Genomic DNA, 56610 nt, shown 5'->3' with positions numbered 1-56610 from the left:
TGCCGAACAAGATCGACCCGTTCCCAAAACTATCGGCGGCGGTGAAGCTGCCGCCGCGCAAGACCGTGAGCGAGGACGGCATTGCCGGCGATGCCGCCCCACGGCGTCGTTCGCGCGAAGGCCACGCCGCCCGGGGCCGCCGGGGGTAGCATCCCGCTGCTAAAAGCTGCACTCACCCTCATTCTCATTTGCATGCATATGTTTCCGGATCAGCCCAAACAGAAACAAGGCGCTGTTTTCGCGAAATCCACCCGATACACACGCGGCGCATTTAACCGGCATCGAACGGCAGGCAGGAAATAACTTTCAGCCGCCGCAGCACTCCAAGGGAGATGAAGATGTCGATGTTCGAAAGCCTCGGCCGCTTTGGTACGGCCATCAAGCATGCGCACAACAGGAACAGATCGGTCCGGGCCATGAACAGCCTGCCGCCCGAAATTCAGAAGGATATCGGCTGGCCCGTGTCGCCGCGCAACGACCCGCAGGTCACCTTCTCGGCCCTGCTTTTGGGTTCGGCGCGCTGATGACCTTCGCCGACAAATGCAAGCTGCTGGCCAAGCGCCGGAACCGTCATCCGGCTCCGGCAGCAAGCGACCGTCGGCTGCGCGCCGTGCTGCTGCCCAGGCGCTGAGCGATGCTGCGCTGGCCTTGATTGCCAGCCAGATCACAGGGCCGTGTTGAGACCGCGCAAATCTTGACATTCTGGGCGAAGGCACGATCTTCGATTGCGAGGGGTTCTCTTAGTCGGCTCAGCCGAAGTCCGTGTGTCCGCATGCCCAGTATCAAAAGCCACGTCGTTTCCTTCGTGCTCAGGTATAGCCGCAAGAAAGCCTTTTCCAGCCCGGAAAACCTGCAGCGCTGGATCGCCTACGCCCGCAAGACGGAGAACCATCAGCCGCCCGCATCGCTGCATCAGCGTTTCGAGATCGCGACGCGCAGCGTGGACGGCTTTCCCGTGTACGAGATCGCGCCGAAGACCGGCGAGCGAAAGCGGATCCTCTACCTGCATGGCGGCGCCTATGTCTTTCAAATCACGTCTTATCACTGGGGACTGATCGCCGATATGGCCGACCGGCTGGGCTTCGGCATCACCGTGCCGATCTACCCCATTGCTCCCGAACACGATTTCCACGCCATGTTCGGCATGGTCGGCGAGGTCTACCGTCAGATGCTCGACGAAACGGAAGCGCAGGACATCGTCTTCATTGGCGATTCCGCCGGCGGCAACATGGCCGTGGTGCTGACCATGATGGCCGCGGAAGCCGACCTGCCATTGCCGTCGCGCCATGTGCTGATTTCGCCCGGGCTCGATCTGTCGCTCGCCAACCCCGAAGTGTTCGAGGCGGAACGCTACGATCCGTGGCTGGGAATTCCTGGCGGGCTGGAGGCAGTCCGGCTCTACAGTGCCGGCATAGATCCCAGCGACTGGCGCATCAGTCCGCTTTACGGTGACCTCTCGGTGTTGCCGAAAACGCTGCTTTTGACCGGTTCGCGCGACATGCTGACCCCCGACAATCTGATCTTCGCGCAAAAGGCCCGTGCCGCCGGTGTCGCGATAGAGGTTGTGCACGAGCAAGGCATGTTCCATGCCTGGCCGCTGATCGACATGCCAGAAGCGCGGCGCGCGCGGGACAGCATCGTGACGTTTTTAGCCAGCGACACCGAAAGCTATCATGCCAAGGCCGGCGAATTGGCACTGCAAAGGACAGGTCGTGAAGTCCCCACTCACAACCTGTCTACGCCGTCGACGTCCTGAATCAAAACTTTCCGGTTTCTTTGAACACTTCGAAGGTCGCGCGGATGTGATCGGCAACGGCTTTCACTGGCGCGCTGGCGTCCGGCGCCACGACCATGGCCAGATTGTAGGTGCCGATATCGGGCATGCCGTCCTTCGGGCAAAGCTCGACCATGTCGCTGCCGAGGAACGATTTCGGCAGCGGCGCCACCGCGAGGTCGGACATGATTGCGGCGCGCTGGCCGGCGGTGTGCGCACTCATATAGGCGACGCGGTAGTTGCGGCCCTCACGCCCAAGCGCTTCGAGCGCCCCGGCCCGCCAGGCGCAGCCCTCTTCCCACAATGACACCGGCAGCGGTTCGCGCAGATGCGCGCAGCCGCCCTTGGCGCCGGCCCAGACGATCGGTTCGGTGAGCAGCACTTCGGCGCCGAGCGCGCTGGTCTTGTATGAATTGGTGAGAAGCGTGATGTCGAGCGCCCGGTCGTCCATGCGCCGACGCAGATTGACGCTCTGGTCGATGGTCACGTCGACGGCGATCGAAGGATGCGACTGTGCAAAACGCTTCAGCACGTGCGGCAGCACGCGCTCGCCATAGTCGTCGGGCGAGCCGAGCCGCACCACCCCGACAATGTCGGGGATGATGAACTTCGACACCACCTCGCGGTTGATCGACAACAGCCGGCGGGCGTAGCCGAGCAGCATCTCGCCATCCGTGGTCAGCGTCACCGAGCGCGCGTCGCGCGCAAACACCGAGCGGCCGAGAATGTCCTCCAGCTTCTTGATCTGCATGGAGACGGCCGACGGCGTGCGGAAGACGGCACTGGCAGCGGTGGTGAAACTGCCGGTCTCGGCGATCGCCACGAAGGTGCGCAAGACGTCGAGATCGAGCAGCGGCAACGGATGATTGAGTGGGGCGTTCATCGGGATCGACCTTCAATTTTTCTGATGCAAACTATCATTCCATTTCGTTTGATTGAACATCACTTTGGGAGGATAGTCAACTCCATCGAAGGCAGACGGCGATTACACTGATCTGCAATCGACACGAAATGAAGCTGAAACAAAACGGATGTAGCGCTTGTCCGCCAGCACCGGCACCCGGCCCAACCCTAAAGGAGAATTAAAATGTCCATCCTGTCATCCATCGGCCGCATCGCGACCGAATTCAGCGCGGCCCGCGCCCGCTACCAGACCGAACGCGCCATCCGCTCTCTGCCGATCGAACTGCAGAAGGATATCGGCTGGCCTGAAGCCGCCGACACCAAGACCGGCACTCGCCACGGCGTTGGATCCTGGGCTGGCGGAGCAAAATAGATCGTGTGTATCAAAAGCTGAAGGCCTGCCGCACAGACCATGTCCGGCAGGCCTTTTATTTGTTGATCAAATGTTCTTTTAGAGCCATGTCGCCGTTGCATGACGCATATGAATACGCCGCATAGCAGCGGGATTCCTGCCTAACCCGTTGTACATATTCACAAATCTTGGGCAGACTGCCCAAACTTATCGCATGCCATGTCGCTTTTCATGTCAAGTGCTTCGCTTTTGTGATTTAGTTTCCCTTCACGTAAGCCTATATCAGCGCCAGCCAACGAGCTGCCCCACTCCATCACGCGAAGGCGACCCGTCTGAGCAACCGAATGGAGATGATGATGAAGCTTTTTGCCCGCCTTTTTGCTCGCCGTGAAATGAGCCTGACGACCGCGCTCGAGCGCCAGCGCCTTGCCAACACCATGCCGGGCCAGACCGGCGCCGTGGCCGCCGCACGCCTCGGCTTCGTCGCCTGATCTGCCAAGCTCGCAAGCGGCGCTCGCTGCTGCTGCTTCGAAGTTGATCACAGCGCCGCTTCGGTTTGCCGAGGCGGCGTGCTTGGTCATGCCCCGACCACATGCGGCAAATGCTTAATCCGGCAGCATGTCGGGTCCGTCATCGCATAGCGATTGCCCATTTGCGACCCATGTCGCAAATAAAATCTTTCCGTTGCCGCCTAGCCGATTGACAGGAAAAGTTTTTCCTGATGTCGCTATGCTGATCGCGACATCCTGTTCGCGCCATTGCAGCGTGAGGGTTACCCTGTGAACGTCGTAAATCATCCGATCAGGCGATCGTTTGTATTCTTCCTGGTCCCCGATTTCACCATGATCGCCTTTGCAACGGCGCTCGATCCGTTGCGCTCGGCCAACCGGATGCTCGGCTACGAAGCCTACCGCTGGCGGCTCGCCAGCATCGACGGCAAGCCGGTGCGCGCCTCGAACGGCGTCGAATGCGCCGTCGACACCTCGCTGGAGGACGAACGCAAGAAGATGTCCGGCTCCGAACGGCCGAACATGGCGGTCGTTTGCAGCGGCATCAATGTCGAGCGCTACCAGAACAAATCGGCCTTCGCCTGGCTGCGCGAGGAATACAATCGCGGCGTCGCCATCGGCGGCCTGTGCACTGGCGCTCATATACTGGCCGCCGCGGGCCTGTTGTCCAACAAGCGCTGCGCCATTCATTGGGAGAACCTGCCGGGCTTTTCCGAAGCGTTCCCGAAGTCCAATGTCTTTGCCGACCTGTTCGAGATCGACCAGAACATCTACACCTGCGCCGGCGGCACCGCGGCGCTCGATATGATGCTGAAGCTGATCGGCGACGATTTCGACGACAATCTCGTTAACCGGGTCTGCGAGCAGGTCTTGACTGACCGCGTGCGCAGCCCGACCGATCGCCAGCGCCTGCCGCTGCGCGCACGCCTTGGCGTGCAGAACTCCAAGGTGCTGACCATCATCGAATTGATGGAAGCAAACCTGTCCGAGCCGCTGTCGTTGATCGAGATCGCCGACCATGTCGACCTGTCACGCCGGCAGATCGAGCGCCTGTTCCGCACCGAGATGGGACGATCCCCTGCCCGCTACTATCTGGAGATCCGCCTCGACCGGGCTCGGCACTTGCTGATCCAATCATCGCTGCCGGTGGTCGAAGTGGCGGTCGCTTGCGGCTTCGTCTCCGCCTCGCATTTCTCCAAATGCTACCGCGAGCTCTATGCGCGCTCGCCGCAGCAGGAGCGCGTCGATCGCAAGCAGTTGCTGGCCGCGTAGACAAGGCAAGGCAATATTTTCACGCGTACCTCTGGCGGATGGCGATTGAAGTCTAGCGGGTGTCGAACATCCAGCTTCGGTCGCGCCACATTTTCTCGCCGACCAGGCAGTCGGTGGCCGGCTTGCCCTGCGCCAGCACCACCGGCGGATGCGCCGCTTCTTCCGCCGCCCATTGCGGTGAGGCAGGCCCGGCAAGCTCAAGCACCAGCTTGCGGCGGATCGCTTCGGGAAACTGCGTCCACTCGTTGACCGGGATCATGAACGCGCCGGGCCCGCCGATGACGCAGTCTGTGTAATAGCGGTCGAGATAGTTGACGTCGTAGACGCTGGTGAAGCCGCCCCGGGTCATCAGCGGCAGGCCGTTGATGGTAATGCCTTGCCTGACCAGTTCGTCACGGATGATGTCGACGGGGGCACCTTGATTGTTGGGGCCATCGCCTGAAATGTCGATGACGCGCTTGACGCCCTGAAAGCCGCTCTCGGCGAAGAGATCGCTGCTGAATTGCAAGGCACCGGAAATCGAGGTGCGCCGCGCGCTGTTGGGCGCATGGGCGGAGAGTTGCTCGACGACCCGCTCGGCGTCGGCACGATTGGCGATCACCGTCCACGGCACGATGATGTGCTGCCAGGTCGTGCCGGCCCATTCGACATAGGTGACGGCAATCTTGCCGTAGGCGCCGTCGGCGATGGCCTGCAGTACCGTGTCATGCGTCAGTGCCGCGACATAGCCGCGACGCTGGATTTCGAGTTCGGCCGGCGACATCGACAGCGAAACGTCGACCGCCAGCACCAGTTCGACGTCAACGGGATCGGCAGCGCGGGATTCCGGCGCCTGGACGAACGTCAGCGCCAGCGCGGCGGCGCCTGAGAGGAGATGTCCTGCGCGAGGAAAAGCAGACATGCCGCAAGGTAAGCGAAAATCGTCGCGCCACAAAGCGAAAAGCCTAGCCCCGGGCTAATGCATGTCGTCCAAAAGCATGCCCTCGGGCTTGAACCAAGGATGCGCAGCGGGTTTGGGCAACGACTTGCATAAAAACGAGAACTTAAGGCGCGGCGCATGGCCCCACAAAACGTGACGCGCTTTAAGTCCTTGCATTCACATTTTTGCGAGTCCGCCCCTCACCTCTTTTGTGGGAGGCTCAGCTGCGTGGCTTGAGGTTGTCCGGGTCGTAGAGCGGCCTGTAGCCGACGGCGGCCACTTCGACCGGGTATGTCTCGCCGAAATATTCGACATCCAGCTTGCGGCCCTCCTGGCAATACGTCCACGGCAGATAGGCGAACGCAATGTTCTTGCCGATGGTCGGGCCGTAGGCGACCGAGGTCGTGAACGATCGGCGACCGAGTTCATCGACCAGCGTTTCACCCGTTTGCGGGTCCATCACCGGCAGCGTGCCGACGGGATAACGGGCAACGCCGTTGGAATCGACATTATCCGTCATGACAAGTGTGCAGAGCATGGCCGGCTGATGCACGCGGGCGCGATAGTCCAGATGCTTTGCCTTGCCACTGAAATCGGCCTCCTTGACCTTTGGGCGGGCAAGATCGGCCTCCAGCAGATTGTACTCGGTCAAAAGATCCGCATTCTGCAGGCGCAGGCTCTTCTCCATGCGGCGGCTGTTGGCATAGGTCTCGACGCCAAAAGCCATCACGCCGGTCGAACGCAAAGCATCCCATACGGCCAGGCCGTCTTCGTATCGCATGTGCAGTTCCCAGCCCTGCTCGCCGACATAGGAGATCCGGAAAGCGGTCACGTCCTTGCCGGCGATCCTGACAGGCTTGATCGCCGCAAAGGGGAAATTCTCCGGCGTCAGGCCGTCCGGGTCTTCCACGACCTTGCTCAATGTTGCCCGGGCGTTCGGACCCCAGATACCGACGGTCACGTATTTTTCGGTCACGTCGGTGATGGCGACATCGAATCCTTTGTCTTCTGCCGTCCGCCGCATGTAGTGGAAATCGCGCGGACCGGCATCTGCGCCGTCGATGACACGGCAGCGGTCGGCCATGCGGATGACGGTCAGGTCGGCGCGCACCATGCCCTCATCGTCGAGGAAATGGGTGTAGATGCCTTTGCCGATATTGCCGTCGCCGCCGATCCTGGCCGCGCACAGCCACTCCATCAGCGCGACATGATCAGGGCCTTCGACGTCGTACATTGCGAAATGCGACAGGTTGACGATGCCGCAATCCTCGCTCATGGCGAGATGCTCGGCATTGGAGACGCGCCAGAAATGGCGGTTGTCCCACTCGTTTTCGCGCACCGGCACGCGGTTGCCATATTTCTCGAGCAGGTGCTCGTTGGCGGCATAGCCATGGGCGCGTTCCCAGCCGCCGAGTTCCATGAAATAGCCGCCGAGTTCCTTCTCGCGCTCCCAGAAGGGCGAGCGGCGCACGTCGCGAGCCTTGGAGAAGGGCTCGCGCGGATGGACGGCCGGATTGTAGACCTTCATCGCCGTTTCGGTGCAGCGGTCCCAGATGAACTGCTCTTGCGTCTGGTGCGGATAGAAGCGCGAATAGTCGATGGCGTGGTGGTCGATCGACGTCCGGCCGTCCGTCATCCAGTCGGCGATGAGCTTGCCCATGCCGGGGCCGTCCTTGACCCAGATCGCGACGGCATACCAAAGGCCCCGCACCTTCTGGCTCTCGCCCATGGAGGGGCCGCCGTCTGCCGTCACCTGCAGAAGCCCGTTGAAGGAATGGCTCTCATTGTAGCCCAGTTCGCCCAGGATCGGCGTCAGTTCCATGGCGCGCTCGAGCGGCGCCAGGATCTGTTCCATGTCGAGGTCGCGCTGCGAGGGCGATAGACGGGCCTGGTCCTTCTCCAGAAGGTCGCGCGGATGGCAAAGGCGCGGATTGGTCTCTTCGTAATAGCCCCACTCGATCTGCCCGCCTTCGGCGGTCTTGGGATCGCCGGTGTCGCGCATGTAAGCCGAGTTGCCCTGGTCGCGCAGCAGCGGCCAGCCGATCTCCTTGCCGGTGCCGGCGAACTCGGTATAGGGCCCGAAGAAGGTGAGCGGATGGTCGATCGGCATGACCGGCAGGTCCTCACCCACCATTTCCGCGATCAGCCTGCCCCAGATACCGGCGCAAACGATCACGTAGTCGGCTTCGATGGTGCCGCGATCGGTCACCACGCCCTTGATGCGACCGTTCTCCACGACGAGCGACCTGGCCGGCGTGCTGGCGAAGGATTTGAGTTTTCCGGAGGCTTCCGCCTGGTCGACCAGCTTGCCGGCGACCGTTTGCGAGCGCGGGATGACAAGACCGGCATCGGGATCCCACAGGCCGCCCTGCACCATCTCTTCTTCGATCAGCGGGAATTTCTGCTTGATCTCGGCCGGCTCGATCAGGCGGGCACGCGTGCCGAAAGCCTTTGCCGAGGCGATCTTGCGCTTGATCTCCGCCATGCGGGCGTCATCGCCGACCCGGGCAACCTCAAGGCCGCCGATGCGGGCGTAATGACCCATCTTTTCGTAAACATCGATGGAATAGAGCGTCGTCCAGCAGGACAGGAAATCATGGCTGGTGGTGTAGCAGAAGTCGGAAGCATGCGCTGTCGAGCCGATATCGGTCGGGATCCCCGACTTGTCGATGCCGACGATGTCGTCCCATCCGCGCTCGATCAGGTGATGGGCGACCGACGCGCCGACGATACCGCCCAGCCCGACGATGACGACCTTCGCCTTTTCCGGAAATCCTGCCATTGCCCGCGACTCCAAAGTGGTAAAGCGGGCACCGGCGCCCGTTGATCGGCGCACAATATGCAGGCGCCAGCCGCCGTGCTACCGCCTGTTTGCGACACGCTGCAGATGCGACGCGACCCGAAAGATCAGCTGCTTTCGGGCCCGGGGCTACCCCTCAGGCGAAGGCCCAGATGTCCTCGGCCTGGAAGCCGACCTGGTAGCCGGCGGTCTTCAACTTGACCACGACCTGGCCGAACTCGGCCGCCGGCAACGCACCAACCTCGACCTTGATCATGCCGGGACGGTAGCGCTCGAGGTCGAGCTGCTCGAAGACGATCCAGTCGGCGCCTTCGCAATCGACAAGGAAGGCGTCGATATGGGTGATGCCGTTGCGGTCGAGCAGCGTCTGCAATGTCTCCGACGGCACTTCGATATCCCTGAGGTGCGGCGCGAATTTATTGAAGTTGGCATCGGCCTGGCCCCAGGCATTCTTGCCCGACATCAGATTGGTGTCGGTCACCGACGAGCAGCCGATGAACTCGATCGGCAGCGTGCCAGCCTCGAGTGCGGCGGCATCGAAGGTGTGGACCGTGATCGTTCCCTTGCTCTTCGTCACCGCGACCGGCTCGGTGATGAAGCGGCCCGTATCGGTATAGTTGGCGCGCAACCGCTTCTGGTTGTGCGGGATCGGCTCGACCAGTATGGCGCGAGCGTGCGGGATGCGGTGCAGCCACGGCGTCACATCGTCGAACAACACGCCATCGCAGGCGCCGACATTGACCATCTGGAACCGCCTTTTTGCCCCACTGAGGCGCGCCTTCAGCGCGGCCTTCGCCAGGAACTTCGTACCGCGCATCGACGGCCCGCGATCGAGGATGCCAGCGGGGGGAGGCCGAGCGACAGCGCGATGCGCGCCAGGCTGGAAACGGAACTCATGACTTGTCTCCAGGAATGACGTGCAATGGCGCGGCGCCGCGCCCTTTGGTGCTCGCTGATGCCCACAACGCCATGAATGGCCCGGCGAGCAGCAGGAATGGCGGGATCAGATTGGGAAAATAGATGCGGGTGTCGTGGATCGGGAAGACCGTGAATTTGGCCAATACGCCGAGCACCAATGCCGCAAACAGAATGCCGGCGCGGCGGTCGAGCTTGAAGCCGGCACGGCTTGAGGCATACCACCCCGCCAGCGCCATCACCGAGACGCCGACCCAGTTGTTCAGGCTGACGGCACGGATCAGGGAGGCGGCAAAAGCCCGGAGGTAGGCGACAGCCGAGAACGGCGGATCGAAGCCGGCCATATTGTAGTGCTGCTCGATCGAGGAGAACCACAGATGCGGCCACCAGCCGGGATGCTGCGCCCAGTGCGAGATGGCGAAATAGGCGACGAGCGAGGCGGCAAAGCCGGCCAGCGCGCCCCACGCCTTCTGCCGGAAGACCAACAGCAGCACGGCAAAAATAGCAAGGAAAACAATATTGTCGGGCCGAGCCATGAAAGCGAGGAAGAGCAGGATCGCGGTGGCCACTTCACGACCGCGCCTATAGGCAAAGAGCCCGCCGAGGAACAGCGCTGAGCACAGCAGGTCAGGCGTCAACGCCCGCGCCGCGTCGCCGAAATCGGCCATCATCAGCACCGCGCCGAGAACCGGCGCCAGCGCCAGCGCGCCCTCTGAGCGCAGCCAGAGCAGCGCGATCGCGCCGAACAGCAGCACCGAGAACACCTGCAGCAGCCGCATTGCCGCGACCGGCGACATCGCCGAGCTCATCGTCGACAGGATCTCGGCGTAAAGGAACTTGATCCGGTACATGCCGAGCAGCGAATGGAAATCGGCGGCATTCCCGGCCATATGACTGCGGAAGCCGCCGCCATCATCGGTCAGCGCCTTGTAGTCGCTCGCCGACAGGCCGTCCCTGACCGTGCCATAGGCATAATCGTGCAGCGCCTGCACATCGCGATAGGTGCCCTCCTCGGCGATCGCAAGGTAGGGCAGCATGTCCCAATTGGCGTCAGGCATGAACCATGCCGTCGCCGCGGTCAGCAGGATGTAGAGCGCGAAGGCAGCCGCCCCGATCGGTGCGGCAAGACGCGCATAGGTGCCCTCGCCCCATGCCAGACTGGCCTTGGTCAGCCGGTCGAGCAGGTTTGTCGGAGCCGGAGACTTGCTCAGCATGGTCTCGCTCGGCGCACCTGGCTAACGAACCTGGCTTTTGACGAAATCCTTCACGATCGACACGATGCCGCGCGACAACAGGCTGTCGAGCGCCTCGACGAAGCGGTCGACATGTTCGCGCTGGCAGATCAGCGGCGGTTCGAGACGGATGACGTTGCGGTTGTATTCGGTGAAGGCGACGAGCACGTCGTAGTCACCCAGCAGCAAAGCACCAACAAAACCGGACAAGGATCCCTTCAGCTTGTCGTCAAGCACGCTGACCACAGGCCGCAGCACCATCGGCAAGGTCTGCGAAAAGTCGTGGAATTCCAGCCCGACCATAAGGCCTTTGCCGCGGACCTCCTTGATGATCTTCGGGTATTTTTCCCGCAACGTCTGCAGGCGTTGCAGCAGATAGTCGCCGGTGACCGCGGCGTTGTCGATCAGCCCCTCGTCGTAAAGCACGTTGAGCGCCTCGATCGAGGTGACGCAGGCCTCGCCCATGCCGCCGAAGGTGGCCATGGCGTGGATCATCGCAGTCTTCGGCGTGCCGTAGGCCTTCAAATAGACCTCGCGCCTGGCGATCATCGCGCCGACCGCCGCCTTGCCGCCACCGAGCGACTTTGCCAGCGCCGTGACGTCCGGAACGACGCCGTAGTGCTCGAAGGCATAGAAGCGGCCGGAGCGGCCATAGCCGCACTGCACCTCGTCGGCGACCCACAGAACACCGTATTGGTCGCATAGCGCACGCAGCTTCTGCCAGTATTCGGCAGGCGCCTGGATGATGCCGCCGCCGCCCTGGATGGTTTCGAGCACGATGACGCCGACCTCGGGATCGGAGCGGAACGTGCGCTCGACCGCTTCGACGTCGCCGAACGGAATGCGCATGACATTGTCGGCCATCTTGAAGTCGGCGCGATAGAGCGAGCCGTCGGTGATCGCCAGCACGCCCTTGGTCTTGCCGTGGAAGGAATTCTCGGCATAGACGATTTTCGGCCGCTTCGGGCCGGCGGCGCGCTCGGCGAGCTTCACCGCCGCCTCCATGGCTTCGGAGCCGGAAGAGCCCAGAAACACCATGTCGAGGTCGCCGGGCGAGCATTTGGCGAGATTGTGCGCCAGCGCCGCAGCATATTGCGACATGAAGGCGATGGCGATCTCCTGCCGCTTCTCCTCCTGGAACTTTTTGCGCGCCTCGAGAAGGCGCGGATGATTGTGGCCGAAGGCCAGCGAGCCGAAGCCGCCAAAGAAATCGAGGATCTTGCGGCCGTTCTGATCGATGTAGAACATGCCTTCGGCGCGCTCGATCTTGATCTTGTGGAAGCCGAGCAGTTTCATGAAATGCAGCTGGCCGGGGTTGAGATGCGCCTTGAACAGGTCGGTCATGCGCGCGACGTCCATCGCCTTGGCCTGCTCGACGCTGATCAGATCGGGCTTGGCGGTGGTGGCGGGCGAAAGCGCCGGCGCGCTGACCGTGGCGCGCGCAGTCGTGTGGTCTGGCTTGGTCATCACGGTCATCTCAAGAGTCTCCTGCTGGCCCTTCACTCGGCGGGCACATGTTTGGCGGCGACGGCATGGCCGTCTTTCTTGGCGCGATATTCGCTGTAGGCGGCGATCAGCATGTCCTCGTCGCGATATTGCGGCACCCAGCCGAGCTGGCGTTCGGCCTTGGACACGTCGAGCACGCAGTCCTCATCGGCGATCAGATACTGCTCCGGATCCATGATCGGCATGTTCAAGAGGTCGAGCAGGTCGAGCGTTCGCTTGACTGCCCAGCCCGGGGTCGGGATCAGGATCGATTTCGAGCCGGCATGCCTGATCAGGTCGCCGAGCAATTTCCGGACCGGCGGCGGGTTGAGCGAGCCGAGATTATAAGCCTCATCAGGCACGCCGGCCTTCCACGCAGCGCGCGCCGCCTCGGCGCAGTCGAACACCGAGATGAACTGATACGGGTTCTTGCCCGAGCCGATCGTCGGCACCGGAAGGTTCCAGTCGATCAGCTTGAACAGCTTTTCGAGGATGCCAAGGCGGCCGGGACCGATGATCAGGCGCGGCCGAAACAGCGAGATCGACATGCCGCGCTTGCGCCATTCGACGGCCAGTTCCTCGGTCTTCTGCTTCGACCAGCCATATTCGCCGAGCGGCGCGACCGGGTGCTCCTCGGTCATCGGCTGCGTGACCGTGTGGCCGTAGATCATGTCGGTCGTGTAATGGACGAGCTTGGGCGCGCCGGCTCTGTCCATCGCCTGCATGATGTGCTCGGTGCCGTGGAAATTCACCGGGAAGAAGAATTCGTGGCGCCTGGCGCGCACCTGGATCGGCGACAGCATTTTCGCCGACAGATTATAGACCATGTCGTCGGCCTTCAGCCCGACCGAATCGACCGAGGCCGGATCGGTGACGTCGCACCTGACATATCGGGCGGAGCGGTAATGCGGCAGGTCGCTTTTAGCGATATCGGCGACGACCACCTCCTCGCCGTCGGCCAGAAGTTTTGGGGCAAGGTGGCGGCCGACGAAACCGTCGCCGCCGAAGATCACATGTCTCATCGAACGATCCCACTGTGAATCTTGTCGGACGAAAGGGAGGCGGTTTCCTCGTCATGCCCGCGACCACCCAAATCCCGGCCACTTTGGGCGATCAGCACCGTGCCGACGCAGATGAAAGCGATGCCGGCGATACGCCAGCCATTGAGGTCTTCGCGGAAAATGAAATAGGCGAAGATCGCAACGGCGACATAGGCGAGACTGAGGAACGGATAGGCGAAGCTGAGCTCTACTTTGGACAGCACATAGAGGTGCGACGCCATCGAGATGACGAAGGTGCACAGGCCGAGGAAAATCCATGGGCTGAAGACGATCTGCAACAGCTTCAGCAACGGATTGGCGCCTTCGAAGGAAATCGAACCGAGTGACATCATGCCCTGCTTCAGCATGAGTTGCGCGGCGGCATTGGTCATGACCGTGAACAGAATGAAGACGATGTATTTCATGTTTTTTCCATCAACCCTCCCCCGTCCTATTGAAAACCTCCAAATATTTCGTGAAGCACAAAAAGTCTTGAGGAAAGCTTGAGTTATCGACGCATTAACCACGACCTATTCGAATGTTATCTATTCCGCGGCTTCGGCGGTTCCGTGTCGCGCCTCGAGCTTTTTCGCCGTTCGCGCCCAGAAACTCGACATGAAGGCGGGATCGCGGATCGCTTCGAGGCGTTGCCATTCCGGAAAGGAGGCTGCGAAAACGTCGTCGCCCATGCGGGCGTCCTTGTAGGGATTGATCGCGCCACCGGCCTCGACTGTGATTTGGTCGAGTTCCTTCAGCAGCGCCAGCGTCGCCCGGCCACGGTTGGGGAAATCCAGCGTCAGCGTGAAACCCGGCCGCGGGAACGACAGCAGTGCCGGCGAGCGGACCCCGCCGAAGCGCTTCAGGACTGTGAGGAACGAGCCCTGCCTGGCCCGTTTTGCCGCCGCAAGCAACGTCGGCACCACTCGGCGCGCGACGTCTTGCGGCATCACGCTCTGGTGCTGGAAAAGCCCGTTCGGCCCATAGAGCCGGTTCCAGTTGCCGACGCCGTCGAGCGGAAAGAAGAAACCCTGGTACCCGACCTGGCGCGGCGCCGTCGACCGGCCTTTCTTCCACCGGTAGGCGGCATTGAACGCAGTCAGGAACGGCCGGTTGAGCACGTTGAACGGCGGCTGGAACGGCACCGAAAGATTTTCACCGGCCCGCAAGGCCACATGGGAGCCATGCTCGGCGTGATTGCCGGTGAACAGCAGCCCGCGCCCGCAACTTTGGCCGCCGGCAAGCTGGTCGATCCAGGCGACGACGTATTCGTTGGCCTGATCGGCCGCTTCTGCAAGCTCGAAGAACTCGCCGAGATCACGGAACGGCGTCACCTTCTCGATGATGTCGAGCGATGGCACCCTCATCAGCCGGATCGATGCGGACAGTATCAGGCCAGTCAGCCCCATGCCGCCGATCGTCGCCGCGAACTGGCGTTTATTCTCGGTGGCCGAGCAATAATGGGCCTGTGCGTCTGATCTGAGCAGCGTCAAGGATTCGACGTGGCAGCCGAAGGTGCCGCGCCGGTGATGATTCTTGCCGTGAACGTCGTTGGCGATGGCGCCGCCGAGCGTGACGAACTGCGTACCCGGAACGACGGCGGGAAAGAAGCCGTATGGCGCTGCATGGGCGATGATGTCGGACAGAAGCACGCCGGCCTCGGCCTCGATCACGCCGGTCTCGGCATTGAAGGCGCGGATCCTGTTCAGCGGCCGCATATCGACGATCGTGCCGGCTCCATTCTGGCAGGAATCGCCATAGGAGCGGCCGTTGCCGTAGGCGAGCAAAGCGTTTCTTGTCGCCTTGCCGCTCTTCAGCAGCACAACAGCGTCGTCCGCCGGGATCACATCGAGTGCCGGTGGCGTGGCAAGACCGAAGCTCTGGAACCGCTCCTGCCCCACGTCTACCAGCCTCCGACGACCAGAAACACAGCGCCGATGAGCACGACGATCTGGCTGCGCCAGTCGCGGATGATGAAGACGACCGGATCGTCATGCATCTGGTCGCGGCGGGCGAGAATCCAGACGCGCATGGTCAGGTAAAGCACGATCGGCGCCAGCGGCCAGACCAGCCAAGGATGCGGATAAAGTTCGCGCACCGCAGCGCTGTCCATATAGAGCGCCAGCACCAGCGCCGAGGAAAAGGCCGACGCCATGCCCGCCTGGGCGACGATCTCCTGGTCTTCGGTGCGGTAGCCGCGGCCGGCAATGCGCTCGCCGGCCGGAATGGCGGTCGTGCGCAGCTCGACAAACCGCTTCACCAGCGCCAGCGACAGGAAAAAGAAGATCGAGAAGGCCAGCAGCCAGAACGAGACGTCGACCCCGGTCGCCGCGGCGCCAGCCAGAACGCGGATGGTGTAGAGACTGGCCAATGTCAGCACGTCGATCAGAAGCATGCGCTTGAACGACAGCGAATAGCCGGTGGTGATGACCATGTAGCCGCAGAGCACGCCGAGGAATTCGATCGGCAGCAGAAGCCCTGCGCCAACGCCTATTGCGAGCAGCACCATCATTGAACCGAGGCCGAACGGGATCGACAGCGCGCCGCTGGCGAATGGCCGGTTGCGCTTGGTCAGGTGTTTGCGGTCGAGCGCGAGATCGAAGAAATCATTGAGGATGTAGATGGCGGAAGCGACCGCGCTGAACGAGACGAATGCCAGCAGGCATTCCCAGATCATGTCGGCGTTGAAGTATTCGTGCGACAGCACCATCGGCACTGCGATCAGCGAGTTTTTCAGCCACTGATGAACGCGCAGCATCTTGACGATGGTTCTGAATGTCGGCTTCGGCGCCGGCATGATTTCAGCACTGTGCGCGGCCTGCCAGCGCGCGGCATGACGGTCGGGCGCGACGACGATTGCCGTGCGCGCGGCGTCGAATACCTTAAGGTCGTGCCGACTGTTGCCGGCATAGTCGAAGCCGCCATCGCCATAGGCGGCGACAAGCGAGGCGCGCTTTCTGCCTGACGTCATGTTGTGGGGGCCGTCAGTCGCCAGGACGCGATCGAATATCCTGAGATGTGCGGCGATCGCCTCGGCGAATTTACGCGGCGTCCCGGTCGCCAGCACGATCTTGCGGCCTTCGCCATGTTCGGTGCGAAGGCGCTGAAGCAGCGCCTCGCGGTAGGGCAGCGACGCAGGATCGATGTCGATGCGTTGAGCGATGGCCTGCTTCAACCGCGCCGGCCCGCCGGCGAGCCAGAACGGCACCAGGAAAACATAGAGCGGGTTCTTCTTGAGAAGGATGAACAGACCTTCCCACAACAGGTCCGTCGCGATCAGCGTGCCGTCGAGATCGACAGCAAGCGGGATTGCGTTCCTGTCCGACCGCACATCCATTCTTCGTTGCCCTGCCTAAAAGCGCATGATCCCCGAAAGTCGACCTTTCGGAAAGGATCAGGCGCCGATCCAAAACCCCATGCTTCGGCGTCTTCGGCCCGATATAGCGGGCAACAGCGCAGCGATCGTTAAAGCGTCCGGCCCGGCCTGGCTTGCGTGACGGTATTTTCCCTTTCATCGTTAAGTTTCGATAACCCGAAACGATCAAAGGCCGGGCATTTGCCCGGCCTTCTAAAAACTAGTCAACGTTTTTTGACGCGGTTACTTGATGCGGGCGACGCCGCCAGAGATTTCGATTGTTTCCGAACCGGTCAGCGCTTCGAGGTCGCCATTCGGCATGGTAACGAAACAGCCGGTCGGGCAGAATTCAGCGGTTTCGCCGGCGGCCAGCGCCAGCTCCGTCTTGCCACCGCCTTCGGTCACGACGAGTGTGCGGGTCTCGGCGTCCTTGTTGGTGGCGCTGGCGGCAAAGGCTGAACCGCCCACGGCAAGAAAAGCGATGGCGGCGACGAGCGACTTCCACATTTGCAGTATCGGTGTTGCCACCGCCTCTGTTGCATTTCGCAAGGCATTCCCGCCCTTTGCATGTGAGCTTATATGAGATGCCAGCTGAACGGCAACTGAATGCCGCATTCATGCCGCAATTGCTTTGGCTGCGTCGGAAGCGCAGGTATCAGCCGTTCGCAGGCCGGCTGAATATCAATAAACCCTAATCGGGATCCGGCTTGCGGGTCTTGCGCCCGGATCTGGCCAGACGTTTCGTCTCGGCCACGGCTTCCGCCTTTGCTTGCTCCTGTTCGGCAAAATCGACTTCGATCTTGTCGTCATCGATCGGCCACGCCTCATGCTTCTTGGTCTCGACGACGGCGCGCGGCGCCGACGGAATTTCGATATGCTGATCGGCGAACTCGTCGAGGACGGCAAACCGAATGTCGTTCTGCACGATGTTGCCGTTCATCACGTCGGCCAGGAACACACGGATTTCGAATTCGAGAGCGGCCGCCCCGAAATTGGTGAACAGCACGAAGGGTTCCGGATTTTTCAGCACCAGCGGATGGCCGCGCGCAATCTCCAACAGCACAGCATGGGCCTGCTTGACGTCGCTGCCGTAGGCGACGCCGACCTTGATGTCGATGCGACCGAGCTTGTTGCGGTGCGTCCAGTTGCCGACCGCATTGTTGATCAGGTTTGAATTGGGCAGGATCACCGACTGCCGCTGGAACGTCTCGATCTCGGTAGCGCGCACGCTGATCTTCTTGACCGTGCCGCTGATCTCACCGGCGACGATCCAGTCGCCGACCTTGAACGGCCGCTCGGCCAAGAGGATCAGGCCGGAGACGAAGTTGGAGACGACATTCTGCAGGCCAAAGCCGATACCGAGCGACAGGGCGCCGGCGACAAGCGCCAGGTTGGAGAGATCGATGCCCGCCGCCGAGACGCCGACGAGGGCTGCGAGCGCGACGCCGGCATAGCCGACCGCCAGCCGGATCGAGTTGCGCACGCCGGTATCGACCTTGCCGCGCGCCATCACCGAGCCGTCGAGCCAGCCCTGGAACCAGCGCGTCAGGAAATAGCCGATGATGAAGACGACGATGCCGGTGAGGATGCCGGTCACCGAGATCGTCACGGAGCCGACGGTGAGGCCCGTCGCCAGCTTGTACGCCCAGGCCTCGATGTCGCCGGGCTGGAAGCCCCACATCAACAGGATCATCGGCAGGAACACCAGCACGATCATCAGGTTGATGGCGACGCTGACGACCAGGCCGAGCTGGTCGAGCGCGGACTCCTCATAACTGGAATTGGTCGATAGCCAGCGCCCGATCGACGTGTTGGCAAAGCCACCTTCCTCGCTGATCGCCCGCGCTGACAGGAAGCCGATATAGGCGGTCACCAGAATGGTACCGGTGACCACGACCTGCAGCGAGACGAAGATGGCAAGGCCGATATAGCCGAGCAGCGCCGTGGCAATGGTGAAAAGGCCTAGCGCGACAGCGGTGTAGCGCAGCCACGCCGGCCAGGGGCGCCAGCTTCCGTCGGTGGCCTTGAACGGCTTCAGCAGCGCCATCAGGATCAGGATGATGCCGACGATGACGGTGGCGACAAAACTTCTGGCGATGGTCAGCGACAGCGGCGAGCCCATCGTGTCGTTGACCACCGACAGGAAATAGTTGACGCCGATCACTACCGCCATGGCGGTCGTCAGCCGCACCAGCCAGCGTGCCGGGCCTGATTCAACGGGGATGAGCCGCCAGTTCGGCAGCCGCGGCTCCAGCGTCGCATTGGCCAGTCGGTTGACGCAGAACACCACCGCGATGACCCCGACCAGCGCCTTCAGGAACACGCCAATGTCGCCGCGCAACACATTGTAATAGTTGAAAAAGAACACGGTCGAGACCAGGAAGACGCCGACCGCCAGCGTCGGCAGCAATGTCGACCAGAACGCCACCGACAACCGGCTGAGATAGGACGGATCTTCGACCGACGGGTCCGCTTCGAAGATACGCCCGAACAAACGCCGCCCACCGACAAAAAGCACCGCCGCCAGGGAAAGCGCCGTCAAGGTCGCGGCCAGCACGGCCTGGAACTTGAACTTGAAGACAAAGGCCAGCCACGACGACACTGCCTTGTTGAAGCCGGTAAATTCACCATTGGCATCGGAAATGACTTCAGGGCTCAACGCGTCGGACAGCACGTAGCGCTTGGTGAGCAGATTGCGAAACAGCTCGCTGCGCATATTGGCGATCTTGGCGATGAGGCCGCTGATTCGGATCGACAGGTTTTGCGCCGCGGCGATGACAGCATTGATCTCGGCCTTTTCGGACGCCAGCGCCTGGCGTTCGCTGGTCACGATGTCGGGTTCGGGTGGCTGGCCCGCGGCCGGCGGCGCCGCGAGCTGATCGAGCCTTGCGTTGATCTCCGAAAGGCGCGGGCGGAAGACAAGCGCGCTGTCCAGCGCACCTCGCGACATTTCCTCGAGCTGCAGGCGGATGTCGACAAGGCTGGCGTCGTCGTCACCGTCCTCCTGGATTTTCTTTTCGAGATTGTCGGTCCTCGTCGTCAGGTCCTGCAGGATTTTCTGCTGGTCGGCGACCACTCCAGAGGCAGCCTGCTCAAGCCCCTGCGCCGCCGCATCAAGCGACAGCGGCGCCGAGGCGACGATCGCCAGGACCAGAACGAAGCGGAGCAGTCGGAAAAGCATGATCGTTTGGCGACTCACAGGCGGTAAGGCGTTCTAAAGCTCGCCCTTGATAAAGACGCTGATACCGGGGAGCAAGCCGTCCCGCCCTGCCGCCCTTCGGAGTCGGCCAGTCGAAAAGCGATGGCGCAATATTGGCTTTGCGGCAGCGGCCTGCTCTATAATGTGCCGCATCGCCCAAAACGGCTGACGAAAAGCCAGAACGGACAACAAAAAGAATGGCGGAATATTCGGCCTTCTCGCTTCTCAAAAATGCGCTGACCGGCAACAAGGACTGGAAACCGGCCTGGCGCAAGCCGGACCCGAAGGCGTCCTACGACGTGATCGTCATCGGCGGTGGCGGCCATGGCCTGTCGACCGCCTATTATCTCGCCAAGGAGCACGGCATCACCAACGTGGCAGTGCTGGAAAAGCGCTGGCTCGGCTCCGGCAATGTCGGCCGCAACACGACAGCGGTCCGCTCCAACTACCTGCTGCCTGCCAACACGCGCTTCTACGAACATTCGATGAAGCTGTGGGAGAACCTGTCGCACGACCTCAACTACAACGTCATGTTCTCGCAGCGCGGCTGCCTCAACCTCGCGCACACGCCGGCCCAGTTCGACGATTTTGCCCGCCGGGGCAACGCCATGCGCCATCTCGGCGTCGACGCCGAACTGATGACCACGGCCGAGATCGCGCGCCTGGTGCCGGCGCTGGACGTCTCCGCCACGGCGCGCTTCCCAATCGTCGGCGGCCTGATGCAGCGGCGCGCCGGCACCGCCCGCCACGATGCCGTCGCCTGGGGCTATGCGCGCGGCGCCGACCGCCGCGGTGTCGATATCATCGAGAATTGCGAGGTCACCGGCTTCCTGCGCGACGGCGACCGCATATCAGGCGTCTCGACGTCGCGCGGAGATATCCGCGCCAGGAAGGTGGCGGTCGCGGTGGCCGGCAGCACCGGGCAAGTCATGCGGCTCGCCGGCATCGATACGATGCCGATCGAGAGCCACGTGCTGCAGGCTTTTGTGACGGAATCGCTGAAGCCGTTCATCAACACAGTCCTGACTTTCGGCATGGGCCATTTCTACATGTCGCAGTCGGACAAGGGCGGCCTTGTCTATGGCGGCGATCTCGACGGCTACAACAGCTACGCCCAGCGCGGCAGTTTGCCTGTTGTCGATGAGGTGATGAGCGAGATGCTGGCGCTGTTTCCGGGTCTCGCCCGGGTTCGCATGCTGCGCTCCTGGGGTGGCGTCTGCGACATGTCGATGGACGGTTCTCCCATCATCACCACCGGCCCGCTGCCGGGCATGTATCTCAACTGCGGCTGGTGCTACGGCGGCTTCAAGGCGACGCCGGCCTCCGGCTGGTGCTTTGCGTGGACCATAGCCAAGGATGAACCGCACGACATCAACGCGCCCTTCACGCTGGATCGCTTCCATCGCGGCCTGGTGATCGACGACAAGGGCCAGGGCGCGACGCCGCGGCTGCATTAGACCATGATCCCGAACCGCAGGTCGGCGTAACAAAGAGTGGAAACCGGTTTTCGGCCAAGATCATGGTCAAACGAGAAGATACAATCGCATGCTGATTACCTGCCCCTATTGCGGCCCGCGCGACGTCATCGAGTTCACCTATCAGGGTGACGGCAACCGCGAGCGCCCTCAGCCTGCCTCGCAGGACCTCGATGCCTGGAACGCCTATGTCTATGACCGATTGAACCCGGCGGGTGACCACAACGAGATCTGGCAGCATTCCGGCGGCTGCCGCGCCCATCTCAGGGTCGTGCGCAACACGCTGACACACGAGATCTCCAGCGTCGCGTTCACGCGCGGCGACCACAAAGTGGCTGCCCGGCACAAGGCGGAGGGCAAGTCATGAGCCCGCGCCGCACCGATGCCGGTGGCCGGATCGACCGGCTGCGAACCATCCGGTTCACCTTCGACGGCGCGCCTTACACCGGCCATGCCGGCGACACGCTTGCCTCAGCGCTGCTGGCCAATGGCGTCACCCTGTTCGGACGCTCGTTCAAATATCACCGTCCTCGCGGGGTGCTGACGGCAGGCATCGAGGAACCGAACGCCCTGGTGACGGTGTTGCGGGGCGAGGTTCGCGAGCCCAACATCGCCGCGACCATGGTCGAGATCCATGATGGGCTGACCGCCGTCAGCCAGAACCGCTTTCCATCGCTGGCCTGGGATGTCAGCGCCGCCAACCAGCTCGGCGGCAAGCTTCTGTCCGCCGGCTTCTATTACAAGACCTTCATGGGGCCCGCGATCGGCCCGCTGAAGAGCACGCGTTTCTGGATGTTCTGCGAGCATTTCATCCGCCGCGCCGCCGGTCTCGGCCGCGCCGGGACCGCTGCCGACACGGCGCGTTACGAGCGCATGAACGCCTTCTGCGATGTGCTGGTGGTCGGTTCCGGTCCGGCCGGACTGATGGCCGCCAGGGCAGCCGCCGATCAGGGCGCGCGTGTCATCCTCAGCGAACTCGAACCGCATTTCGGCGGCTCGGCCAACTGGTCGGGCGAGACGATCGACGGGATGCCCGGGGCCGACTGGGCAGCGCGAGCCGCCGGCCAGCTCGAAGGCTATGACAATGTCCGCCTGCTGCCACGCACCACGGTCTGGGGCTATTACGACGGCAACACGCTCGCCGCGCTTGAACGGGTTGCCGACCACAAGGAGAGACCCGGCAAGGGCGAACCACGCCATCGCTACTGGATCATTCGCGCCAAGTCGGTGGTGCTGGCCACCGGCTCCTTCGAGCGGCCGCTGGTGTTTCCGGGCAACGATCGGCCGGGAGTGATGCTGGCGCATGCCGCCGAGCGCTACGCCAACGAGTACGGCGTGCTGGCGGGCAACAGGATCGCACTGTTCACCAACAATGACAGCGCCTATCGCTCCGCCCTGGCGCTGAAGAAGGCCGGCGCGGCGATTGTCGCGATCGTCGACGTGCGGCCGGAGCTTTCGAGCGAGATGCGCGAGCTCGCCGATGAAGCGGAAGCCAAGATCCTTTTCGGTCACGCCGTGGTCGCCACCGAAGGCGGCAAGGCGCTGTCCGGCGTCAAGGTGCAGGGCTTCGACATGGTCAACGGCGCGCTTGCCGGCGAGGCGCGCAGCATTCAAGCCGACTGCCTGCTGATATCGGGAGGCTGGTCGCCGACCATCCATCTGGCCAGCCAGGCCGGCGCCAGGGCGGAATGGAATGCCGCCAGACAAGCCTTCCTGCCACCGAAGCCAACCCAGCAATGGCCAACACAGCGATGGCCAACACAGCAATGGATTGGCGCCGGCGCTTTCACCGGCAGCTTTTCCACCGCCGAGGCAATCGCCGAAGGCCGCGCCGCCGGGCTTTCGGCGGCAGGTGGAACAGGTGCGCCAACGGTCCTGCCGGTCGTCGAAGCCGCACCCGGCGGTCCCGACCCGGCCCCGGTGTTCGAGATCAGGGCCGATGGAAAAAGCTTCGTCGATTTCCAGCACGACGTGACGGCGGAGGATGTACGGCTGGCGCATCGGGAAGGCTTTGTCTCGGTCGAGCATTTGAAGCGCTACACCACGCTCGGCATGGCGACCGACCAGGGCAAGAGCTCCAACATACCCGGCCTCGCCATCATGGCCGAGGCGCTGGGCAAGCCGATTCCCGAAGTCGGCACGACACGCTTTCGCCCACCTTTTTCGGCCGTGTCGATCGGCTCACTGGCCGCGGAGCGTTTCGGCGACTTGAGGCCCGAACGACTGACGCCGATGCATGACTGGCACGTCGCCAACGGCGCGACCATGTATTCAGCCGGCCTCTGGTATCGCCCGATGATTTATGGCCATCCCGGCGAGACAATCGAGCAGGCCTATGTGCGCGAAGCCAGGGCGACGCGGGAGAGCGCCGGCATCGTCGATGTCTCGACGCTGGGCAAGATCGCCGTGCAGGGCCCGGACGCGGCGGAATTCCTCGACCGGGTTTACACCAACATGTTCTCGACATTGGCCGTCGGCAAGGCCCGCTACGGGCTGATGCTGCGCGAGGACGGCCTCGCCTTCGACGACGGCACGACGTGGCGGCTCGGCGAACTGGACTTCCTGATGACCACCACCACCGCCAATGCCGGCAAGGTGATGCAGCATCTGGAGTATTTCCTCGACGTCATCTGGCCGGAGCTGAAGGTCCATGTCACCTCGGTGACCGACGAATGGGCGGGTGCGGCGATCGGCGGGCCTAGGGCGAGAGAGATCCTTGCTGCTTGCGTCACCGGCACCGCCGTCGACAACGCAACCCTGCCTTTCATGGGTATCGTGCACGGCAAGATATCAGGCGTGCCGGTGATGATCTGCCGGCTTTCCTTCTCCGGCGAAATGGCCTTCGAAGTCTACTCCGGCGCCGGCTACGGCGCCGATGTCTGGGAAGCCTTGATCGAAGCCGGCAAGCCGTTCGGACTGGTGACCTACGGGCTTGAGGCGCTTGGCACGTTGCGCATCGAGAAAGGCCACGTCACCGGCGCCGAGATCGACGGCCGCACCACCGCACGCGACCTGCATCTCGACTGGATGCTGTCCAGGAAGAAGCCCTTCATCGGCTCGGCGATGATGGATCGCGAGGGCCTGATCGCGCCCGGCCGCCTGGAACTCGTCGGTCTGATTTCGCTGGACAACCAGCCGCTCAACGGCGGCGCGCACATCGTCGAAGCGCTTGACGAAGCCAATCCGCACGATTCCATCGGCCACATCACCGCTTGCTGTTATTCGCCGGCGCTCGGCAAGTACATCGCGCTCGCTCTGGTCAAGGACGGCAAGGCACGGCGCGGCACGCGCGCCCATATCTCCGATCCTCTGCGCAACCGGTTCGGCCCGGTCGAGATCGTCTCCAATCACTTCTTTGATCCGGACGGGAGCCGCATGCATGGTTGAGCGCCAATCCCCGCTTGAGCTGGAGCTGCGCACCGGCTCGCATGGCGATTTCGAACACGGCATCGAGGTCATCCTCTCCGAAACCAGGCCGGGATCGATCCTGCAGCTCGCAGCCTGGCCGGGCCAGGAGAAGGCGTTGATAGCAGGCATTCGCACCGTTACCGGCCTTGCGCTGCCCGACGGCGCTGGCGCCGGCAGCACCAACGGCGTGAGGTCGGTGTTCGGATTTGCACCGGGAAAATTCACCGTGGTCGACGAAGCCGAGGGCTTGGCATCGGCCTTTGCCAATGTCGTCACCCCTGATATCGGCACGGTGACCGACCTGTCGCACGGCCGCACCGCGATCCGCATCGCCGGACCGAAGGCGGAATGGGTGCTGGCAAAGTTCTTCGCCATCGACTTCGCGCTGCCGGCCTTCCCGGTCGGTGCCGGCCGCTCGACCATGCATCATGATGTCTTCGCCCAAATCCAGCGCACCGGCGCCGACCAGTTCGACATCTATGTGTTCCGCTCGTTTGCGCGCTCGTTCTGGAAGGCGCTCTGTCACGCCAGCGAGGAAGTCGGCTACGAAGTGCAGTAGACCGACGCGGCGCGTCGTCACCACGCTTGGCGTCACCTCAACTGGCGAACGTCACCCACTCTTCCAGCGGCGCGCGGTCGGTGCGGAACGCGTTTTCGGGCTTGGATGTGTCCTCACGGCCAAGCGCCATGCCACAGACGACGATCTCCGCGTCGGGAATGTTGAGCACCGACCTGATCTGCTTGTGATAGGGTGCAAAGGCCGCCTGCGGGCAGGTGTGCAGACCCCTGCCCCGCGCCGCCACCATGATGTTCTGCAGGAACATGCCGTAATCGATCCACGAGCCCTTGTTCAGCCGCCGGTCAACGGTGAAGATCATGCCGACCGGTGCGTCGAAGAAGACGAAGTTGCGGTCGTGCTGCGCGCGCATCCTGTCGACCTCACGCCGGCCGATGCCGAGCACGCTGTAGAGGCCGAAGCCGTTGGCTCGCCGCCGGGTCAGATAGGGCTCGAAGAACTGGTCGGGATAGTAGCGATACTCGTCCCACTCGGCCTTTTCGGCGCGGATGCCGGAGTTGAGGATGGCGTCGCTGATCCGTTGCTTGACCTCGCCCTTGGTGACGTAGACCCGCCAGGGCTGCATGTTGGTGCCCGAAGGCGCACGCGCGGCAACGGCGAGTATGGCGCGGATCATCTCGTCGTCGACCATGTCGGGCAGGAACGCCCGCACCGAACGGCGCGACGTGATCGCCTCGTCGACGATCGCCGCGCCATCCGTAATCTTAGTCCTGTTTTCCAGCATGGGCGTCCCTTTGCGCGTGCCCCGGAAACCGGAATCGATTCCGGAAAGGATACATGCGCCGTCTAGAAATGAGAGAGCACCATTGCGGTCCAATTTGACGCATGGCGCTCTAACGCAAGCCTCGACCGGACGCCCTCACTCGCCGTTCGTGGCCGAGCCTTTGCCTGAACCGTCAAAACGGCGCAAGCAAATCTTGTGGCCTCATGAAAATTCTCTTGATTTTTTCACGAACCTGACCCCTGATGAAATTTGCCCTCAATTTTTCACCAAGGGGGACTTTTCACCAGACAGATTTTTACCGAGAAAAAAGCTTTGACTTCAACCGCCGTCAGATCGGAGCAGGAAAACCGCGAACGGCTGCTGGCCGGCGATATCAAGGCGCTGCGCAGGGCGCGCGGGCTGACGCTTGCCGAGACCGGCCTGAAGCTCGGCCGCTCGGTCGGCTGGGTCAGTCAGGTCGAGCGCGGCCTGTCGATACCGTCGCTTAGCGATCTCAGAGGCTTCGCGGAATTGTTCGGCGTGCCGGTCAGCCTGTTCTTCAGCCACGACGTGCCCGTCGAGAACGAGCGCGGCGTGGTCGTGCGCGCCGGCAGCCGCCGCACGCTTGGCACAAGCGATTCCGGCCTGGTGGAGGAGCTTCTTTCGCCCGATCTCGGCGGTAGCTTCGAGATGCTGCGTTCGGTCTTCGCGCCGGGTGCTGAACTGAAGATCGAAGCCCGCCGGCCGACGGAGGAAGCCGGATATGTCGCTTCCGGCAGCTTCGACATCGAGATATCAGGCGTCTGGCACCGGCTTGGCGAAGGCGACTCCTTTCGCTTCGACGGCAAGCCGTTCCGCTGGCGCAATCCCGGTGCGGAGCCGGCGGTGGTCATCTGGGTGGTTTCGCCACCTGTCTACTAGAGGTCTGGAGAAGAATATGGCCGGTTTGCCGACCACGGCACGTGTGGTGATCATCGGAGGCGGTGTCGTGGGTGCGTCGGCGCTCTACCATCTCGCCAAGGCGGGCTGGACCGACTGCGTGCTCCTGGAAAAGAACGAGCTCACCTCCGGCTCGACCTGGCATGCGGCAGGCAACGTGCCGACCTTCTCCTCGTCATGGTCGTTGATGAACATGCAGCGCTATTCGACCGAGCTCTATCGCGGGCTGGCCGACGCGGTCGGCTATCCCATGAACTACCATGTCACCGGCTCGCTCAGGCTGGCCCATACAGCCCAGCGCATGCAGGAGTTTCAGCGCGCCAAGGGCATGGGCCGCTACCAGGGCATGGACATCGATGTGGTCGGGCTCGACGAGATCAAGCGCCGCTACCCGTTCATCGAAACGCATGAATTGAAGGGCGCGCTCTACGATCCGAGCGACGGCGACATCGACCCGGCGCAGCTGACCCAGGCGCTGGCCAAGGGCGCCCGCGACCTGGGCACGAAGATCATTCGCTTCTGTCCGGTCACCGGCGTGCGCCGCGACAAGGACGAGTGGGTGGTCGAGACCGCGCAGGGCGAGATCCGCTGCGAGATCGTCGTCAACGCCGCTGGCTACCGTGCGGCCGAAGTCGGCAGGATGTTCGGCCGCGACGTGCCGATGATGGTGATGAGCCATCAATATATCCTGTTCGAGGAAATCCCCGAACTGGCCGCGTGGTCGAAGGAGCAAGGCAAGAAACTGCCGCTGCTGCGCGACGTCGACACCTCCTATTATCTGCGCCAGGAAAAGAACGGCATGAATCTCGGTCCCTATGAGCGCAATTGCCGTGCCCATTGGGTCGGCCACAACGATCCGATGCCAGACGATTTTTCGTTCCAGCTGTTCCCCGACGATCTCGACCGGCTCGAGGACTATCTGGCCGATGCCGTCGCCCGCGTGCCGATTCTCGGCACCGCCGGCCTGTCCAAGGTCATCAACGGCCCGATCCCCTACGCGCCGGACGGCAACCCGCTGATCGGCCCGATGCCCGGCGTGCCGAACGCCTTCGAGGCGTGCGTCTTCACCTTCGGCATCGCCCAGGGCGGCGGCGCCGGCAAGGTGCTGGCCGAATGGGTGACTGAAGGCCAGACCGAATGGGACATGTGGTCGTGCGATCCGCGCCGCTTCACCAGCTTTGCCTCGGCCCCGGATTACTGCGTCGCCAAGGGCATGGAAATCTATGGCAACGAATACGCCATCCAGTTCCCGCGCCATGCCTGGCCGGCAGGCCGCGACCGCAAACTGTCGCCGATCCACGATCGCATCAAGGCGCTCGGCGCTTGCTTCGACGCCTACAATGGCTGGGAGCGCGCCACCTGGTACGCGCAAGCCAGCGACGACGTCTCGGAAACCGCGACGCTGACCTTCCGCCGCGACGGGCCGTGGCAGGATCGCGTGCGCGAAGAATGCCTTGCCGTGCGCGATGCCGCCGGCATTTTGGACCTGCCCGGGTTCTCCCGCTTCAATCTCGACGGTCCGGGCGCGGCCGACTGGTTGAGCCAACAGATCACCGGCCTGGTGCCGAAACCCGGCCGCATCGGCCTGGTCTATTTTGCCGACGACAAGGGCCGCATCGTCACCGAAATGTCTGCCGTTCGCCACGACGAGAATTTGATGACGCTGATCACCGCCGCGGTGGCGCAATGGCACGATTTTGAATGGCTGAAATGGCGCATGCCGAAGGACGCCTCGTTCAGGCTGGTCGACCGGACCGAGGAATACGCAACGCAGATCCTCGCCGGGCCCAATTCGCGAAAAATCCTCGCCGATGTCTGCGCCGCCGACCTTGCCCTGCCCTGGCTGACCCACCAGGAGACGACAATTGCCGGCCGTTGGGCAAGGCTGTTGCGTGTGTCCTTCGCCGGCGAACTCGGCTGGGAAATCCACACCAGGATCGACGACACCGCCACCGTGTTCGACGCCGTCTGGGCGGCAGGGCAGAAGCATGGGCTGAAGCCGTTCGGCATGTACGCGCTGGATTCATTGCGGCTTGAAAAATCCTATCGCGCCTGGAAAGGCGACCTGTCGACCGACTATTCGATCCTGCAGGGTGGGCTGGAGCGTTTCGTGAAATGGGACAAGCCGGATTTCCGTGGCAAGGCGGCGCTGCAAAACGAGAAGCAGCAGGGCGTGAAGAAGCGCTTTGTCACGCTGGTCGTCGAAAACCCCGGCGACTGCGACGCGCCAACCATGTCGACGCTGTGGCATGACGGCCGGATCGTCGGCGAGACGACGTCCGGCGGCTGGGGCCATCGGATCGACAAGTCGATCGCGCTCGGCGTGCTGCGCGCCGACCTGACTGAGCCGGGAACTGCGGTCGAGGTCGAGATCTTCGGCGAGCGCTTCAAGGCGGTCGTGCAGAAGGACGAACCGCTGTGGGATCCAACCAACGAGAGGTTGCGCGCATGAATTCAGTCATTCTCACCGACGGCGGCATGGGCCAGGAACTGGTCCGCCGCAGCAGCTCCGATCCCACCCCGCTATGGTCGGCCAGGGTGCTGATCGACGAACCGGACCTGGTGCGCGACCTGCATGCGGAGTTCATTCGGGCCGGCGCCCGCGTCATCACCATCAACACCTATTCAGCAACCCCCGAGCGGCTGGCGCGCGAGGGCGCGGAAGAGCTGTTCAAGCCGCTGCAGCAGCGCGGCATAGAACTGGCAAGGCAAGCGCGCGACCAGGCCGGCGACGCGGCAATCGCCGGCTGCCTGTCGCCGCTGTTCGGCAGCTACGCACCGGCCCTGACGATATCCTTCGAGGATACGCTCGACATCTACCGCCGCATCGTTGCCGAGCAGGCCGACGGTGTCGATCTGTTCCTGTGCGAGACCATGGCGTCGGCCGAGGAGGCGCGCGCGGCTGTCACCGCCGCGTCGGAAAGCGGCAAGCCGGTGTGGGTGTCGTGGACGCTCGCCGATCACGGCGCGCCGCGGCTGCGCAGCGGCGAAACCATAGCGGCGGCAGCAAGAGCTCTCGACGGCCTGCCGGTCGCAGCCAGGCTGATCAATTGCTGCCGGCCCGAAGCCATTGCTGCAGCGCTGCCCGAACTGATCGCTCTCGGCGGGCCGGTTGGCGCCTATGCCAACGGCTTCACCTCGGTCGAGGCGCTCAAGCATGGCGGAACGGTGGAAGTGCTGCACGCCCGCCACGACCTCGATCCGGATGCCTATGCCGACCAGGCGGTCGGCTGGGTCGAGGCCGGCGCCGACATCGTCGGCGGCTGCTGCGAAGTCGGGCCGCCTCATATCGCGGCCCTGCGCGACCGGCTCGAACAGGCCGGCTACGAAATTTCGGGAGTAGCATAATGCCCAGACCGTCATCGCGCATTTCCGGCATCGTGCCTTCCGGCAAGGACGGCTGGGAGGTCCATTTCGCCGCCTGGACGCGCAAGCAGGCCGGCGAGGACATCATCATGCTGTCGGTCGGCGACCATGATTTCGACACGCCGACGCAGACGATCGAAGCCTGCGTGACCGCGGTTCGCGCCAGCAATCACCACTATACCCCGCTTGCCGGCATTCCGCGCCTGCGCCAGGCCATGGCGGCGGCCTCGACCGCCTGCACCGGCGTTACGACCAACCCCGACCAGGTCATCGCCACACCGGGCGGGCAGGCGGCACTTTACGCGGCGGTGCAGGCCGTTCTCGACCAGGGCGACCATGCCATTGTGGTGGCGCCCTATTACGCGACCTACCCCAACACCTTCAGTGGGGCGGGCGCCGATTTCACCGTGGTCGAGACACCCGCCGAGGATGGTTTCCAGCCGCGCGCCGCCGACATTCGCGCAGCACTTCGGCCGAACACCCGCGCCATCCTCATCAACACGCCGAACAACCCGACGGGTGCCGTCTATTCGCGCCAGCGGCTGGAAGAGCTGGCGCAGATCTGCCGGGAGCATGACCTCTGGCTGCTGTCGGACGAGGTCTATTGGACGCTGGGCGGCGGCGAGCACGTCTCGCCGCGTTCACTGCCAGGCATGGCGGAACGCACGCTGGTCATCAATTCCATGTCGAAGAGCCACGGCATGACCGGCTGGCGGATGGGCTGGCTGAGCGGGCCCGAACAGATGATCTCGCTGCTGACCAACCTCAATCTGGTGACCACCTACGGCCTGCCGGCGTTCATCAGCCTCGCTTGCGCCGAGGCGCTGGAAAACGGCTATGGCGTCAAGGAGATCGCCGAACGCTATGCCGTACGGCGCAGCGTCGTCCTCGATGCCATGCGCGGCATGAACAACATCACCGTGCGCGGCTCCGAAGGCGGCATGTATGTCATGCTCGATATCTCGGCTCTCGAGCCGGACGACGAGAAATTCGTTTGGGCTCTGCTCGACAAGGAAAAGGTCGGCGTCATGCCCGGCTCGAGCTTCGGCGAGGCCGCCGCCGGCCATATTCGCGTCAGCCTCTGCCAGCCCGAGGCGGTGCTTCTGGAAGCAACCCTTCGCTTGCGCCGCTTCGCGTCCAGCTACCGCCGCGAGGCCGCATGAGCGCCCTGCCCCAGAAAACCATTCTGACCAAAACCAATCCGCCCAAAACCATTCCTCCCAAGGCGAGGGCCGTCATCATCGGCGGCGGCGTCTCCGGCTGCTCGGTCGCCTATCATCTGGCCAAGGTCGGCTGGACCGACATCGTGCTGCTCGAGCGCAAGCAGCTGACATCGGGCACGACATGGCACGCCGCCGGCCTGATCGGCCAGTTGCGCGGTTCGCAGAACATGACGCGGCTGGCGAAATATTCGGCCGACCTCTACGTCAGGCTGGAGGCCGAGACCGATGTCGGCACCGGCATGCGCCAGGTCGGTTCGATCACCGTGGCGCTGACCGAGGAACGCAAGCACGAGATTTATAGGCAGGCGTCGCTCGCCCGCGCGTTCGATATCGACGTGCGCGAGATTTCGCCAAACGAAGTCAAGCAGATGTACCCGCATCTTAATGTTTCCGATGTGGTCGGCGCCGTGCATCTGCCGCTCGACGGCCAATGCGACCCGGCCAATATCGCCATGGCGCTGGCCAAGGGTGCGCGCCAGCGCGGTGCGACGATCGTCGAGAATGTGAAGGTCACCAAGGTTCACACGAGGAATGGCTGCGTCACCGGCGTTTCCTGGATGCGGGGCGACGAGCAAGGCATGATCGAGGCCGATGTCGTCGTCAATTGCGCCGGGATGTGGGCACGCGAGCTTGGCGCCCAGAACGGCGTCAGCATCCCGCTGCATGCCTGCGAGCATTTTTATCTCGTCACCGAACCGATCCCCGGCCTGACCCGGCTGCCCGTGCTGCGCGTGCCGGACGAGTGCGCCTACTACAAGGAAGATGCCGGCAAGATGATGCTCGGCGCCTTCGAGCCGGTGGCCAAGCCGTGGGGCATGGACGGCATAAGCGAAGATTTCTGCTTCGACCAGTTGCCCGAGGATTTCGAACATTTCGAGCCGATCCTCGAAATGGGCGTCAACCGCATGCCGATGCTGGCCAGCGCCGGCATCCACACTTTCTTCAACGGCCCCGAGAGTTTTACGCCTGATGATCGCTATTATCTCGGCGAGGCGCCGGAGCTGTCCGGCTACTGGATGGCGACCGGCTACAACTCCATCGGCATCGTCTCCTCAGGCGGCGCCGGCATGGCGCTGGCGCAATGGATCAACGATGGCGAAGCACCCTTCGATCTGTGGGAGGTCGACATCCGCCGCGCCCAGCCGTTCCAAAAAAACCGCCGCTATCTCAGAGAGCGCGTCTCCGAGACGCTCGGCCTGCTCTACGCCGACCATTTTCCGTACCGGCAGATGGCGACCTCTCGGAACGTCAGGCGCTCCCCGCTCCATGAACATCTGAAGGCACGCGGCGCGGTGTTCGGCGAGGTTGCCGGCTGGGAGCGGGCCAACTGGTTCGCGCGTGAGGACCAGGAGCGCGAGTACCGTTATTCCTGGAAACGGCAGAACTGGTTCGACAACCAGCGCGACGAACATCTGGCGGTCCGAAACGGCGTCGGCCTGTTCGACATGACCTCGTTCGGCAAGATCCGTGTCGAGGGCCGCGATGCCTGCGCCTTCCTGCAGAGGCTTTGCGCCAACGACATCGACGTGGCGCCGGGCAAGATCGTCTACTCCCAGATGCTCAACAAGCGCGGCGGCATCGAGAGCGACCTTACCGTCTCGCGGCTATCGGAAACGGCTTACTTCCTCGTCGTGCCGGGCGCCACGCTGCAGCGTGATCTCGCCTGGTTGAAAAAACATCTCGCCGATGAATTCGTCGTCATCACCGATGTCACCGCGGCCGAGGCCGTGCTCTGCCTGATGGGCCCGGATTCGAGGCAGCTCATTCAAAAGCTGAGCCCGAACGATTTCTCCAACGAAACCAATCCGTTCGGAACGTTTCAGGAGATTGAAATCGGCATGGGGCTGGCCCGCGCCCATCGCGTCACCTATGTCGGCGAGCTCGGCTGGGAGCTTTATGTCTCGACCGACCAGGCCGCACATGTGTTCGAGGCGATCGCTGAGGCCGGCGCCGATGTCGGCCTAAAACTTTGCGGCCTACACACGCTGGATTCCTGCCGCATCGAAAAGGCCTTCCGGCATTTCGGCCACGACATCACCGACGAGGACAATGTGCTGGAGGCAGGCCTTGGATTCGCAGTGAAGACTGCCAAGGGCGATTTTCTTGGCCGCGATGCCGTGCTGCGAAAAAAAGAAACCGGATTGAACCGCCGGCTGTTGCAGTTCCGCCTGAAAGACACGCAACCCTTGCTCTTCCACAACGAAGCGATCCTGCGCGACGGCAAGATTGTCGGCCCGGTCACCTCGGGCAATTACGGCCATCATCTCGGCGGCGCCGTCGGCCTCGGCTACGTGCCTTGCCAGGGCGAGAGCGAGGCGGATGTGCTGTCGTCTTCCTACGAGATCGAGATCGCCGGCGAGCGCTTCGCCGCGGAAGCGTCGCTGAAGCCGATGTATGATCCGAAGGCGGAAAGGGTGCGGATGTAGCCCTTTTTCCTTCGCCCCGTTTACGGGGAGAAGGGGGCCCGAAGGGCCGGATGAAGGGGCGGCACAAGTCTTGCCAGGTTCACGCTGCCCCTCATCTGCCTGCCGGCATCTTCTCCCCGTGAACGGGGAGAAGGACGCTCATCTCTCAAAACCGCTCCAGTTTCGCCCGCACTTTCGCAAGGAAAGCAGCCCGGCTCCCGGGTGTCGACGCATCCATCAGGTAGTGCGCCAGAAAGAACGTCCTGCAGCGGGTGGCGCACAGCGCCCGCATGCCGCGCAGGATTGTCTTGCGTCCCGGCTGGCCGACGACGACGCTCCACCAGGTCGGTGCGCCGCAGGTCGTGATCACCCCGATCTTCGTCACATGCCTCACCAGTGACTGGATCCGTCCCTTGCCGGCCGGCAGTCGGAAGGCGACGTCGGTCGCCCACACCCGGTCGAGCCAGCCCTTCAGCATTGCCGGCAGCCCGTACCACCATGTCGGATAGATGAAGAGGATTGCCTGGGCCCAGTTGAGATTTTCTATATGCGGCTTGAGCGCCGGATCCTGCGGGGCGTGCTCGTTATAGGAGCGTCGCTCGTCGCAGCCCATGACCGGGTCGAAATTTTCCGCATAGAGGTCGAGCAGCCGCACCTCCCAGCCTCTCGCCTTCAGCACCTCGATGACACTATCGCGGATCGCGGCGCAAAAGCTTTCCGGGACCGGATGGCAATAAACCACCAGGACCCGCATCAGAAGGCATCCATGCTGGCGGCGACCTTCGCCGTAAATCTCTTCCGCGTTTCATCGGTCGACAGGTTCATCGAATAATGCGCGAGATAGGACACCGAGGCGCCTGGCTTGACCGTAGCGCACAATACACGCTTGACCAGCTTGCGCGGCGGGTCGCCCATCAGCATGGCATGGAGCCGGCTGCCGCCATAGGTGGTGACCGCCGCCATCTTGCGGATGTTGTGCAGCGAAGGCTGCACCTTGCCATTGACCAGCTTGAACGAGACGCCGGGCAGGAAGACGCGGTCGAAAAAGCCTTTCAGGATCGCCGGATAGCCGTAGTTCCACACCGGAAACGACAGCACCAGCGCCTCTGCCCGCAGCAGGCGCTCGACATAGGGCGCTGCCGGATCACCGGCGCCGCGCTCGTCGTGATAACCGAGCCGCTCGGCCCGTGTCAGCCGCGGGTCGAAATCCTCGGCATAGAGATCGCAGTCGTCGACGGTGTGACCGGCGGCCGTCAGCCGCTCGACGATCGTCCGGTGCAGACCGGCGTTGAAGCTGGTTTCGACCGGGTGGGCATAGAGCACGAGGATTTTCACCGAAGACCTCGCAGGTCAGCGCGACAGCGCCACACGCTCGTCATCGTTCACTCCGCCTTCTGCAGCCCCTTGAACAGGAACGACTTGCCCGAGCGATAGTCGTAGTCAGGGTTCTCCCAGGCGATCATCTTGCCGGGATTGAGCAGCCCTTGCGGATCGGTCTCGCGCTTGAAGGCGAGCTGCACCTCGTCCGTCTGCTTCATGCCGCCCTCTTCCAGCGTGTAGCGGTGCGGATTGAAGACCCAGCAGCCATTGTCTTCATGGATGCGGATGATCTCGTCGAGCCGCTCCGCCGTGGTGAAGCGGACCAGCGGCAGTCCAGCGACGCCGATCGCGCCGTCGAAGCGGATGAATTCGAGATGAACCGGCACCTCGTCGCCGAAGCGGTCGATCATCGCCTTGACGTAAGCGAGGTGATCCGGCGAGGGATAGCGGGTCTGCAGATAGGTAATATCAGGGTCGACCCTGATGGCGCGCAGCGTCGTGTGGTTCCAGGTTAGCTCATAGGCCGGCGGCAAGCCCTTGAGATCGGCCTCCTTGTCGGCGCGGAAGACGATCTCGCCCTTGCTGCGCGCCGTGAGGGCAACAAAGGCGTCCATCGCCTGCGGCGCGATCATGCAGACGACGATGCTTTGCTCGCGCCGGAAGAATTTCTGGTGCCGCTTGAAATAGTCGTAGGGGATCGGAGCGGCGATCGGCGTGATCAGCTTCGCCAGGATGCCGTCCTGGATGGCGAGATCGTTGCCGAAGCCGGCCGCATCCATGAAATCGTCGAAGCCGACGATGACATCGATCCAGTCATAAGCAGCGGTCAGCGGCATCTCGACCTCGGTGATGATGCCGTTGGTGCCGTAGGCATGCATCACCTTCAGCACCTCCTCACCGGCAAGATCCATGATGCGAGGCTCCGCCTCCATCGTCACGGTCCTGAGCCGGATGACGTTGCCGAGGTCGCGCAGCCCGCCCCAGCGGATCGAGCCGATGCCGCCCGAGCCGCCGGCAACGAAGCCGCCGATCGAAGCGGTGTTATAGGTCGACGGCGACATCCGAAGCTCCTGGCCGGAATGGGCGCGCGTCGCCCTGTCGATGTCGGCGAGGACGGCACCTGGACCGGTCACGACGCGACCAGGCGATATCGTCTTGATCGTATTCATCTCGGCGAGATTGAGCACGACGCCGCCGGACAAGGGCATCGCCTGACCGTAATTGCCGGTACCGCTGCCGCGCGGCGTCACCGGAATGCCATGCCGGTGGCACGCGGCAAGCACGCGGATCACCTCGAGTTCGGTCTTTGGCGTCACGATCAGGTCGCCGGTGACATGGTCGAGCTGTTGCTTGAGCACCGGGCTGTACCAGTAAAAATCGCGGCTCTTCTGCTGGACAATCGCCGGATGGTCGTCGATCTTCAGACCGTCGAGATCGCGTTTGAGCGCAGCCAGGTCCATCATCGCACCATCAGATCGTCGAGTTCGGCATAGTCGGGCAATTGGCGCTCGATGGCGCGGCCATCACGCACCACGGTGCGATCCGATTCGGGCCGCGACAGCATTTCCGTCCAGCTCCGTCCCCTAAAAACGACGAAGTCGGCAGCGCCGCCGGCGGCAAGCGTGCCAAAACCGTCGAGCCGCATCACCCTGGCCGGCGTCGAAGTCACCGCTTGCGGCCAGTCGCCGACCGGGTGATCGAAATGCAGGATACGCGTCGCCATGCGATAGACCTCCAGCATGTCGAGATCGCCATAGGCGTAGAACGGATCGCGGGTGTTGTCGGAGGCGACGGCGACGGGAATGCCGCGCGCCTTCATCTCGTGCAGCAGCGTCACGCCGCGCCAGCGCGGCGTGGTCTTGTCGCCGCGCCGGTCCTGCAGATAGAGATTGCACATCGGCAGCGACACCACGGCGAGCCCCGCCTTCGCCATCTTGTCCAGCGTGTCGAGCACGTCGAGATCGGGCTGGCGTGCCAGCGAGCAGCAGTGGCCGACGAGGATGTTTCCCTCAAACCCGTTCCACAGCGCCGCCTCGGCGATCTTCTTCAGCGAGATCGCCGAGATGTCGTCGGTCTCATCGGCATGGAAATCGAGGTCGAAGCCATGCTTGATCGCCTGCGCGAAAACCCGATCGAGAAGTTCTTCCAGATCCGGCAGCATATAGGTGACGACGCCAAGCACGCCGTTGGCCGCAGCGACGCGTTTGGCCAGGCTTTCGAACCATTTCTTGTCGCGCACGCCTTCGATGCCGAGCAGGCAGGCGGCCTGCAGCTCGATGCGGCCACGCCATTTCTCCCGTACCGTCTCGAACACCGGCCAGGAGATCTCCTCCTGCGGTGCGACGCTGTCGAGATGGGTGCGCAAAGCCCTGGTGCCGTGCGCGTAGGCGCAGCGCAGCGAAAAATCCATGCGGCGAGCGACGTCCTCGGCGCTCCAGCGGGCAGCACGGTCGGCGCCGGTGGCGTTCAGCGCACCCATGAAGGTGCCGTCCGGATTGGGTTTTCGAGGCCAGATATGGCCTTTGTCGATATGGGTGTGGCAGTCGACGAAGCACGGCATGACGATACGGCCGCCGAGGTCGACGGCGCCTGCGGGTGTGTTGGACCGGCGATTCGCGACGATGCTGGCAATCCTGCCGTCGGCGACGGCGATGTCGGCGAGTGCAAAGCCGTCGCTGTCATAGGCAGCGGCAAGGTCCGGCGTCAAAGATGAATGAAGCCGGACGTTGGAAAGTACGAATTGGCCGGTTTCGGGAATAATTTCTGAGGTCATCGCTGCCCCTCATCTGCCTGCCGGCATCTTCTCCCCGTGAACGGGGAGAAGGGGGCTGTCGGCAGCCTTGACGCTCGTTCTGCGACGCTGGTGGTTGGCGAAACCGCCGATGAAAGCGCCCGTCTCCCCGTCTCTATACGGGGAGAAGTGCCCGGCAGGGTGATGAGGGGCAGCGCCAACGACGAAAAGGACGCCAGGCAGTTTTTGCCTTGAGCACACAACACCATCATCGCTCCTGCTTCAGCGCACTCTCGTGCCAGCGTCGCAGGATCAGGTGCGAGATCAGCGACAGCACCAGGAAGATCAAAATGCCGGTGAACGAGATCAGAATCAGCGCCGCAAACAGCCGCGGTGCGTTGAGCCGGTAACCGGCCTCGATGATGCGCGAAGCCAGCCCCGACGACTGTCCCTGGGCCCCGGCGACGAACTCCGCCACCACCGCGCCGATCAGCGACAGGCCGCCGGCGATCTTCAGCCCGCCGAGGAAATACGGCATCGCCGCCGGCAGGCGCAGATAGCGCAATTGCTGCCAGCGGGTTGCGCCGTTGAGCTTGAACATGTCGCGCAGGTTGCGGTCGACGGAGTTGAGGCCGAGCGTCGTGTTGGACAGAATCGGGAAGAAGGCGACGATCCAGGCACACAGCAGAAGCTTCGTCGTCTGGTTGTCGACATAGATGTTGATCAGCGGGAAGATCGCGACGATCGGCGTCACCTGCAGCACGATCGCAAACGGGAAGAACGACATCTCGACCCATTTCGATTGCGTAAACAGCACCGCCAGCCCGACACCGCCGATGACGGCCAGAAGCAGGCTGAGAAAGGTGATCCTGAGCGTCACCAGCAGCGAGGAGAACAGCAGCCCGGCATCGTCGAACAGCGTTTGCAGCACCACAGCGGGGCGCGGCAGGATATATTTCGGGATGTCGTTCCAGACGCAGATGCGGTCCCACAGCCAGATCGCCAGGACCATGATCGCCAGCGGCAGCAGCCATCGGCCGATCCGCTCGAGCCGCTCCTGGCGCACGCGACGCGCCTCCTCTGGATCCAGGTTTACGGCAGTATGATCAATGGCCGTCATGATGCGGTCCGGCGGTTGAGTTGATGGCGCCGATCAGCACATCGGACGCCTGGCGGCAGAGCGCGGCATAGGCGGGCGAGGTGCGGAAGGCTTCGTTGCGCGGATAGGACGCATCGATGGCGAGTTCTTTGAAGACCCTGCCCGGCCGCGCCGCCATGACGACGACGCGGCTGGAGAGGAAAACGCTTTCGAAGACGCTGTGGGTGACGAAGACGACGGTAAAACGCTCGTCCTGCCACAGTTCCAGAAGATCGTTGTTGAGCTTGAAGCGGGTGATCTCGTCCAATGCCGCAAATGGCTCGTCCATCAAAAGCACGCGCGGCTTGGTCACCATGGCGCGGGCGATCGAGACGCGCATCTTCATGCCGCCGGACAATTCGCGCGGCACGGCTTTCTCGAAGCCGGTCAGATGAACCCGCGCCAGCATCTCCATCACGACAGGCGCAGCCTTGGCCCGCGACATGCCCTTCAGCCTGAGCGGCAGCCAGACATTGTCGAAGACGTCGGCCCACGGCAGCAGCGTCGGTTCCTGGAAGACGAAGCCGATGTCAGAGCGATCGGCAGCGCTGCTGCCGCGCCAGTCGAGCAGGCCGGAGGTCGGCGTTGCAAGACCGGCGATGAGGCGCAAGGCCGTCGACTTGCCACAGCCGGACGGGCCGAGAAGGCTGAGGAAGTCGCCTTCCCGGATCGCCAGGTCGACGTCGCTGAGCGCTGTCACGCCGTTGGAAAAGACCTTGCCGACGCCGCGCAGCGCCAGCAGCATCGGACCTTTGCCCGATGCGCTTGCCGGCGCTTGCGCCACTTTCTCCTGCATCATGCCCGGGTGCTATTTCTTCAGCTCGATCCCGACGCCCTTGTTGACGAAGGCCAGTGTGTAGGACTTTTTGATGTCGACGTCGGCCGGCACGACCTTGGCCTTGACCATCTTGTCGTAGAAGCTCTGGATGCGCGCGTCGGTCATCGCGCCGATGCCGAGTTTTTCCGTATCGCCGGAATCGACGATGCCGAATTTCTTCATCTGCTCGATCGAGAACGCGATCTGCTCGTCGCTGATGTCGGGGTTGTCCTTCTTGATCGCCGCGTTGGCGGCAGCGTTGTCGCCGTAGAGATAGTTGTACCAGCCCTTGGCCGAGCCATCGACGAAGCACTGAACCACCTCCGGCCGCTTGTCGATCGTCGCCTGCATGGTCTCGATCGTCGTCGCATAGGTGTCGAAGCCGTAGTCGGCGAGCAGGAACAGATTGGGCTGGAAGCCGCCTTCCTTGGCGACGGCGAAGGGCTCCGAGGTCACGTAGCCTTGCTGGATCGACTTCGGATTGGCGATGAAAGGTGCGGGGTTGAACGTATAGGGCACGCGCTTGGCCGGATCGAAGCCGAACTCCGTGATCATCCACTGGAAGTAGCTCTGTGCACCTTCGTCGCCAATAATGTACTGGTCCGCATTCTTCAGATCCTCCCATCTGTCGAGCCCCTGACCCGGATGGCTCATGATCACCTGCGGCTCTTTCTGGAACGAGGCGGCGACGACGCGCAGCGGAATCTCCTGCTGCACCGCATCGAAGGCCTGCAGCATGTTGCCGCCCATGTAGAAGTCGATCTTGCCGGCAAGCAGCAGCGGCCGGCCGCTGACCTGCGGTCCACCTTGCATGATCGTCACGTCGAGCCCGCAGGCGGCATAGGTGCCATCAGCCACCGCCTGATAATAGCCGCCGTGCTCGGCCTGGGCGAGCCAGTTGGTGCCGAAGGTGATCTTCTCGTTTGCTGCCGCGTTCAGCGTGCTTGCGGCAAGCAGCACGATCGCGCCAGCCGAAATCTTGAGTTTTCCGTCCATTCACACCACCCTCAGTTGACTCCGGCGCGCCGCGCGCCGGGCTCGACACCATCGATCGAAGAAGCAAGACACATGCCATCGCCCGGAGCGCCCGCCTTGCGCAACAGTGGGGCGCGAAAGCCGGACTGGTCATGCCGTACCGGGGGCATCGTGCCTATTTTTTGAACGCCTGTCCATAATCGCCCTGATAGTATGCACTGCATCTTGAAGGCTCGCCTGATCCGGCTTTACGCTGGCAGTCAGACCGGAGATTTTCATGTTCAAATTCCTGACGCCGAAGTCGATCAAGCCGCCCTTTGCCCGCTACAGCCATGGCGTCGAGGTGCCGCCCGGCAAGCGGCTGGTGCTGTGTTCTGGCCAGGTCGCCATCACTGTGGACGATCAGATCCCGGAGGATGCCGGCGCGCAGGCCGAGCTCTGTTTTCAAAACATCGCAGCGATTCTCGGCGACGCCGGGCTTGGACTTTCCGACATCGTGCGCATCAACGCCTATGTCACCGATCGCGTCTTTCTGAAACCCTATATGGACGTTCGCGATCGCCTGTTCACCAGCCCGGCGCCGGCATCGACGCTAATGATCGTGTCCGGCTTCGCGCGGCCGGAATTCAAGGTCGAGATCGAGGTCGTCGCGGCAGGGTGAGGAGCCGGCTGGAATCGACAGGCCGTTGATCTCCAGTTACACGACAAAGGCTGGTGCTGCCCCTCATCCGCCTGCCGGCACCTTCTCCCCGTATAGTGACGGGGAGAAGGGAAGCGCTCCAACGCTGGCGCCCCCCTCTCCCCGTCTCTATACGGGGGGAGGGTACGGGTGAGGGGCAGCGCCAACGCCGCCAGTTTGCTCGAGGTTTCAAAATGACCGTTGCAACGAAACGCGTGTGGTGGGGCGACTATCGGACCACAGAATACGCCACCATCGACCCGGAGGCGACAATCGCAGTTCTGCCGGTGGCGGCGATCGAACAGCACGGGCCGCATCTGCCGGTTTCGACTGACACCTCGATCATGAACGGCATGCTCGAAACGGTGATCGCGCGCCTGCCTGGCGATCTCGACATCCGCATCCTGCCGGTCCAGGCGGTGGGCAAGTCGAACGAGCACCTGCATGCGCCGGGAACCCTTACATTGCCGGCGGCGACCTTGATCGAGGCCTGGACCGAGCTTGGCCTGTCGGTCGCACGGGCCGGGTTAAGGAAGCTGATCGTCGTCAACTCGCATGGCGGCAACGAGGAGATCATGGGCATCATGACGCGAGAATTGCGCGTGCGGGCAAAGATGCTGGCGGTGAAGACGAGTTGGCAGCGCTTTGGCCGGCCGGCCGGCTTGTACACCGAGCTTGAGGATAGCCACGGCATCCATGGCGGCGATGTCGAGACCTCGCTGATGCTGCATTTCCGGCCGGATCTCGTCGACATGGCAAAGGCCGACAATTTCGTGTCCAACGTCGCCCGCGCCGAAAAGCAATTTTCGCTGCTGCGCCACACCGGAACGCACGCCTTCGCCTGGATCGCCACCGATCTCAACCCGAACGGCGTGGTCGGCGACGCCAGCATTGCAACGGCCGAAAAGGGCCGGCTGACCGCCAACCATCAAGCCGACGGTTTCATCAGCCTGTTGAAGGACGTGCGCAAGGCCAAGCTTGCAGATTGGCTGGCCTAGGAGGCTTTTCGCCAGCGCCGCGCCGCCCCTCACCTGCCTGCCGGCATCCTCTCCCCGTAAACGGGGCGAGGGCGCCCTCATCAATGTTTTCGCCAATCGCCGGCATTGCAAAAAAGGCGCCAGCGCTGCGGCCAGCCCCTTCTCCCCGTCACTATACGGGGAGAAGATGCCGGCAGGCAGATGAGGGGCAGCGCCGACGTCGCCAATACCTGCAGCGATCAAAGCACGAGTAGGTTGCTTGGTGGCTTGATGGCTCAAACAACTGTCCTCAAGACTAGGAAATCAGCCGTCGATCTTCAGCTCGAAAGGCGTGCCTTCGAAGGCCTCGGCGCCGCGCCCGATCGCCTGGATCGCACGGGTCATGCGGCCGTTGCGATCGAGCAGCGCGTCGGCGACCGCGATCAGCCGCGGGTTGGGTGTCGCCGTGGGCGACAGTGCACGCAGCGTCTCAGCCAACTCGACCTCGCAGCGCTGCGGCGCCAATGCCGCCGCGATGATGTAGGCCGAGGCCGTCGACCGGCTGATACCGGCATAGCAATGCACGACCAGCGGCCTTGCACGATCCCATCGGCGCGCGAAATCGAGCAGGTTGCGAACATGCTCCTCACCCGGCATGGTCATGCCCTCCTGCGCCACCGCGATATCGTGCATGACCAGGTGCAGATGGTTCTCCCGGGCGATCGACGCCGGCCGCGTCACCTCGGTGCCGGCAGCCAGCAGCGAAAGCAGCCGCTCGGCCCCGGTCTTCGCGACGGTTTCCTCGATTTTCGACAGCGAACAGACATGGATCATTGGTTGAGCTCCCAGTGCATGTCGCGCAAAAGTGCGCAGTGGTTTTGCGATAACGACATGCATAAAAAGAAGAACTTAAAGCGCGTCGCATGAGTCCGTTCAATTGTGACGCGCTTTAGGCCCCATCGTCGCGCTGTTGCGACCAGTCGGCAAGAGCCGATTCGAGCCGCCGCCATTCCTCGTCAGGTCCCGGCAGCCCGGCGCGCAGCACCTCCGGCCGGCCGGGAAAATGCCGAAGCAGGATGCCGCGCTCGCCAAGCGCCGAAAACAGACCGGCGGCGTCCGCCAGCCTGACATAGCGGAACAGGGTGGTGCCGCCGGCAACAGCAACGCCGAAGCGGCCGAACAGCGCATCGAGCCGCGCTGCATCCCTGGCCAGACGGTGCCGCATCTCGGCCTGCCAGCCGCTGTCGGCAATCGCACGGATGCCATATTCGAGCGCCGGACCGGCAACCGCCCACGGCCCGAACTGCGCCTCCAGCCGTTCGACCGTCAGTGCGTCGGCCAATGCAAAGCCGAGCCGCAGGCCGGCAAGGCCAAAAAACTTGCCGAAGGAGCGCAGCACGACGATGCCGCCATGCTCGACATCGCCGGCCAGGCTCTCGCCAAGCGGGCCGACATCCATGAACGCCTCGTCGACGACCAGCAGCCCGCCTCTGGCGCGCAATCGTTCGGCAAGCGCAAGCAGCTTCTCGCGCTCGACGATGCGACCGTCCGGATTGTTGGGGTTGACGACGATGGCAAGGTCGGCTCCTGCCAGGGCATCGAAATCGTCGACCTCCATCGCCGCATGGCCGGCGATGGCCGCTGCCCGCTGATGCTCGGCATAGGTCGGCCCGAGCACCAGCGCCTTGCCGGGGCTGACCAGCGAAGCGACGCGCGGCAACAGGATCTGCGTGCCCGGCGCTGCCACCACATTGGCCGCCGATGGTGCGCCATAGGCGCTCGCCGCGACATCGGCAAGATCACGGACCCGCGCAGCTTCCGGCAATCTCGACAGGGCGGTGGCGGGCAGCTCGAAAAACGGATAGGAGTGCGGATTGATACCGGTCGAGAGGTCGACGAAGGGCTGCGGCGCATGCGGAAAAAGCGCCCTCGCCCGGCCAAGGCTTCCGCCGTGATCCACCACTGCCGCCGCTCTATCAAGAGACTTCATGTCGATCCTGATCGCTTTCCTGTCACTGCTTGTTGAATTCGCTGTCGGCTATCCCAGCTGGCTGCTCGGCGCGATCGGCCACCCCGTCACCTGGTTCGGCAGGCTGATATCCTTTCTCGACCGCAGGCTCAACCGCGATACTGATTCCGACGCCCTGCGCCGCCGGCGCGGTGTTCATGCGCTGCTGATCATCGTGCTGGTGCCGGCCACCATCGCTTTCGCTGTGGAAACCATGCTTGCGGGCATTCCAGCCGGATTGATCCTCACCGCGCTCCTGGCGACATCGCTGCTGTCGCAGAAGAGCCTGGCCGAGCATGTCGAGGCGGTGGCCGACGGACTCGACAATGGCGGACTCGACATCGGTCGTGTTGCCGTCTCGCAGATCGTCGGCCGCGATCCGGAAAAGCTCGACAGAGCCGGTGTCTGCCGCGCGGCGATCGAAAGCCTGGCCGAGAATTTTTCCGACGGCGTGGTCGCGCCGGTCTTCTGGATCGGCGTCGGCGGGCTGGCCGGCGGCGTCGCCTACAAGGCCGCCAACACCGCCGATTCGATGATCGGCCACCGCACGCCGCGCCATGAGGCTTTCGGCCGGGCGGCGGCGCGCTTCGACGATCTGATCAACCTGCCGGCGTCGCGGCTGACCGCACTGCTTATCGTGCTGGCCGCCTTCCTCGTCAAAGACGCCGATGCCGGCAACGCCTGGCGCACCGTGCGGCGCGACGCGAAAAAGCACCGCTCGCCCAATGCCGGCTGGCCTGAGGCGGCGATGGCCGGCGCGCTCGGCCTGGCGCTGGCCGGGCCGCGCTCCTACGACGGCGTCATGGTCGACGACGCGTTCATGGGCGAAGGCGGCCGCCGCGATGTCGAGAGCGTGGACATCAGACGAGCGCTAAGACTCTATCAGGTTGCCGACTTTCTGCTGATGGGACTGTTCGGCTTGCTGTCGGTGATCGTCATCGTTGCGTGACGTCCACTGTGCGGCCTTTCCTTCTCCCCTTGTGGGAGAAGGTGGATCGGCGCGCAGCGCCGAGACGGTTGGGGTGTTGGACGGAGTGCTGTCGGTGCCAAGCTAGAACACCCCTCATCCGACCTCGCTTCGCGAGAGGCCACCTTCTCCCACAAGGGGAGAAGGAAGAAGAGGCGAACGAAACCTCAAAACTCTATGCCTTGCTGCGCTTTCACGCCGGCGGAAAAGTGATGCTTCGTAACTCCCATCTCGGTGACCAAATCGGCCGCCTCGACCAGCGCCGGCTTGGCGTTGCGGCCGGTGACGACGATATGCAGGTTTTCGCGCCGGCCCTTCAGCGCCGCCACCACCGTGTCGAGATCGAGATAGTCGTAGCGCAGCGCGATGTTCAACTCGTCGAGCACCAGAAGGCTAATCGATGGATCGGCCATTAGCTCGAGCACCTTGGCCCAGGCAGCCTCGGCGGCGGCGATGTCGCGCTTCAAATCCTGCGTTTCCCAGGTAAAACCCTCGCCCATCGTGTGCCAGACGACCCGGTCGCCGAAAGCGGCAAAGGCGTCCTTCTCGCCGGTATGCCATTTGCCCTTGATGAACTGGACGACGCCGACGCGCCTGCCGTAGCCGAGCATCCTCAGCGCCAGCCCGAAGGCGGCAGTGGTCTTGCCCTTGCCGGGCCCGGTGTTGACGATCAGCAGTCCCTTCTCGACCGTCTTGGCCGCGACCTCGGCGTCCTGCACCGCCTTGCGCTTGGCCATCTTGGCGCGGTGGCGTTGCTCGTCCCTGTCATCGATATCGGTCATATCACTTCACCTTGAGCGGCAGTCCCGTCACCATCAGCAGCACCGTGCCGGCGACGGCGGCGACCTGCTGGTTGAGCCGGCCGGCGGCATCGCGAAACCGGCGGGCAAGCGCATTGTCAGGCACGATGCCCTGGCCGACCTCGTTGGAAACCACGAACCACGGCCCGCGCGGCCGCGACAGCACATCCGCCAGCCCTCGGCATTCGGCCTCAATGTCGCGTTCGGCCAGCATATGGTTGGACAGCCACAGCGTCAGGCAGTCGATCAGGACAGGCCGGCCGTCAGGCAGCGCCCCGATCGCGCCGACGAGATCGAGCGGCGCATCGATCGTCGTCCAACCGTCGCAACGCCGCGCTCGGTGCAGCGCGATGCGTTCGTGCATCTCGTCGTCATAGGCTTGCGCCGTGGCGATGTAGGTCCACGGCGCTGGACAGGCCGTCACCAGGCTTTCGGCATGCGCGCTCTTGCCCGAGCGTGCACCGCCGACGACCAGGGTCAGCTTGCTGCCTGGAGCAGCGCGATCAGGCAAGGCTGTCGCGCAGGCCGGTTGCGGCGCCGGTCAAGCGGCCGCGCACCACGCCGACGACAGCGCCGAGCACCAGCCAGAACACCAGATTGGTCAGCGTCACCGCCACCACGAACTGGTGGTGCAGGCCTTCCGGGATCGGCGATTCGAAACTTTCGGGCTGCGGCGCGCCGACAATATTCGGCGCGACGATCAACGCTACGGCAAGAAGGGCCAGCGGCAGCGATTTGCGAAAGGCGAGCAGCCCGAGACCGGCAGCCGTCGCCACCACGGTCGCCGTCCACCAGATCTGGCGCTGGGCGAAATCGGCCGCCGGCATCGCCGGCAGTTCGGGCGGCAGGCCGAGGTTCGGGGCCAGCGTGAACACCGCGAAGCCGGCAAGGCCCCAGAACAGGCCCTGTCGCCAATTGCCGATGCCGCCGGCGAATTCCGAAGCGGCGACCAGGATCAGCGCAAAGCCGATGCCGGTGACGACGTTGGCAACGACGTTGAAAGCGAAGCGCTCGAAGCCATCGGCCGGCGCCCAGCCTTCCTCTTCCGCGGTGGCTGCTTCAGCCGGCACGGCGCTGCTCATGGCATTGCTGCCTGCTGCGGCCGGCGACAAACCATGGTCATGCGTGTGACCACCGCCGGCCTGTTCGTAGACTTCTGCCTTGAGGATGAGTGGCACGGTGGCGTAGGCCTGCATGCAGGCCAGAACGACGCCGGCCACTAGCCCTGCGATCGCCGCGATGAACACGACGTTGCGAAACAGTGTCATGGTGTCAGCCCCTCGTCAGTGGCCCCCCGTCAGTGGCATGGAAAGCCCATCGAATGGCGATAGTCGTGAGCGGCATTGTGGACCGCATCGATATGCGAGAAGCCGACAAAGCCCATGACGAAAACGCCGAGAAATGCAGCAAGCGCCAACTGCCCAAAGCGCGACTGCGAGGAGACGGAAGCGCCGAGCGAGACGGAAGCGGTATTCATGTCTTGTCCTTTCGCCCTCCACCCGAGGGCATAGAAGTCAGTTCTCCTGTCGCCGGCAGGTCTCCTGGCTCGCGGATCAGCGCCCTTCCCCACCTTCCCGAAGAAGCTCTTCCCGAAGAAAATCTTCAGTGGCATATGGAGAGGACTACCGCACACAGTTGCGGGGGCAGCCACGGCATCGGGCGAATTTTGCCCCTACCGCATTCCCTCTTGGTTCCAAAACGGAACCGACGACGGCTGCGACTATAGGCAGAATCGCCGCGCCCGGCAAACCAAATTCCGCCAGCTAGCAGCGCGAATGCGCCGTCAAGGTAATCGTTTCTCGGGGGCTCTTTCTTCTCCCCTTGTGGGAGAAGGTGGCCTCGCGAAGCGAGGTCGGATGAGGGGTGTTCCAGCTTGGCAAAAGCCGCGCTCCGTCCAACACCCCTCTTCCGTCTTGGCGCTGCGCGCCAATCCACCTTCTCCCACAAGGGGAGAAGGAAGGGCGGCGCCTGTCTTCTTTTGTCCGGGGCAACCATGATAGTCGTCTTGCAGCACTGAATCAGAATTGCGAGACCATGACCATTCCTACGCCGGCCGTTCAGGACCGATCCAGGCGCATCATCGCCATCGACGTCGCCCGCGGCATCGCTTTGCTTGCCATGGCGAGCTACCATCTCACCTGGGATCTCGAATTCTTCGGCTACACCGATCCCGGCCTGACCGCCTTTGGCTGGTGGAAATTCTACGCGCGCTGCATCGCTTCGACCTTCCTGTTCCTGGTCGGCGTCAGCCTGTTCCTCGCCCATGGCAAGCAAATCCGCTGGAACGGCTTCTGGAAACGCTTCGCCATGGTCGGCGGGGCGGCGCTCGCCATATCGGCCGCCACCAGGCTTGCCACACCCGACAGTTTCATCTTCTTCGGCATCCTGCACGAGATCGCGCTCGCCAGCCTGCTCGGCCTGGCGTTTCTGCGGCTGCCGGCGCTGCTGACGCTGGTTGTCGCAGCTTTCGTCATCACCGCGCCGCTCTACCTCAGGTCCGAGATCTTCGATCATCCGGCCCTGTGGTGGGTCGGCCTGTCGGCAACCAACCCGCGCTCCAACGATTATGTCCCGCTGTTTCCATGGTTCGGCGCTGTGCTTGCCGGCATCGCAGCGGCAAAGCTTGCCTTCGCCTCCGGCATGCTGACGCGGCTGGCGGGCCTAACGCCCGGCCGCTGGACTAATCCGCTGGTCTTTATCGGCCGGCACAGCCTCGCCTTCTATCTGATCCACCAGCCGGTGCTGATCGGCTCGGTCTGGCTGATTTCGCAAGTCATGCCGGCAGCCGTTGAAACCAGGCAGGTCACCTTCCTGAAAGAATGCCAGGCATCGTGCGAGCAATCGCGCGACACGGAGTTCTGCAGCAGCTATTGTGTCTGCATGCTCGATACGCTCGAGGGCGAGGCCACGCTTGATCGGCTCTACCGCAACGACCAGGCTGCGGAATGGAAGGCGCATCTCGACGAGCTCGCCGGCGCCTGCACTGCCAAGGCCGACGGCACTTTGATGGAGGGAGGAGCACAATGACCGACCATCAGCAGAAACCGGGCCAACAGAAACCGGGACAGCAAAAACCGGGGTTTATACCGTGGCCGCCGCTGATCTATGTCGCGGCCATCGCCGTCAGCATCGCGCTTGGCTTGCTTTATCCGCTGCCATGGATCGGCGGCCTTTTGGGCGACATCCTGTTCGCGGCCGGCTGGGTGGCATTGTTCGGCGTCGTCGCACTCTGGTTCACGGCGATCCGCATCATGATCCGGGCAAAGACGACGCTCCACCCGAACGCCGTGCCGGACCATCTGGTGACATCGGGCCCCTTCGCCGTCAGCCGCAATCCGATCTATCTGGCCAACACGCTGCTGATGATCGGCGTTGCCCTTATCTCGGGGAACGTGTGGTTCCTGCCGCTGGCGATCATCGCCGCCTTCGCAACGCAGAAAATGGCGATCGAGGGCGAGGAAAAAGTTCTGGCAACGAAATTCGGCAAGAAATACCGGGATTACGCAAAAAGGGTGCGCCGCTGGATTTGAGGCGGCAACCGGAGCGGAGCGTACATTTGAGTAGGTGAGCACCGGAAGCGCAGAAAACCACGCTGGCTGGCCGCCAGAGTAGAATCAAAAAGGCCGATCAGGTGTTGACGCCGAGCTCCACCAGCCGCTCGACGCACGACTCCTCGGCCTGGTCGAGCTCGGCCAGGGTCTCTTCGAGATCGCGGCGCTTCTGGCGCAGATCCTCGCGCTTTTCCTCGATGCGCTTGATCATCAGGTTGAGCTGACCGACCTCGCCGGGCGGCTCCTTGTACATCTGGATGATTTCGCGGATCTCGTTGATCGAAAAGCCGAGCCTCTTGCCGCGCATGATCTGGCGGATGAGGTGCCGGTCCGACGGGCGAAACAGCCGCGTGCGGCCACGCCGTACCGGCTGCACCAGCCCCTCGTCCTCGTAGAAGCGCAGCGTCCGCGTCGAAACATCGAATTCGCGGGTCAGTTCGGTTATCGAATAATATTCCCGCATCATCACTCCAAATGCCCGGCCGCGCTGCGAGTTCCAACCATGCGGCCTCGCTATCCGCACGCGTGTCAGAATCGGCCAGAGGCTGTTCCAAAATCTCGCATGGCATTTACGTAAAAGTCAATTGAGTGGGCGTCGCTCACACGCCGAACCACCATGTAGCGAGGCCGAGAAAGGCAAAGAAGCCAACAACGTCGGTGACCGTCGTGACGAAAACCGCCGAAGCCACGGCCGGGTCGATCTTGAACCGGTCGAGCAGCAGCGGGATCAGGATGCCGGCCAGTGCGGCCACGAACATGTTGATGATCATCGCCGCGGCGATGATGCCGCCCAGATTGGGATCGCGAAACCAGGCGGCGGCGACGATGCCGATCAGGATGGCGAAGATGATACCGTTGATGAAGCCCACCCCCATCTCGCGGCGGATGATGCGGCCGGCATTGTAGATGTCGAGGTCCCTGGTCGCCAGCGCCCGCACCGTGACCGTCATGGTCTGCGAGCCGGCATTGCCGCCCATGCCCGCCACGATCGGCATCAGCACGGCCAGCGCCACGATGTGCTCGATCGTGCGGTCGAACAGGCCGATCACCGAGGCCGCCAGGAACGCCGTCAAAAGGTTGACGAGCAGCCACGGAACGCGCGAGCGCGAGGTCGAAAGGATGCTGTCCGACAATTCTTCGTCGCCGACACCGCCCATGCGCAGCAGATCCTCCTCGGCTTCCTGCTGGATGACGTCGACCACGTCGTCGATGGTCAGCACGCCGACCAGCCGCTCGTTCTCGTCGACGACGGCAGCGGAGAGAAGGTCGTATTGTTCGAATTCGCGCGCCGCCTCCTCCTGGTCCATCGTCGCCGGAATGGCGTGCCTGGTCTCATGCATGACCTCTTCGACCTTGATCGAGCGCTTGGTGCGCAGGATCTGGTCGAGGTCGATGGCGCCGAGCAGCTTAAAGCTCGGATCGATGACGAAAATCTGGCTGAAGCGGTCGGGAAGGTTGTTGTCCTCGCGCATGTAGTCGATGGTCTGGCCGATCGTCCAGAATGGCGGCACCGCGACGAACTCGGTCTGCATGCGGCGACCAGCAGTCTCTTCGGGATAGTCGAGCGAGCGGCGCAGCCTGATCCGCTCGGTGAACGGCAGTTGCGACAGGATCTCGTCCTGGTCTTCCTTTTCGAGATCCTCGAGAATGTAGACCGCGTCGTCGGAATCGAGGTCCTGGACCCCCTGGGCAATCTGGGCGTTGGGCAGGCTGTCGACGATGTCGCGGCGGATAGCCTCGTCGACCTCGGTCAGCGCGGAAAAATCGAAGTCGGCGCCCAACAATTCGACCAGCGCGCGGCGCTGTTCTGGATGAAGCGCCTCGATCAGGTCGCCGAGTTCCGATTGGTGCAGGTCGTCGACTTCACGCTTTAGCGTCAGCGTGTCGCGATCGGCGATCGCGGCACCGATCTGGGCAAGGAACGACGATAGAATGGCGCCGTCCTCGCCATAGATGTCGGCGCTGTCCTCAGCGGTCCTGGCGCCTGTCGTCTGTTCGTCCTGGCCTTCCACAAGCGCCTCCCGCCATTCAGAATTCCGGAAAAGCTGCGTGTCAGGTCTAGCGCATGACTATGAAAATCGGAATCGATTTCCAGAAAGGATCATGAGCAGCGTCAAATTGCTACAGCGTCTGTCAGATTTCGAAGTCGATGTCAGCCGGCGCAATCATCCACCAATCGCACAACGTCTTCGGCTCTCCCATAAGCGTCGCGCCGAGGCTCCTCGGTATGTTCCCTATCGGCGTCTCTGGGGGCTACCATTGCGGGCGGAGTCAATATTCTCACCGACGTGCCACCAGCCTGGCGGCCGCCTGGCGCTTTCGACATTTGCGGATGGCGGCTGGAAACCTTATAACCCAACTTGTGCATGCTGCGGCGTGCGCAGATCAATCGTAGAGAAGGATACAGATGCCGGACTCGGATGCGGCGATACCTCGAATTGCTCTCATTTCAACCCACGGCTACGTAGCAGCCAACCCACCACTGGGCGCGGCCGATACCGGCGGACAGGTGGTCTATGTCCTGGAACTTGCCAAAAAGCTGGCCCAGTTGGGGTATGCCGTCGATATCTGGACGCGACGATTTGAAGACCAGCCTCCTGTCGATGAAGTGGCCGACGGGGTTCGCGTCCTGCGTGTCGCCTGTGGCGGACCCGATTTTATTCCGAAGGAATATCTCCACCGCCACCTTCTCGAGTGGTGTGAAAACGCGCTGCGCCTGATTCGCCGGGAAAATCTCTCCTACGACTTCATCAACAGTCACTACTGGGATGCGGGCGTGGCGGGGCAGCGGCTGTCCGAAGCGCTCAATATCCCGCACATCCATACGCCGCATTCGCTTGGCATATGGAAGCAGCGCCAGATGAAGACCGACTACCCTGACAAGGCCGATACATTCGAGTCCGAGTTCAATTTCAGCGAGCGCATCAAGCACGAGACGATCATCTATCGAAGCTGCGCCATGGTGATCGCAACAACGCCGCCGCAGGTCGACATGCTGGTCGAGGACTACAGCCTCGAGCGCGACCGCGTGCACATGATCCCGCCCGGTTACGACGACAACCGGTTCTTCCCCGTCAGCGAGGCGTCTCGCCGGTTGATCCGCCATCGGCTCGGCTTCGAAGGGCGGACGGTCCTGGCGCTCGGCCGGCTCGCCACCAACAAAGGCTACGACCTGCTGATCGATGCGTTTTCCGTGGTGGCGCCACGTGTGCCGGATGCGGTCCTGAGGCTCGCTGTCGGCGGCGAGAACATGGACGAGCAGGAGCAGAAGATCCTCAACCAGCTCAAGCAACAGGTCGAACAGCTAGGCTTGCAGGATCGTGTCGTCTTCTCCGGCTATGTTGCCGACGAGGACCTGGCCGATACCTATCGGGCGGCGGACATGTTCGTCCTGTCGAGCCGCTACGAGCCGTTCGGCATGACCGCGATCGAGGCAATGGCCTGCGGTACGCCGACCGTGGTTACGATCCATGGCGGCCTCTATCGCGGGATCAGCTATGGCCGGCATGCGCTTTTTGGCGATCCGTTCGACAAGGAAGATCTCGGCATCACCATCGTCAAGCCGATGAAGCACCAGCGCCTCTACGGCCGCCTGGGCCGCATGGGTGCGCACAAGGCGCGCAGCCTGTTCACCTGGACAGGCATCGCCCAGCAGCTGGTCAGCCTTGTCGAAGGCCGTCCGGTGCTGAAGGCGGTCGACGATCATGACTGGGACGAGCCGTGGAACGACGGCGATTGAAACCGATCGCGCTTTTCTCGAGTGATCTCGACGGGACCCTGGCGGGCGATGCGCCGGCGACGTCACGCTTTCGATCAAAATGGCAAGCGCTTGATCCCGAGCACCGGCCGGTTCTCGTCTACAACAGCGGTCGCCTGGCCGACGACATCTTGAACTTCGTCGACGAAGTCGGCCTGCCGGCGCCGGACTATGTGATCGGCGGTGTCGGCACGATGCTCGCCGGTCCGCGGCACACCTCGCGCCCCACACACTTTACTGATTTGGGGCATTTTACCCAAAGATTTTCGGAAGGCTGGTCGCTTGAAAAGGTCGATGCGGTGCTCGGGCCGCTCAAAGACACCGTCCGCCAGCCCGACGGCTATCAGCACGCCTTCAAATCGAGCTGGTACCTGCTCGACGCCAATCCGGAAGCCCTTGCCAGCATCGAGCGCGCTTTGGCCGAGGCCGGCCTGTCGGTGACGATGGTTTATTCGAGCGGACGCGATCTCGACATCCTGCCGCGTTCAGCAGACAAGGGCCAGGCGCTGGCCTGGCTCTGCAATGAACTCGGCATCGGCCTCGATGAGGTGGTCGTCGCCGGCGATACCAACAACGACCGCAGCATGTTCGAGCTGCCGGGGGCGCGTGGAATTGTCGTCGCCAATGCGCTTCCCGAACTGCTCGACATGGCGCGGGCCAACCCGCTGATCTACAGCGCCAAGCAACAGTTCGCCCTTGGCGTCGTCGAAGGCCTCGTTCATTGGTCGGTGTTTGCGGACGCCCGATCTTGAACTGGAAATATTTATCTGGTTGTCACGGTTTGAGGGCCCATACCGTCGCGTGTAGAATGGCGCCCGTTTCGGCGATGAGACGTGCCGATTGCACCGGCTCAAACCCGCTGATCCGTTTCGTGCCAGCCCAACGACCGCGATCCGCAAAAACCTCAATCGATCCGTAGTCGAGGAATATCCGCAGCCGTTTTGGACGGGCTCTTTTGGCAATATAGTGAGGGGATTCCACTGCGTCGTCTCCATGACGAATGGCAAGTCCCTCGTCGTCGACGACAACCTCGAGGCGGACGGTTGGATGTTGCAGCTTCAAGTGGAAATGAGCACCCGGCTTTTCGAGTTCGAACAGGATTTCGACGGCGCCGTTGATGAAGCTTACCTGCTCTCCGGCTGCGAGGCGTGTCCGGTCCAGAATATGGCTCCGCAGGCTCTCGGCAGCGCCGATGGGCGGGGTGTGCAACTCGCCTGCAGACAGATGGATATTGCGAGGCAATGTCATGGCCGTGGGAAAATCGATCGCCGGTCCGGTGTCGGCCCAGTTGGCAAGCCAGCCTATGCCAACAATGGCATCGCCGTCGGCGAAGGCCTGGAAGGCGTAATTGTCCGTCCCGAAGTCCAGTTCCTGTTCGAATTCCTTGGCAAAGGTCCGACCATCGAACCAGCCAACAATGGCCATTGTCAGGTTCTTGCGCCGGGTCGACTGGTCTTCACTGTTCATCAGCCCGAGAATCAGGACCCAGCGCGTCGCGGGGTCGGTCGCAGGCCCGTCGAGCGGCAGCAGACAGGGACATTCGATCGCCGTCGTCCGATAGTGTTTCTCGACCAGAAGCTTGCCGACATACGTCCATTCGGTGGCGGCCGTATGGTCACGGGTTTCGTAGAGCAGGACAACGCCGCCTTCATCGCTCTGGCTGCCCAGCAGCATTTTCCAAAGGCCATCCGGTCCCCTGAAGACGTATGGGTCACGAAAATCCGCTGTCAATCCCTGGTCAAGCGGGCGGTATGGCAGGATGACGTGCGCGTCTCCCGCCATGATGAGGTCGCTGGAAGTGGCGGTGAGTTGGATCTGCTGTTCCGGGATACGGTCCTGTACCTGCTCGGTGAAAAAGACGCGAATGCCCGGGCCATCGGCAAGCGGGATGGCCGAGCCGGAATAGGCACCGCCCCGTTTGTCGGGCCTGGCAGTAAGATCTTCCGACGGAAACAGGAAGATTGGCATGTGACGCCACCGCAAATAATCCGAAGAGACGGCGTGCCCCCAATGCATCGTGTTCCAGCGAAGCCCATGCGAATAATGCTGATAGAACAGATGTGGGCGGCCACCAAACCGGCCAAATCCGTTCGGATCGTTCATCCAGCCGAACGGCGGACGAAAATGATAGCTGTCGGGGATGTTCGGTGGGGCATTTCCCGGATTGGTGTGGAGAACTGTAATGCCTGTCTCCAGCACGTCGGCCAATGCGAACCAGTAGGCAACCGAAACCGAGGTCTGATCCGCATCGTAATCCAGTTCGACACTGCCGCCGCCGAAGACGTGAAAAATTCTGAATTCATGCTCTTCGGCGTTCGCGACGCTCACCTCGCCGAACTTGCCGCGAACGTTGGAAAACGACAGCGAGCCTGGAACGTCCGGCCTGGTCGCCTTGAGCCAGATATGGAAGGTGGCGTTGACCGGCAGATCGGCATGCAGGCTTCGAATGGTGTTCCCGGCCGCAATCCTTACCTGGCTGTCACTCATAAATAGGCTCCGTTGCGTGCGGCTTTCCCAGGCAAAACCGGATGCTCGACCTGGAATGCATTGCAGAAGGTTAAGGCTGGATTTTGACTTTGGCAAAGCCATTCCCCAGGATCGACAGTCCTTGAGGTCAATCGCCGCACGGATCGCCGCCTGCAATTGCTGATCTCGCGGCGGAAGAAGGTTGACGGCGCAAAGAGCATGCCTGCATTGTTCGACGGCGCAACACCTTCTCTTTTCCGCGGGTTTCGACCCACGGCGCAATCCCGTGCAGCCATTGTCCAGATCGGCCCACCAGTTGTCTGCATACGATGGAACGACGGCCGGGACCCCGCCCGTCCGGACCGACTGCCGGGTTGGATCGGACCGTCGGTCCTGCGCTATGACTGAAAGCTGGATTTAGGAGGATCTCATGGCCATCGGCCCTGACACCAAAGCCGTCTACACCATTGCCCCGACGCCGTTCGAGGCGGATGGCAAGATCGACTGGGAATCGCTTGATTCGATGGTCGATTTCTACGAGCGCTGCGGCGTCGATGGAATGACAATCCTCGGCATTATGGGTGAGGCGCCGAAGCT

52 protein-coding genes and 1 riboswitch (2 of these 53 running past the window's edge) are annotated in these 56610 nt (G+C 62.9%); of the genes, 22 read left to right on the top strand and 30 right to left on the bottom strand.

Annotation, left to right across the window (positions count from 1 at the left end; all coding sequences use genetic code 11):
- The 3 genes from AC0L2Z_RS06790 to AC0L2Z_RS06780 form a co-directional block, all read left to right on the top strand.
- Positions 1-149, top strand: partial view of an ASKHA domain-containing protein gene (locus tag AC0L2Z_RS06790; RefSeq protein WP_473627306.1) — the 3' portion only. Its footprint begins 1981 nt before the window's first position; only the last 149 of its 2130 coding nucleotides appear in the window; its start codon lies off the left edge, out of view; its stop codon occupies positions 147-149.
- A 189-nt stretch (positions 150-338) separates the two neighbouring features.
- A complete protein-coding gene (locus AC0L2Z_RS06785; protein ID WP_023798926.1) occupies positions 339-524 on the top strand; it encodes a hypothetical protein in 186 nt (61 codons plus the stop codon).
- Between the two features lie 248 nt (positions 525-772).
- On the top strand, positions 773-1756 hold the full coding sequence (locus AC0L2Z_RS06780; RefSeq protein WP_128166902.1) for an alpha/beta hydrolase: 984 nt from the start codon (positions 773-775) through the stop codon (positions 1754-1756).
- Between the two features lies 1 nt (position 1757).
- Here AC0L2Z_RS06780 and AC0L2Z_RS06775 read toward each other — a convergent pair whose 3' ends face one another.
- Positions 1758-2657 carry a LysR substrate-binding domain-containing protein gene (locus AC0L2Z_RS06775; protein ID WP_023798923.1) on the bottom strand — a complete coding sequence of 300 codons (900 nt, stop codon included), beginning with the start codon at positions 2655-2657 and terminating at the stop codon, positions 1758-1760.
- 204 nt (positions 2658-2861) lie between these two features.
- On the opposite strand from AC0L2Z_RS06775, the gene AC0L2Z_RS06770 reads away from it, so the two are divergent.
- Complete coding sequence (locus AC0L2Z_RS06770; RefSeq protein ID WP_077383673.1) at positions 2862-3050, top strand: hypothetical protein; 189 nt, start codon at positions 2862-2864, stop codon at positions 3048-3050.
- A gap of 158 nt (positions 3051-3208) precedes the next feature.
- On the opposite strand, the gene AC0L2Z_RS06765 is transcribed toward AC0L2Z_RS06770, so the two are convergent.
- A complete protein-coding gene (locus AC0L2Z_RS06765; protein WP_287180793.1) occupies positions 3209-3610 on the bottom strand; it encodes a hypothetical protein in 402 nt (133 codons plus the stop codon).
- A gap of 261 nt (positions 3611-3871) precedes the next feature.
- Between AC0L2Z_RS06765 and AC0L2Z_RS06760 the strand changes: the two genes are divergently transcribed.
- Positions 3872-4810: a GlxA family transcriptional regulator gene (locus AC0L2Z_RS06760; RefSeq protein ID WP_473627305.1), complete on the top strand. Its 939-nt coding sequence runs from the start codon at positions 3872-3874 to the stop codon at positions 4808-4810.
- Positions 4811-4862: 52 nt separating this feature from the next.
- Here AC0L2Z_RS06760 and AC0L2Z_RS06755 read toward each other — a convergent pair whose 3' ends face one another.
- The 11 genes from AC0L2Z_RS06755 to AC0L2Z_RS06705 form a co-directional block, all read right to left on the bottom strand.
- The gene (locus AC0L2Z_RS06755; RefSeq protein WP_473627250.1) at positions 4863-5711 is read right to left on the bottom strand and encodes a DUF1194 domain-containing protein; all 849 of its coding nucleotides are present in this window, start codon (positions 5709-5711) and stop codon (positions 4863-4865) included.
- A 238-nt stretch (positions 5712-5949) separates the two neighbouring features.
- Entirely contained in the window at positions 5950-8511 is a 2562-nt protein-coding gene (locus tag AC0L2Z_RS06750; protein WP_473627248.1) for a GcvT family protein, read from the bottom strand.
- 154 nt (positions 8512-8665) lie between these two features.
- Positions 8666-9346, bottom strand: a complete 681-nt coding sequence (locus AC0L2Z_RS06745) for an FkbM family methyltransferase (RefSeq protein ID WP_473627246.1) — start codon at positions 9344-9346, stop codon at positions 8666-8668.
- 76 nt (positions 9347-9422) lie between these two features.
- Positions 9423-10658 carry a hypothetical protein gene (locus AC0L2Z_RS06740; RefSeq protein ID WP_128173855.1) on the bottom strand — a complete coding sequence of 412 codons (1236 nt, stop codon included), beginning with the start codon at positions 10656-10658 and terminating at the stop codon, positions 9423-9425.
- A 21-nt stretch (positions 10659-10679) separates the two neighbouring features.
- A complete protein-coding gene (locus AC0L2Z_RS06735; RefSeq protein WP_128173856.1) occupies positions 10680-12152 on the bottom strand; it encodes an aspartate aminotransferase family protein in 1473 nt (490 codons plus the stop codon).
- Positions 12153-12175: 23 nt separating this feature from the next.
- The gene (locus AC0L2Z_RS06730) at positions 12176-13183 is read right to left on the bottom strand and encodes an NAD-dependent epimerase/dehydratase family protein (RefSeq protein WP_128173857.1); all 1008 of its coding nucleotides are present in this window, start codon (positions 13181-13183) and stop codon (positions 12176-12178) included.
- Positions 13180-13626 (bottom strand): EamA family transporter, encoded by a 447-nt coding sequence (locus tag AC0L2Z_RS06725; RefSeq protein WP_023798913.1) that lies wholly within the window; start codon positions 13624-13626, stop codon positions 13180-13182. The genes AC0L2Z_RS06730 and AC0L2Z_RS06725 overlap by 4 nt, the downstream gene beginning before the upstream one ends.
- A 120-nt stretch (positions 13627-13746) precedes the next feature.
- Positions 13747-15099 (bottom strand): FAD-binding oxidoreductase, encoded by a 1353-nt coding sequence (locus AC0L2Z_RS06720; protein WP_128173858.1) that lies wholly within the window; start codon positions 15097-15099, stop codon positions 13747-13749.
- Positions 15100-15101: 2 nt separating this feature from the next.
- Entirely contained in the window at positions 15102-16535 is a 1434-nt protein-coding gene (locus tag AC0L2Z_RS06715; RefSeq protein ID WP_128166920.1) for a UbiA family prenyltransferase, read from the bottom strand.
- A gap of 261 nt (positions 16536-16796) precedes the next feature.
- On the bottom strand, positions 16797-17060 hold the full coding sequence (locus tag AC0L2Z_RS06710) for a hypothetical protein (RefSeq protein WP_023798910.1): 264 nt from the start codon (positions 17058-17060) through the stop codon (positions 16797-16799).
- 184 nt (positions 17061-17244) lie between these two features.
- Complete coding sequence (locus AC0L2Z_RS06705) at positions 17245-19734, bottom strand: mechanosensitive ion channel family protein (protein WP_128166922.1); 2490 nt, start codon at positions 19732-19734, stop codon at positions 17245-17247.
- A 215-nt stretch (positions 19735-19949) separates the two neighbouring features.
- Between AC0L2Z_RS06705 and AC0L2Z_RS06700 the strand changes: the two genes are divergently transcribed.
- The 4 genes from AC0L2Z_RS06700 (at position 19950) to AC0L2Z_RS06685 (ending at position 25194) form a co-directional block, all read left to right on the top strand.
- Complete coding sequence (locus AC0L2Z_RS06700) at positions 19950-21209, top strand: sarcosine oxidase subunit beta (RefSeq protein ID WP_128166924.1); 1260 nt, start codon at positions 19950-19952, stop codon at positions 21207-21209.
- 88 nt (positions 21210-21297) lie between these two features.
- On the top strand, positions 21298-21594 hold the full coding sequence (locus tag AC0L2Z_RS06695) for a sarcosine oxidase subunit delta (RefSeq protein ID WP_128166926.1): 297 nt from the start codon (positions 21298-21300) through the stop codon (positions 21592-21594).
- Positions 21591-24614, top strand: a complete 3024-nt coding sequence (locus AC0L2Z_RS06690) for a sarcosine oxidase subunit alpha (RefSeq protein ID WP_473627243.1) — start codon at positions 21591-21593, stop codon at positions 24612-24614. Before AC0L2Z_RS06695 ends, AC0L2Z_RS06690 begins: the two co-directional genes overlap by 4 nt.
- A complete protein-coding gene (locus AC0L2Z_RS06685; protein ID WP_473522147.1) occupies positions 24607-25194 on the top strand; it encodes a sarcosine oxidase subunit gamma in 588 nt (195 codons plus the stop codon). Before AC0L2Z_RS06690 ends, AC0L2Z_RS06685 begins: the two co-directional genes overlap by 8 nt.
- Positions 25195-25231: 37 nt before the next feature.
- Here AC0L2Z_RS06685 and AC0L2Z_RS06680 read toward each other — a convergent pair whose 3' ends face one another.
- Entirely contained in the window at positions 25232-25936 is a 705-nt protein-coding gene (locus AC0L2Z_RS06680) for a nitroreductase (protein ID WP_473627242.1), read from the bottom strand.
- A 312-nt stretch (positions 25937-26248) separates the two neighbouring features.
- Here AC0L2Z_RS06680 and AC0L2Z_RS06675 point away from each other — a divergent pair, with 312 nt between their 5' ends.
- The 5 genes from AC0L2Z_RS06675 to AC0L2Z_RS06655 are packed head-to-tail and all read left to right on the top strand — an operon-like array spanning position 26249 to position 33869.
- Positions 26249-26836, top strand: a complete 588-nt coding sequence (locus AC0L2Z_RS06675) for a helix-turn-helix domain-containing protein (RefSeq protein WP_473627240.1) — start codon at positions 26249-26251, stop codon at positions 26834-26836.
- A 16-nt stretch (positions 26837-26852) separates the two neighbouring features.
- Positions 26853-29306, top strand: a complete 2454-nt coding sequence (locus AC0L2Z_RS06670) for a GcvT family protein (protein ID WP_473627239.1) — start codon at positions 26853-26855, stop codon at positions 29304-29306.
- The gene (locus tag AC0L2Z_RS06665) at positions 29303-30202 is read left to right on the top strand and encodes a homocysteine S-methyltransferase family protein (protein WP_128246497.1); all 900 of its coding nucleotides are present in this window, start codon (positions 29303-29305) and stop codon (positions 30200-30202) included. Before AC0L2Z_RS06670 ends, AC0L2Z_RS06665 begins: the two co-directional genes overlap by 4 nt.
- Entirely contained in the window at positions 30202-31383 is a 1182-nt protein-coding gene (locus tag AC0L2Z_RS06660) for a pyridoxal phosphate-dependent aminotransferase (protein ID WP_473627238.1), read from the top strand. The genes AC0L2Z_RS06665 and AC0L2Z_RS06660 overlap by 1 nt, the downstream gene beginning before the upstream one ends.
- Positions 31380-33869, top strand: coding sequence for a GcvT family protein (locus AC0L2Z_RS06655; RefSeq protein ID WP_473627237.1), 2490 nt, complete (start codon positions 31380-31382; stop codon positions 33867-33869). The genes AC0L2Z_RS06660 and AC0L2Z_RS06655 overlap by 4 nt, the downstream gene beginning before the upstream one ends.
- A 145-nt stretch (positions 33870-34014) precedes the next feature.
- Here the strand turns inward: AC0L2Z_RS06655 and AC0L2Z_RS06650 are convergent, their stop codons facing one another.
- The 7 genes from AC0L2Z_RS06650 to AC0L2Z_RS06620 form a co-directional block, all read right to left on the bottom strand.
- Positions 34015-34602, bottom strand: a complete 588-nt coding sequence (locus tag AC0L2Z_RS06650) for an NAD(P)H-dependent oxidoreductase (RefSeq protein WP_473627236.1) — start codon at positions 34600-34602, stop codon at positions 34015-34017.
- Positions 34602-35183, bottom strand: coding sequence for an NAD(P)H-dependent oxidoreductase (locus AC0L2Z_RS06645; RefSeq protein WP_473627235.1), 582 nt, complete (start codon positions 35181-35183; stop codon positions 34602-34604). Before AC0L2Z_RS06645 ends, AC0L2Z_RS06650 begins: the two co-directional genes overlap by 1 nt.
- Before the next feature lie 47 nt (positions 35184-35230).
- Positions 35231-36631 (bottom strand): FAD-binding oxidoreductase, encoded by a 1401-nt coding sequence (locus AC0L2Z_RS06640; protein ID WP_473615306.1) that lies wholly within the window; start codon positions 36629-36631, stop codon positions 35231-35233.
- Entirely contained in the window at positions 36628-37941 is a 1314-nt protein-coding gene (locus AC0L2Z_RS06635) for a cytosine deaminase (protein ID WP_473627234.1), read from the bottom strand. The genes AC0L2Z_RS06640 and AC0L2Z_RS06635 overlap by 4 nt, the downstream gene beginning before the upstream one ends.
- 226 nt (positions 37942-38167) lie before the next feature.
- On the bottom strand, positions 38168-39019 hold the full coding sequence (locus AC0L2Z_RS06630) for an ABC transporter permease (protein ID WP_287230261.1): 852 nt from the start codon (positions 39017-39019) through the stop codon (positions 38168-38170).
- Positions 39006-39836 (bottom strand): ABC transporter ATP-binding protein, encoded by an 831-nt coding sequence (locus AC0L2Z_RS06625; RefSeq protein ID WP_287230263.1) that lies wholly within the window; start codon positions 39834-39836, stop codon positions 39006-39008. The genes AC0L2Z_RS06630 and AC0L2Z_RS06625 overlap by 14 nt, the downstream gene beginning before the upstream one ends.
- A 9-nt stretch (positions 39837-39845) precedes the next feature.
- A complete protein-coding gene (locus AC0L2Z_RS06620) occupies positions 39846-40850 on the bottom strand; it encodes an ABC transporter substrate-binding protein (protein WP_287230266.1) in 1005 nt (334 codons plus the stop codon).
- Positions 40851-41106: 256 nt separating this feature from the next.
- Between AC0L2Z_RS06620 and AC0L2Z_RS06615 the strand changes: the two genes are divergently transcribed.
- Entirely contained in the window at positions 41107-41490 is a 384-nt protein-coding gene (locus AC0L2Z_RS06615) for a RidA family protein (protein ID WP_287230269.1), read from the top strand.
- A 212-nt stretch (positions 41491-41702) separates the two neighbouring features.
- The gene (locus tag AC0L2Z_RS06610; RefSeq protein ID WP_287066384.1) at positions 41703-42506 is read left to right on the top strand and encodes a creatininase family protein; all 804 of its coding nucleotides are present in this window, start codon (positions 41703-41705) and stop codon (positions 42504-42506) included.
- A gap of 282 nt (positions 42507-42788) precedes the next feature.
- On the opposite strand, the gene AC0L2Z_RS06605 is transcribed toward AC0L2Z_RS06610, so the two are convergent.
- The gene (locus AC0L2Z_RS06605; RefSeq protein ID WP_287230272.1) at positions 42789-43298 is read right to left on the bottom strand and encodes a tyrosine phosphatase family protein; all 510 of its coding nucleotides are present in this window, start codon (positions 43296-43298) and stop codon (positions 42789-42791) included.
- A 115-nt stretch (positions 43299-43413) separates the two neighbouring features.
- Entirely contained in the window at positions 43414-44454 is a 1041-nt protein-coding gene (gene cobD / locus AC0L2Z_RS06600) for a threonine-phosphate decarboxylase CobD (RefSeq protein WP_287230275.1), read from the bottom strand.
- Between cobD and cbiB the strand changes: the two genes are divergently transcribed.
- A complete protein-coding gene (gene cbiB, locus AC0L2Z_RS06595; RefSeq protein ID WP_473478096.1) occupies positions 44453-45421 on the top strand; it encodes an adenosylcobinamide-phosphate synthase CbiB in 969 nt (322 codons plus the stop codon). The genes cobD and cbiB overlap by 2 nt on opposite strands.
- A 185-nt stretch (positions 45422-45606) precedes the next feature.
- Here the strand turns inward: cbiB and cobO are convergent, their stop codons facing one another.
- Genes cobO through AC0L2Z_RS06575 form a run of 4 tightly spaced genes read right to left on the bottom strand, consistent with a single transcriptional unit; the run spans position 45607 to position 47716 of the window.
- Entirely contained in the window at positions 45607-46221 is a 615-nt protein-coding gene (gene cobO, locus AC0L2Z_RS06590) for a cob(I)yrinic acid a,c-diamide adenosyltransferase (protein ID WP_023798885.1), read from the bottom strand.
- Position 46222: 1 nt separating this feature from the next.
- A complete protein-coding gene (cobU, locus tag AC0L2Z_RS06585; protein WP_473534278.1) occupies positions 46223-46720 on the bottom strand; it encodes a bifunctional adenosylcobinamide kinase/adenosylcobinamide-phosphate guanylyltransferase in 498 nt (165 codons plus the stop codon).
- Between the two features lie 22 nt (positions 46721-46742).
- Positions 46743-47507, bottom strand: coding sequence for a CbtA family protein (locus AC0L2Z_RS06580; RefSeq protein ID WP_473627233.1), 765 nt, complete (start codon positions 47505-47507; stop codon positions 46743-46745).
- A gap of 29 nt (positions 47508-47536) precedes the next feature.
- Positions 47537-47716, bottom strand: coding sequence for a CbtB domain-containing protein (locus AC0L2Z_RS06575; protein ID WP_473627232.1), 180 nt, complete (start codon positions 47714-47716; stop codon positions 47537-47539).
- Positions 47717-47753: 37 nt separating this feature from the next.
- Positions 47754-47963, bottom strand: a riboswitch (cobalamin riboswitch).
- A gap of 310 nt (positions 47964-48273) precedes the next feature.
- On the opposite strand from AC0L2Z_RS06575, the gene AC0L2Z_RS06570 reads away from it, so the two are divergent.
- Entirely contained in the window at positions 48274-49266 is a 993-nt protein-coding gene (locus tag AC0L2Z_RS06570; RefSeq protein ID WP_473627230.1) for a heparan-alpha-glucosaminide N-acetyltransferase, read from the top strand.
- Positions 49263-49769: a methyltransferase family protein gene (locus AC0L2Z_RS06565; protein WP_051407790.1), complete on the top strand. Its 507-nt coding sequence runs from the start codon at positions 49263-49265 to the stop codon at positions 49767-49769. Before AC0L2Z_RS06570 ends, AC0L2Z_RS06565 begins: the two co-directional genes overlap by 4 nt.
- Before the next feature lie 97 nt (positions 49770-49866).
- Here AC0L2Z_RS06565 and AC0L2Z_RS06560 read toward each other — a convergent pair whose 3' ends face one another.
- A complete protein-coding gene (locus AC0L2Z_RS06560) occupies positions 49867-50253 on the bottom strand; it encodes a MerR family transcriptional regulator (protein WP_023685221.1) in 387 nt (128 codons plus the stop codon).
- A 136-nt stretch (positions 50254-50389) separates the two neighbouring features.
- Positions 50390-51802: a magnesium transporter gene (gene mgtE / locus AC0L2Z_RS06555; protein WP_023798879.1), complete on the bottom strand. Its 1413-nt coding sequence runs from the start codon at positions 51800-51802 to the stop codon at positions 50390-50392.
- 395 nt (positions 51803-52197) lie between these two features.
- Between mgtE and AC0L2Z_RS06550 the strand changes: the two genes are divergently transcribed.
- Positions 52198-53529, top strand: coding sequence for a glycosyltransferase family 4 protein (locus AC0L2Z_RS06550; protein ID WP_473627229.1), 1332 nt, complete (start codon positions 52198-52200; stop codon positions 53527-53529).
- Positions 53526-54299 carry an HAD-IIB family hydrolase gene (locus AC0L2Z_RS06545; protein WP_473627228.1) on the top strand — a complete coding sequence of 258 codons (774 nt, stop codon included), beginning with the start codon at positions 53526-53528 and terminating at the stop codon, positions 54297-54299. The genes AC0L2Z_RS06550 and AC0L2Z_RS06545 overlap by 4 nt, the downstream gene beginning before the upstream one ends.
- A 22-nt stretch (positions 54300-54321) precedes the next feature.
- Here AC0L2Z_RS06545 and AC0L2Z_RS06540 read toward each other — a convergent pair whose 3' ends face one another.
- Entirely contained in the window at positions 54322-56034 is a 1713-nt protein-coding gene (locus AC0L2Z_RS06540; protein WP_473627226.1) for a GH32 C-terminal domain-containing protein, read from the bottom strand.
- Between the two features lie 409 nt (positions 56035-56443).
- Here AC0L2Z_RS06540 and AC0L2Z_RS06535 point away from each other — a divergent pair, with 409 nt between their 5' ends.
- Positions 56444-56610, top strand: the 5' portion of a protein-coding gene (locus AC0L2Z_RS06535) for a dihydrodipicolinate synthase family protein (protein ID WP_473627225.1). 763 nt of this gene lie beyond the right edge of the window; the window shows 167 of its 930 coding nt (coding positions 1-167); the start codon lies at positions 56444-56446; the stop codon falls past the right edge of the window.

Source organism: Mesorhizobium sp. WSM4850 (genome assembly GCF_055811735.1).
The sequence above is the reverse complement of the archived record's forward strand: the minus strand, read 5'-3'. Positions and strand labels throughout refer to the sequence as shown.

Coding starts and splice junctions, on each gene's coding strand:
- AC0L2Z_RS06785 (WP_023798926.1), top strand. CDS start 339: ATGTCGATGTTCGAAAGCCTCGGCCGCTTTGGTACGGCCATCAAGCAT.
- AC0L2Z_RS06780 (WP_128166902.1), top strand. CDS start 773: ATGCCCAGTATCAAAAGCCACGTCGTTTCCTTCGTGCTCAGGTATAGC.
- AC0L2Z_RS06775 (WP_023798923.1), bottom strand. CDS start 2,657: ATGAACGCCCCACTCAATCATCCGTTGCCGCTGCTCGATCTCGACGTC.
- AC0L2Z_RS06770 (WP_077383673.1), top strand. CDS start 2,862: ATGTCCATCCTGTCATCCATCGGCCGCATCGCGACCGAATTCAGCGCG.
- AC0L2Z_RS06765 (WP_287180793.1), bottom strand. CDS start 3,610: ATGACCAAGCACGCCGCCTCGGCAAACCGAAGCGGCGCTGTGATCAAC.
- AC0L2Z_RS06760 (WP_473627305.1), top strand. CDS start 3,872: ATGATCGCCTTTGCAACGGCGCTCGATCCGTTGCGCTCGGCCAACCGG.
- AC0L2Z_RS06755 (WP_473627250.1), bottom strand. CDS start 5,711: ATGTCTGCTTTTCCTCGCGCAGGACATCTCCTCTCAGGCGCCGCCGCG.
- AC0L2Z_RS06750 (WP_473627248.1), bottom strand. CDS start 8,511: ATGGCAGGATTTCCGGAAAAGGCGAAGGTCGTCATCGTCGGGCTGGGC.
- AC0L2Z_RS06745 (WP_473627246.1), bottom strand. CDS start 9,346: ATGCGCGGTACGAAGTTCCTGGCGAAGGCCGCGCTGAAGGCGCGCCTC.
- AC0L2Z_RS06740 (WP_128173855.1), bottom strand. CDS start 10,658: ATGCTGAGCAAGTCTCCGGCTCCGACAAACCTGCTCGACCGGCTGACC.
- AC0L2Z_RS06735 (WP_128173856.1), bottom strand. CDS start 12,152: ATGACCGTGATGACCAAGCCAGACCACACGACTGCGCGCGCCACGGTC.
- AC0L2Z_RS06730 (WP_128173857.1), bottom strand. CDS start 13,183: ATGAGACATGTGATCTTCGGCGGCGACGGTTTCGTCGGCCGCCACCTT.
- AC0L2Z_RS06725 (WP_023798913.1), bottom strand. CDS start 13,626: ATGAAATACATCGTCTTCATTCTGTTCACGGTCATGACCAATGCCGCC.
- AC0L2Z_RS06715 (WP_128166920.1), bottom strand. CDS start 16,535: ATGGATGTGCGGTCGGACAGGAACGCAATCCCGCTTGCTGTCGATCTC.
- AC0L2Z_RS06710 (WP_023798910.1), bottom strand. CDS start 17,060: ATGTGGAAGTCGCTCGTCGCCGCCATCGCTTTTCTTGCCGTGGGCGGT.
- AC0L2Z_RS06705 (WP_128166922.1), bottom strand. CDS start 19,734: ATGCTTTTCCGACTGCTCCGCTTCGTTCTGGTCCTGGCGATCGTCGCC.
- AC0L2Z_RS06700 (WP_128166924.1), top strand. CDS start 19,950: ATGGCGGAATATTCGGCCTTCTCGCTTCTCAAAAATGCGCTGACCGGC.
- AC0L2Z_RS06695 (WP_128166926.1), top strand. CDS start 21,298: ATGCTGATTACCTGCCCCTATTGCGGCCCGCGCGACGTCATCGAGTTC.
- AC0L2Z_RS06690 (WP_473627243.1), top strand. CDS start 21,591: ATGAGCCCGCGCCGCACCGATGCCGGTGGCCGGATCGACCGGCTGCGA.
- AC0L2Z_RS06685 (WP_473522147.1), top strand. CDS start 24,607: ATGGTTGAGCGCCAATCCCCGCTTGAGCTGGAGCTGCGCACCGGCTCG.
- AC0L2Z_RS06680 (WP_473627242.1), bottom strand. CDS start 25,936: ATGCTGGAAAACAGGACTAAGATTACGGATGGCGCGGCGATCGTCGAC.
- AC0L2Z_RS06670 (WP_473627239.1), top strand. CDS start 26,853: ATGGCCGGTTTGCCGACCACGGCACGTGTGGTGATCATCGGAGGCGGT.
- AC0L2Z_RS06665 (WP_128246497.1), top strand. CDS start 29,303: ATGAATTCAGTCATTCTCACCGACGGCGGCATGGGCCAGGAACTGGTC.
- AC0L2Z_RS06660 (WP_473627238.1), top strand. CDS start 30,202: ATGCCCAGACCGTCATCGCGCATTTCCGGCATCGTGCCTTCCGGCAAG.
- AC0L2Z_RS06655 (WP_473627237.1), top strand. CDS start 31,380: ATGAGCGCCCTGCCCCAGAAAACCATTCTGACCAAAACCAATCCGCCC.
- AC0L2Z_RS06650 (WP_473627236.1), bottom strand. CDS start 34,602: ATGCGGGTCCTGGTGGTTTATTGCCATCCGGTCCCGGAAAGCTTTTGC.
- AC0L2Z_RS06640 (WP_473615306.1), bottom strand. CDS start 36,631: ATGATGGACCTGGCTGCGCTCAAACGCGATCTCGACGGTCTGAAGATC.
- AC0L2Z_RS06635 (WP_473627234.1), bottom strand. CDS start 37,941: ATGACCTCAGAAATTATTCCCGAAACCGGCCAATTCGTACTTTCCAAC.
- AC0L2Z_RS06630 (WP_287230261.1), bottom strand. CDS start 39,019: ATGACGGCCATTGATCATACTGCCGTAAACCTGGATCCAGAGGAGGCG.
- AC0L2Z_RS06625 (WP_287230263.1), bottom strand. CDS start 39,836: ATGATGCAGGAGAAAGTGGCGCAAGCGCCGGCAAGCGCATCGGGCAAA.
- AC0L2Z_RS06620 (WP_287230266.1), bottom strand. CDS start 40,850: ATGGACGGAAAACTCAAGATTTCGGCTGGCGCGATCGTGCTGCTTGCC.
- AC0L2Z_RS06615 (WP_287230269.1), top strand. CDS start 41,107: ATGTTCAAATTCCTGACGCCGAAGTCGATCAAGCCGCCCTTTGCCCGC.
- AC0L2Z_RS06610 (WP_287066384.1), top strand. CDS start 41,703: ATGACCGTTGCAACGAAACGCGTGTGGTGGGGCGACTATCGGACCACA.
- AC0L2Z_RS06605 (WP_287230272.1), bottom strand. CDS start 43,298: ATGATCCATGTCTGTTCGCTGTCGAAAATCGAGGAAACCGTCGCGAAG.
- cbiB (WP_473478096.1), top strand. CDS start 44,453: ATGTCGATCCTGATCGCTTTCCTGTCACTGCTTGTTGAATTCGCTGTC.
- cobD (WP_287230275.1), bottom strand. CDS start 44,454: ATGAAGTCTCTTGATAGAGCGGCGGCAGTGGTGGATCACGGCGGAAGC.
- cobO (WP_023798885.1), bottom strand. CDS start 46,221: ATGACCGATATCGATGACAGGGACGAGCAACGCCACCGCGCCAAGATG.
- AC0L2Z_RS06580 (WP_473627233.1), bottom strand. CDS start 47,507: ATGACACTGTTTCGCAACGTCGTGTTCATCGCGGCGATCGCAGGGCTA.
- AC0L2Z_RS06575 (WP_473627232.1), bottom strand. CDS start 47,716: ATGAATACCGCTTCCGTCTCGCTCGGCGCTTCCGTCTCCTCGCAGTCG.
- AC0L2Z_RS06570 (WP_473627230.1), top strand. CDS start 48,274: ATGACCATTCCTACGCCGGCCGTTCAGGACCGATCCAGGCGCATCATC.
- AC0L2Z_RS06565 (WP_051407790.1), top strand. CDS start 49,263: ATGACCGACCATCAGCAGAAACCGGGCCAACAGAAACCGGGACAGCAA.
- AC0L2Z_RS06560 (WP_023685221.1), bottom strand. CDS start 50,253: ATGCGGGAATATTATTCGATAACCGAACTGACCCGCGAATTCGATGTT.
- AC0L2Z_RS06550 (WP_473627229.1), top strand. CDS start 52,198: ATGCCGGACTCGGATGCGGCGATACCTCGAATTGCTCTCATTTCAACC.
- AC0L2Z_RS06540 (WP_473627226.1), bottom strand. CDS start 56,034: ATGAGTGACAGCCAGGTAAGGATTGCGGCCGGGAACACCATTCGAAGC.